The sequence below is a fragment of the Paenibacillus cucumis (ex Kampfer et al. 2016) genome, from assembly GCF_019748695.1.
Lineage (GTDB): Bacteria > Bacillota > Bacilli > Paenibacillales > Paenibacillaceae > Paenibacillus > Paenibacillus polysaccharolyticus.
In genome coordinates this window covers 57,672-115,342 of sequence record NZ_JACLIC010000041.1, presented here as the reverse complement: position 1 = coordinate 115,342, position 57,671 = coordinate 57,672, and the positions used below count along the sequence as shown (strand labels likewise).

The following is a 57,671-nucleotide window of genomic DNA, read 5'->3' as shown; positions in this document are numbered from 1 at the left end:
TTCCCACAGGTGGGATTGTACTATTGGTTGCAGGAGGCCTGATGTATACGCTGGGGACATTGTTCTATGTATGGAGAGGTTTCCCGTTTCACCACGCGATCTGGCATCTGTTTGTACTGGCAGGCAGTATTCTGCATTTCTTCGCAGTCTTAATCTATCTGACACCACTTCGTTAGAAGCATTAAACGAAGCGTCTCTTCTTTAGGGATGTTTCGTTTTTCTTTTTGGTTCTGGTTTGAAAGACTTCTAGTTTACGTTATTGAATGGACAGAAAATAAGGCTTTATAACGTCTAAAGATAGCATTTTTAAACTGTACATGGCAGGCGTAGCGTCTCTTTTTATTGTGACAAGTATTTTTGCTTGACATCCTGATTTGTTTTAGGTATTATTAGGAACGTTGCAAGAGTGTAAAGTGTTTTTCCTTGACGAAGGGAGTGCCCTGATATGAGTCAAGAAAACCGGCTTGAGAAAACAAACCGGATTAACTTACTGTTTGCCTTTTATGAATCACTGTTGACAGAGAAACAGCAAACGTTTCTGAAATATTACTTTCATGATGATTTTTCACTTGGTGAAATTGCAGCCGAGTTTGAGATCAGCCGCCAGGCGGTATACGAACATATCAAGCGTGCTGAACAAGTGCTTGAGAACTATGAAAGCAAGCTTGGCTTGCTTGAAAAGTATGAAAGACGCAGCCGCTGCCTTGAAGATTTACAACAAGCACTGGAACGCGCTGGCGTTACCGTGGATAACAACAAACCAATACACGATCTCGTTGCTTTACTGGGAGAATAACCATTGTTTGCAGTGAAGTGAGACGAATCGGTCTTAAAATGGAATGAAGCATGAAGGAGGTGGGATCATGGCATTTGAAGGATTAACGACCCGATTGCAGAATGTGTTCAGCAAGTTGCGCGGCAAAGGCAAGGTGTCTGACGAAGACGTAGCCGAAGCGATGCGCGAAGTACGTCTGGCATTGCTTGAAGCGGATGTAAACTTCAAAGTGGTCAAGGAATTCATCGCCAAAGTGAAAGAGAAGGCTGTCGGCAAAGAAGTAATGGACAGCTTTACACCCGGAATGGTCATCATTGACATTGTTAACAAAGAATTAACAGAGTTAATGGGTGGAAGTCAAGCTAAGCTGGCGAAGTCGAATAAACCACCTACAGTGATCATGATGGTTGGTTTACAGGGTGCGGGTAAAACGACGACTTCCGGTAAACTGGCAAAAATGTTGCAAAAGCAAAATAGCAGACCTTTGCTGGTTGCAGGCGACATTTACCGTCCGGCTGCGATCAAGCAGTTACAAGTACTGGGAGAGCAGTTGAAGGCGCCAGTGTTCACCCTCGGTGATCAGACAAGCCCGGTGGAGATTGCTCGCCAAGGTTTGCAACACGCAAAAGATAACGGACATGATTATGTGATCGTGGATACAGCCGGACGTTTGCATGTTGATGAAGAACTGATGGAAGAGTTGCGTCAGATTCACAGTGTAGTGAACCCGGATGAAGTATTACTCGTTGTCGACAGTATGACAGGTCAGGATGCCGTTAATGTGGCGGAACACTTTAATCAGCAACTTGCTCTGACCGGGGTTGTACTGACCAAACTGGATGGCGATACACGTGGTGGTGCGGCACTGTCTGTTAAAGCAGTTACAGGTTGCCCGATCAAGTTTGCCTCTCTGGGGGAGAAGCTTGATGCACTGGAGCCATTCCATCCGGAACGTATGGCTTCACGTATTCTTGGTATGGGTGACATGTTGTCCTTGATTGAAAAGGCACAGTCCAATATCGATACCGAGAAAGCGAAGGAAATGGAACGCAAGATGCGGAATGCAGAATTCACGTTCGAGGATTTCCTGGAGCAGATGGATCAGGTGAAAAAGCTTGGACCAATTGACCAGATCATGGATATGATTCCGGGTATGGGCAAGATGAAACAAGCGAAGGACCTGAAGGTCGATGATAAACAGATGGGCCGAATCGAAGCGATTGTCTATTCAATGACAACGGAAGAGAAGCGTAACCCGGATATGATTAACCATAGCCGCCGGAAACGGATTGCTACCGGAAGTGGAACGTCACTCGCAGAGGTGAATCGTCTGATCAAGCAGTTTGATGAGATGCGCCGTATGATGAAGCAATTCTCGGATATGATGGGTCCTAAGGGTGGCAAGAACAAAGCAATGAAACAGTTGAAAGGTCTCGGTAAAGGAATGAAGTTTCCTTTCCGTTGATTGAACAGCCGTTTACATGAGAACCAGATTTCATTGAAGGAGGTGAATTTTCAAATGGCAGTTCGTATTCGTCTGAAACGTATGGGTGCTCACAAAGCTCCTTTCTACCGCGTAGTGGTATCGGATTCCCGTTCCCCACGTGACGGTCGTTTTATCGAGGAGATCGGTTACTACAACCCGGTTGAACAACCGGCTGTTGTTAAGATCGATGAAGATAAAGCATTGCAATGGCTTCAAAACGGTGCGCAAGCATCCGACACTGTCCGCAACTTGCTGAGCAAAGCGGGCGTGATGAAGAAATTCCACGAGTCCAAATTATCTAAATAAGGTGCTGATTCGGAGGGTCATCTATGGAAGAATTAGTAAGCATAATTGCTAAGGCTTTAGTCGATCATCCGGATGATGTGGCGGTTCGGACGATTGAGAAAGACCGGCTTGTCGTTTATGAGTTGACGGTGCATCCCGACGATGTCGGAAAGGTGATCGGAAAACAGGGACGAATCGCAAAATCTCTTCGCACGGTCGTCACATCAGCAGCAGTTAAGATGGATAAACGGGTTACCGTTGATATCATATCTTAAAGATATACGAAAGGGGGTTAGGATGCATGTCCTAGCCCCTTTTCGTGCATGCTGAACTTTATATGTTAGATTAGATATTAAATTGAAATTTTTTTTGGTATGCATGACATCGAAAGCAGTGTAGGGGACGGAATCGATTCTGGAGAAGCGTTAGCGTTCGCCTTTATCACCTCATTTTCACCTTTAAATTATAGATTCAAAAAATGAGGGGGTAACAGCGATCGGAAGAACGAACCGTCGCCGGAACGGCTGTACGAGAGTTGAAATACCTGTTTATTTTGATTGAATTTCGTAGGAGGATTGTATGGCAGAGTTTATGAATGTAGGGAAAGTTGTGAACACGCATGGAATTCGTGGAGAGTTAAAGATCATGCCTTTGACTGATTTTCCAGAAGTACGTTTCGCCCAAAATGCTGAATTGTTTTTGTTTACTCCGGATAATCATCCGGTGCCAGTTACAGTGGAATCTGCGCGTCTGCATAAAAATATGTATATCGTTCGTCTGAAAGAATACGGCAACATTAACGAAGTGGAGAAGTTCAAGGGGGGGATAGCCAAAGTATCCAAAGAAAACCTTGCTGAACTTGAAGAAGGGGAGTATTACTTCCATCAAATCGTAGGATGCGCTGTCATTACGGAAGAGGGAGAGTCAATCGGGACGATTTCGGAGATTCTGACCCCAGGTGCGAATGATGTGTGGGTAGTCAAAACACCGGCGGGAAAAGAAGTGCTAATTCCGGTGATTGACGATGTTGTTCTGGATGTGGATGTAGAGCAGAAGCAGGTCAAGATTCACCTGATGGAAGGACTGCTGTAACATGAAGGTGGATGTATTAACGTTATTCCCGGAAATGTTCGATGGTGTGTTTGGCACAAGCATTCTGGGTAAAGCGCAGGCCAAGGGGCTTGTCTCGCTTGGGGCGACCAATTTCCGAAATTACGCAACCAATAAACATAACACTGTGGATGACGCACCATATGGCGGCGGTGGAGGTATGGTGCTCAAACCTGATCCGATTTTTGCTGCCGTAGAGGATGTTTTGCAACAGCGCGGAGAAGCTGCCGCCACAATGAAAGCGCCCCGGATTATTCTGATGTGTCCGCAAGGTGAGACATTTACACAGAAAAAGGCAGAAGAACTGGTTCAAGAAGATCATCTGATCTTTATCTGCGGTCATTATGAGGGATATGATGAACGAATCCGCGAATTTCTGGTGACGGATGAACTATCTATTGGTGACTATGTTCTGACTGGCGGAGAACTACCTGCTATGGTGGCCATTGATAGCATTGTACGGCTGATTCCGGGGGTGCTCGGTAACGAGACAAGTGCAGTGACGGATTCATTCAGTACGGGGTTGCTGGAGTATCCTCACTATACTCGCCCGCCTGAATTTAGAGGCATGAAAGTGCCGGATATGCTCTTGTCTGGACACCATCTGAATATCGAGGCTTGGCGTAGAGAACAATCGCTGATTCGTACGTTGGAGCGCAGACCTGAACTGTTGGAGTCGGCAGATCTGACGGAGAAAGAACGGAGATGGCTGGAGCAGTACCGGGCTGAACAAGATAAGAAATAGGTAAAGATAAAGCCGAGTGGACAGCTTAGACTGCATCCATCGGCTTTTTTGATTTAATCAAGGCAGAATTGAATTATTTGTTTGAAGGTATTACTAATCTAGAACCGCTCACTGAGTATATTGGAACCCGTTTGTAGCAGGGTAGGGAGATCGGTATCATTTGTAACGGTTAAGCGAGGTAAAACCATGGGTGAATCCCCAGGGTGAACAAATCCGGGTCTAACCGTGAATCCCATGCGATATCCATGCTGATGGAGTTTGTAAATCATTTGTTCACTGAAATATCCATAAGGGTAGGCGATATATGGCGTATTGATACCGATATGTTTGATCTGCTCAATATCGTGATCCAGCAGGCTGGTATCCAGCGTAACGGGCAGATCGTCTCCACATACCATATATCCTTTGTGATGCAGGTTAAAGGTGTGGCTATTATACTCAAATACATCGCTTCCTGCGGCCATCTCTTGCTTGGAGATATCGCTTTTTTTACTAGGGTTAAAAGCGACTGGTGTAGTCTGAATCCGGCTACCTATGACAAAAAGGGAAGCATGGAAATGATATTTTTTGAGTATGGGATAAGCCAGCGTATAATTGTTTTGATATCCGTCATCAAAGGTAATGACAAATGATTTCTCAGGTAGCGAGATTTCACCGTTAACGTATTGTTCAAGCTGAGCCAGAGTAACGGTTCGGTACCCATTTTCGTGTAAATATTTCATATTCTGCTCGAACACATCCAGGTCAATGATGGATTTATTTTTTGGCTCGTGATTGTCTACTTTTGGCGTAACATAATGATACATGAGAACAGGAACTTTTGTAGCCGTGCCTTGTTTGATAACAAAGTTAGAGCGATCCAGCTTGGAATGCAGCGAAAAGTCCGAGTGAGTTAATGTGAAGAATTTACGTTGTACGATATTCCAAGACGAGCAGGCCTTGTGAGATAACGCGTTGGTGGGATGATTAACAGCATAAGCGTATAATGTAACGGTGCATGTGAGCAAAGCAAGTGAGGCTAGCAATAATTTTCTGATGTGTTTCATGTCTCTCCTGGTTCTCCTTTAGAATTCATCTATTTCTTAAAATTCGTTACGCTGCTCGTGTAATGAGCTTTTAAGTATATGATAGACGATCTTCTATGTCGGAAAGTTACATTATTTTATCCACGAGAGTGGTTGACTTTTTAAAAATGGACCAAAACTTTTCACCTATTTACTAATTAAGAGAAGAAATGGATAAGAGAATTGCGAACTATGGGCTGTTAATAAAAAACACAGATGGATGTAAGACGATCTATTATAAATTTGGTTATTTAGCTTGTGTTTTAATGTGCCACGTGATACAATAGTTCTGTTATGTGGAATACGGCGGTCCTCTATGGATAATGAAAGAGACAAGGTGATCTCTGGAAGAAGTATGAACGCCTGTACGGAAGGAGGGAGTCATAGATGAATATCGTTCAAGCGATTACACAAGAACAACTTCGCAAAGATATTCCGAGTTTTCGTCCTGGTGACACTTTGAAAGTGCACGTTAAGGTAATCGAGGGAACTCGTGAGCGTATCCAATTGTTCGAAGGTGTTGTGATTAAACGCCGTGGTGGTGGAATCAGTGAGACTTTTACAGTTCGTAAAATTTCTTACGGTGTAGGTGTGGAAAGAGCTTTCCCGCTTCATTCCCCTAAAATCGATAGAATCGAAGTGGCTCGCCGTGGTAAAGTGCGTCGTGCGAAGCTTTATTATCTTCGTGAACTACGCGGTAAAGCAGCGAGAATTAAAGAAATTCGTTAATATAACGGATACCGGGAGGGGCTTGGAGACAAGCCCTTTTCGTTTTTGTCCGGGAAAAGTTGAACCAGAGGTACACTTCCGAGTAAAATGGTATGGCGGATATGCGGCGTAAAGTCCGGGAGGATTGTGACATCAGTTATCCAAGGAATTTGAATTATTGTTCAATGTACGGTTGTAATGCTTGGCTTCAAGAATTACATAACTGAGTTGAATAATTTGTTTTCTCTAGTTCTATATAGGGAGGAAGCAAAAAGCTGAATGTATACTGCTATAATCATGTACTGTGAAGAGAGGAAGATCTTGAATGGAACAAGAAGTCCAACAGGACCAGAGCTTACCTGCGGAAGAAAAAAATAATCGATCCCAAAAAGCAAAAAATGAAATTGTCGAGTGGCTGAAGGCCATTGTCATTGCACTCGTACTGGTTATTCTGATTCGCTGGTTACTTTTTAAACCATTTGTGGTGGACGGGCCATCCATGCAACCGAATTTCTCGACAGGAGAACGTGTCATTGTCAATGAGATACTATACGATATCCGCGAGCCAAAACGTGGTGAAGTGATCGTCTTCCATGTACCTTCCGAAGGACGAGATTTCATTAAACGTGTTATCGCAGTTGCGGGAGATACGGTTCAGGTTCAGGGAGACACTGTAACGGTAAATGGACAAAAGGTGAATGAGACCTACATCCAGGGTGCTATTGATGCGGCTGAAGCGAGTGGCGGAACGTATAACGTGAAGGATTTCCCGAATGAACAATTCCCAGACGGAAAGGTGCCAGCGGGTCATGTGTTTGTTATGGGGGATAATCGACCTAACAGTACAGATAGCCGAATGATCGGTTATGTATCCCTGAAAGAGATTATTGGCCGTGCTGATGTTATTTTCTGGCCTATTGGAGAAATTAAGTGGATTAACCACTAAAACTTAAAGTATGTATTAAATGAGGTGAAGACAAGGTGACGATACAATGGTTTCCAGGTCATATGACCCGAGCCAGACGCCAGATTCAGGACAAGTTGAAGCTCATTGACGTGGTCATCGAACTATTGGATGCCCGTCTGCCTGTCTCCAGCCGTAATCCGATGATTGACGAGATTTTGATGGATAAACCCCGCATGATTTTGCTCAATAAGTCGGATTTGGCGGATGCCAAAGTGACGCAAGAGTGGATTGAGTATTTTAAAAAAGAAGGCATTACAGCGTTCCCTGTGGATGCTTCAACAGGTACCAATGTCAAAGATATTCCTGCTCAGGCAAGACTTCTTCTAAAGGAGAAGATTGATCGTCAATTGGCAAAAGGCATTAATCCCCGAGCCGTTCGGGGATTGATTGTCGGTATTCCTAACGTAGGTAAATCCACATTGATCAATCGTTTGGCTGGACGGAGCATTGCTGCAACTGGAGATCGCCCAGGTGTAACTAAAGGCCAGCAATGGATCAAAGTAGGCAAGGAAATGGAACTGCTGGACACCCCAGGTATTCTGTGGCCGAAATTTGAAGATCAGAATGTGGGTTACCGACTTGCTGTGACGGGTGCGATCAAAGAAGAAATCCTGAATGCAGAAGATATCGCATTTTTCGGAATCAGTTATCTGATGCGTTATTATTGGGATGCGCTGGAAGAGAGATATGGTCTTCAGGAGTTCTCCAAAGATGCGGACGATTCGGACAGTGTTATTGCCATTATGGAGCAGGTTGGCCGAATTCGCGGTTGTGTTATCAGTGGTGGACGGATTGATCTGGAGAAAGCATCACGAGCGTTTCTGCGCGAATTACGAGCAGGCAAGATGGGACGTTTCTCTATGGAAGCTCCTTACTGATCGAAAATATCCTTACAAGAGCCGAAAGAAGCGGCCGTTACCGGATTACCGGGAACGGCCTTTTTGTGTTTTGAAGGCTAAGGGGATATAAACCTAGCATGAATATGGTAAAAAAATGAAGTTAAGTGTGCTTGGTGGAATTGTTTGTTCTGTATAGGAGGTGTCCTGAAATCATGCTATGATAAATGATGTTGAAAATTTGCAGAACATCAGTTTGTATGTATTCAATTTAACGCTATGATAACCGATAAATGAAGACATCAGGATATTTTTTAAATCATACTTTTAACACGAAACATTGTGCAGGAATACGATTAATCAGAACAAATATGCGATAGCCTACGTCTAATTAATTATATACATTACATGGGATTACACAGCTACACGAAACATGGGTGAGGAGATGAACAGAATGACAGCAAACCATGAAATGCCGGAGCTTGCATTGCCAGAACTGCAACGCAAACCGAAGAAAAAGAAAAAAGAAACTAGCGAACCTCGGGATCTTTTGGTGTATGAGCGGGAGTATTGGGGTAGCGGGTTTGAATATATCGCAGGAATTGATGAAGTGGGACGAGGATGTTTGTTTGGGGATGTGGTTGCGGCGGCCGTGATCTTGCCTCAAGGGCTTATTTTGGAAGGGGTCAATGATTCCAAAAAGTTGTCAGAAAAGAAACGTGATACGTTATATGACATCATTATGGAGAACGCGCTGGCTGTAGGTGTAGGATATGCAGATGCGGAAACGATTGATCGTCTGAATATTAAACAGGCCGCCAGACTGGCCATGAAACGTGCGGTAGAGGCACTTGATGTAACACCTCATTACATGCTGGTGGACGCGGAAAAGGTGGATTTGAATATACCGCAGTTATCTATTATTAAAGGGGATGCAAATAGCCAATCGATCGCAGCGGCTTCTATTGTGGCCAAGGTAACGAGAGATCGGCTGTGCAAGGAAGAATGGGATACGTTATACCCGGAATATGGTCTGCCCGTACATAAAGGCTATGCAACTCAATTTCATCGGGAACAGATTATGGCACTCGGCGCAACACCGATGCATCGGCGGAGCTTTCTCGGTAATTTATTAGGTGAGCAGCATACGTTGTTTTAATTGAAAGGGAACGGAAAGGAGGGAGAACGAGTTGAATGTCAGCTCTATGATTCGTGGTTTAATGGGAGACAGTAAGCCCGGAAACGCCAAGCCGCTCGAATTAAAAGAAGGTCAGGTCGTTCGTGGGTCTGTCGTCAGTGTATCGGATGATGGTGGAGAGGCAGTGCTCCAGATTCAAGGGGTGCAGGTGCGTGCCAAACTGGAGACACCGCTCCGTCCGGGTGAGACGACGCTTCTGCAGGTTCAACCTCCAGGTGAAAACGGCATAACGGTAATGAAACCTGTTGCTGGCTCGCTTGCGGAGCTGCCGCAGGCTTCACTGAATAATTTGTTGCAAGAGGTAGGTTTGGCGGATACCAAAGACAACCGTGAATTGTTACTTGCTATGCAACGCAGTGGGCTTCCGCTGACCAAGGATAACGTAGCCATGGTGCAAAACATGATGGTAGCCAAACCTGCACAGGTGCCTGTGGAGGAATGGGTACAGGCGGCGGGCATTGCTTTTCAGAGGGGCCTGCCTATTACGGCCGAAACGGTGAAAGGTTTACATCAGACCGTATTTGGGCCTCCTTTGCATCAGTTGTTAAGTGGTCTTGCGGATCAACTGGAGTCGTTTTTGTCTCAAACGGTGGCAGGTAAGCCGTTTCCTGGCGGCGAAGCAGCAGCAGGCTTAAAAGCGGGGGCGTCCACAGGACAGGCGGGAGCTTCTGGAACTTTTACTAATGTTGCTGTTCAGCCAGAAGAGGGAGCGCCAGCGGTAAATGTGAGCAGGCCAGGAGTCGGAATACCCGTAGCCTCTCCTGTAGCGTCACAGCCGAATCAGGTTCAGACCACTCCAGCGGCGGGTGCAGGAGTGACTACAGATGCTGCTGAAGGTGCGGCATCAGATCAGGGGCAACAAGCCAAAGGTAACGTGCCGCTGAATGCAGGCCAGGCGAATGGTGGACAGACAGCAGGAGCTGAGACTGCTGCGAAGAGTGTTTCCAGCCAAGCGGAAACGGCTGGCAAAGGCAATGCAGGTATTCCGGCAGGTACCGGAATACCTGGTGAAGGCCCGCCGCGCGTTGCGGATGCGGGCCAAGTTGCGAGCCGCCCGGGAACACCTGGGACGGCGGATGCGGCGGCTGGCCGTGCAAGTGCGGGCCAGCCGGAAGGTGCGGCCGTGCGTGCAGAGGGCCACACAGACACGCCTGCCGCAGCAGGGCAGGCCGCGCCAGCAGCGCCTACGCCAGCACAGCTGGCGCCAAAGCTGCTGGCGCTGCTGGACGCGCTGCGCAGCGCGTCCACTGCCGCACCGGCACAGCCGGGTGCGGCAGCACAAGCCGCCCCTGCTGCGCAGCAGGGCGGTCAAGTGGCTGCGGCTGCCGCAGGCTCGCCGCAGCCCTTGCCAGCCGGCGCTGATGCGCAGCCGGCTGGCGGTGTTGCCGCCGCTCCCACAGGTGCGGCGGCAGTGCACACGCCCGTCACCCACGGAGGAGACCCGTGGGTGGGGCGCGTGCTGAAGCTGCTCGGTGCAGAGCACGAGCAGCAGGCCATTCACGGCGCGGCGATGCAGCCGCGCGTGGGTGAGGCAGCGAGTCCGGCGAACACGGACTCGCTCAAGGGTTTGCTGCTGCAGTTGGCCAGCAGCGACAGTGCCCCGGCGGCGCTGAAAGATGCCGCCAATCAAGCCATACAATACCTGACAGGTCAGCAACTATTGCTCACAACCGATCGCGGTGCAGCGTTTGCGCAAATGCATTGGTTTATCCCCATCACAGGTCCGGACGGTGAACAGACGGCCTCTGTGCAGATTCAATCACGCCGCGGTCAGCGCGGGGAATTGGATGCCTCGAATTGCCGTCTGCTGTTTGACTTGGATATGATAAGTTTGGGACATACCCTTGTTGATGTACATGTGGTCAATAACATTGTCAGTTTGCGTGTATTTAATGATCGGGAAGAAATGGGAGCTTTGTTGGAGAGTGGACGTGAAATCATTCATCAATCGCTCGACAAGCTTGGATATCAGTTATTGACCTTCCGGGCAGAACCTTGGCCAGCAGGGCAGGAGCTCGGGATGGAGCGGAAGATGACTGCTGCAGATTATAGCCCTGAGCGATACAAAGGGGTGGATTTCAAGGTATGAAAGAGGAATCACCACAGCCGGAGCTTTTATCCAAAAAAGCAGTTGCATTAAAATATGTCCCGGGAGAAAGTGAAGCACCTGTTGTCGTAGCCAAAGGCCGCGGCAAAGTGGCTGAAGCCATACTGGACAAAGCTAAGGAAAACGGCGTACCCGTGCAGGAAGACGCAGCTTTAGTTGAAGTGCTCTCCAAGCTGGATCTGGATGAACAGATCCCGACAGAATTGTATCAGTTGGTAGCAGAAGTGCTTACCTATGTTTATCGAGCCGATCGGCTTGCCTCAGGCAGAAGTGATAACGAATCATGGTAGAAGAGGGATCTGGCCAGAAACCTAGTGGCAAGTTGACCCGTCAGCAGAAGGGAAAGATTGGCGAAGAGGAAGCTTGCCGCTGGTTAGTGAAACAGGGTTATTCTATCCTCCAGCGAAACTGGCGTTGTCGTAGCGGAGAAGTCGATATTATCGCAGTACGTGAAGATTTGTTAATATTTGTTGAGGTGCGAAGCCGAAGTTCCAATTCAGGATTCGGAACTCCACAAGAGTCTGTCGATCAGCGCAAAATGCAACAGGTTCGTTCAACGGCTGGAGTCTACATCCAAATGAGCGGAGAACATACTCGTCAAATTCGATTTGATGTTATTGCGGTGATGATGAACCATTTTGGCAAGATCATGTCCATAAATCATCTAGAAAATGCATTTTAGCTTGGAGTTAGTTGATAAAAAGGATGAGCGTTTAGACGAGTATAATGTCTATAGTTCATCTTTTTCTATTTGATCCGGAACTCTCTCTTATCTGCTGTCCTTTGAATCTGGCTAACAGAGAGGTGTATAATGAAATTGCAACCTGGTGTGTACCATTTGGAGAGGGAGGCATGACCCATGAGTAAAACGACGAAGACAATCAACGAAGTCCGCCATGCGATCGAGAATCGCCGCACCGTCAAAAAATTCAAGAAAGATCCTGTTCCAACGGAGCAAATCATCGATTTGCTGGATACAGCCGTTTGGGCACCTAACCATAAATTGCGTGAGCCGTGGAGATTTGTGTTGTTCAATGGCAAAGGACGTAAAAAGCTCGCAGAGGCCATTGAAGCCGAGATGGGTGAGGATAACAAGTTTTCGGGGAGTGTACAACAGGTGCCTGCTATTTTGCTTGTTGTGCTGGAGGAAGACCCGAGACAAGCGATTTGGGATGAGGATTTCGCCGCAGTCAGCGCCATGGTTCAGAACTTTATGCTTGCAGCATGGAGCGAAAATATAGGCACGTTTTGGGTGACCAAACCATTTTTATATGCACCTAAATTTCGGAAGCCACTAGGTATCAAGGCAGGAGAAAAAATTATTGGAATGATCTATATGGGATACCCCGATGTCATTCCATCAGCGAAAGAGCGTACACCTGCCAAGGAGAAGCTAACGTTATTTGAATAAAAGAACTTCATTCGAGACCACATACATGTGGTCTTTTTTTATATGATCATTTTCAAATAGTGTTTTGTCATAAACCAAATTCCTGTCACTGTTTGATGTTCCCACGATATCTCCTCCGATAAGCTTTTTTTGAAAAGAGACATTCATTTATCTTATGATTTACGTGTAACTGCCAATTCAATTTTTGGATGTGCTTATGATGCCAACCAAGCCGTATAGGTACTCTTCATTAACATGTAAGCAGAGTTCAAATACGGCTTTTGTTTAGCAACTGAATATCCGTATTAAAATAAACTCAAGTCTAACTGCCGATATTGTATTGCTTCCGCGACATGGGCAGTCATAATCTCACCTTCATGATCCAAGTCAGCAATAGTTTGTGCCATTTTCATAATTCGGTCATGGGCACGCATACTCAGGTTCAACGTCTGTATCGTTTGATCCAATAAATGCTCTGCTTCACGAGGTAGATGGATTGTCTTCCGTAAAAATGTGCCAGAGAGCTGACTGTTCCAGCGCACTGAGCCGTTCGTGTACCGTTTGGCCTGAATGGAATGGGCAGCCATCACTTTGGACTGCATCTCGACAGATGAAGGAGAAGTGCCAGCCATACGCCAATCTCCTGGTGGGGGAACTTCGACTTGGAGATCAATACGATCCAGCAGTGGGCCCGAAATTTTGGCCCTGTATGCTGCAACGCGAGCCGGGCTGCAGATACAACGCTGCTCCTCCGCCTGTGCCGACAAATATCCGCAGGGACAAGGGTTCATTGAACAAGCCAGCATAAATTGTGCAGGAAATGTGAACGCAGCTCTTGCCCTACTGATTGTAACCGTCTGATCTTCAAGCGGCTGTCTTAGTACTTCAAGAACTTGACGCTGGAACTCCGGTAGTTCATCCAGAAACAAAATTCCGCGATGGGCTAGACTGACCTCGCCTGGCTTTGGAATGCCGCCACCCCCAATCAAGCCGGAGGTGGATATCGTATGATGAGGTGACCGGAAGGGTCTGTCTGCAATCAGTCCTTGAGGAGCTTCTTTTAGATGTCCCGCCGCACTTAACACTTTAGTTACTTCGAGTGCTTCTTCTTCCGATAAAGGGGGTAAAATTGTCGGTAATCGTTTAATCAGCATCGTTTTGCCTGTACCAGGTGGGCCAACCAGCATGATATTATGCATGCCCGCAGCGGCAATCATAAGTGCACGCTTGACATGATGCTGTCCAAGTACATCACTATAGTCTTCATGTGGATAAGAGAGAATTTCTCTACCTTGATTGGACCGTGCACTGGAACGTCCTGAGATATGAAGGTGACTGTAGTCTTTTAAAATGATTGGCCCCGCACTCGTTGTTCCCCCTAAAGTGTTGCCATTTAAACCTTGGGATGTAAGGGTATGACCAGGAGCAAGGTCCTTCAGATGTTGAAGCCCATAGATCCCGATTCCACGAATCAAACGCGCCTCCTCCACGTTCTCATAAGGGAGCAGAACCGAAGTAAAGCCTTGCCTTTTGGCTAGATCAACCATCGACAATATTCCGGGAACGGGCCGGATTGAACCATCCAGTGCCAGTTCCCCGAGAACTAAAGTGCGTTCCTGCGGGGGAAGAACAAGTTGACCGCTGGTTGTAAGTAAAGCAATGGCAATAGCAAGATCAAAGGAGGAACCTTCCTTACGCAGATCAGCTGGGGCCAGATTAATCGTAATTCGTTGCAAAGGATACTGATATCCACAGTTTTTAATCGCCGCCCGAACGCGTTCCACAGCTTCTCTGACCGCCGAATCCGGTAGTCCGATAATTGAAGTCAGAGGCAACCCATTAGATAAATCCGTTTCAACTTCAATTAATACACCGTCAATTCCATAGAGACACGAGCTATACAACTTTCCATACATAACAAAGAAACACCTCTCTCGAATGTTGGGCTACGCGCAGGGCGAGCCAGTCTCGAATTAAGGTGCTTCCTCAGCTTCTACTAGCATTTTATATAAAAGGAATCAGAGCGTCAACCCGGTGTGAATTGAACTGCAATGAGTTTGTCTGAATCCTGAATTGTTCTGGTGATTGTTCTGATGATCCTCCCTGAAGTAGATTATCCGTCCTATTGATCACCTGTAATTATATTTTATACAACTAAATTTAACATGATTAAATAGCAATGTAAAATAATTTGTGCTCAATTATTCTTTTTTTAATCTATTTTGTGATAAGATAGTAATGGGGAACTCAATTTCGCCGCTAACAAAGGTGAAGCAGGATGATTAGCCCATGAGATATGCAATTTAAAGTACATTAGGCAGGTGAGATAGCTAACATGCAGACAGACCGTTTAAAGCTGGATAATCAATTATGCTTCGCCATATACGCTTGTTCACGTGAAATTACAAAATTGTACCAGCCCTATCTGGAAGTGCTTGGTGTAACGTACTCTCAATATCTGGTATTAATGGTATTGTGGGAGCGGCAGGAATGTACCGTTAAGGAAATTGGTGAAGCTCTGTACCTCGATTCAGGTACGCTGACGCCTCTTCTCAAACGGTTGCAGTCAGCCGGGTTCATCCATCGTGAGCGCTCTGCACAAGACGAGCGTAAAGTGTTGATTACACTAACCGATGCGGGACGTGAACTTAAGAATAAGGCATTATCCCTACCTGAAGCCATTCAGGGAGATGCTTGCTTGAACAGCACAGAGTTTGAAGCACTGCTTGGGCAGTTTAAAGGCTTGCTCGAGAAAGTTCATGAATCGAATATAAATGCCGCTAAAAAATAATAATAAAAGTCTCCATGTGATGAAAACCTTAGCCTAATCGGTTGAGGTTTTTTCCATATATATCCAAGCATTCACAAAAAGGGATCATATCCATATCAAAATGCTGTCTATTAACCATTACTTTTTTAAGGAAAGCGTTTTAAAAACATGTTACAATGAATTGGGTTTAAGTGAAAATAGTCAACATATGTCTTTTGTTCGTCTACCAGCCCGCCTTGTTGCAGTCATGTTGATAGGAGGATTCGAGAATGAATATCCATGAATATCAAGGAAAAGAAGTACTGAAACAGTATGGAGTTACCGTTCCAAACGGAAAGGTTGCTTATACAGTCGATGAAGCGGTTGCGGCCGCAGAGGCACTGGGCAGTCCGGTGACTGTAGTTAAAGCGCAAATTCACGCAGGGGGTCGGGGTAAAGCCGGCGGCGTGAAAGTAGCAAAAAGCACAGAGGAAGTTCGTGCCTATGCATCCGAAATTTTGGGCAAAGTATTAGTAACCCATCAGACAGGACCAGAAGGTAAAGAAGTAAAACGTCTTTTGATTGAAGAAGGATGCGATATCCGCAAAGAGTATTATGTGGGTGTTGTTGTCGATCGTGCTACAGGACGTGTAGTCATGATGGCTTCCGAAGAAGGCGGAACAGAGATCGAAGAAGTAGCTGAAGCTACACCTGAAAAAATTTTCAAAGAGGTAGTTGACCCTGCGATCGGGTTGCAAGTGTTCCAGGCACGCAAACTGGCTTACAGCATTAACATTCCGAATGAACTCGTGAATAAAGCTGTGAAGTTCATGCTTGCGTTGTACAAGGCATTTGTCGAAAAAGATTGCTCTATTGCCGAGATCAACCCACTGGTTGTTACCGGAGATGGAAACGTTATCGCGCTGGATGCAAAGCTGAACTTTGACTCCAACGCTCTCTTCCGTCACAAGGATATTCAAGAACTTCGTGACTTGGATGAGGAAGATGAAAAAGAAATCGAAGCTTCCAAATACGACCTCAGCTACATAGCGCTTGACGGCAACATTGGCTGTATGGTTAACGGTGCGGGACTTGCGATGGCTACGATGGACATCATCAAATATTACGGTGGAGACCCGGCCAACTTCCTTGATGTTGGGGGCGGTGCAACAACAGAGAAAGTTACGGAAGCATTCAAGATCATTCTGTCTGATGCCAAAGTAGCCGGTATCTTTGTTAACATCTTTGGTGGTATCATGCGTTGTGATGTCATTGCCAACGGTGTTGTTGAAGCAGCGAAGCAGCTTGGCCTGACCAAACCGCTGGTTGTTCGTCTTGAAGGAACTAACGTGGAACTGGGCAAACGTATTTTGGGTGAATCCGGCCTGAATATCGTTCCTGCTGATTCCATGGCCGATGGAGCACAGAAAATTGTTGCCCTCGTAAAATAGGTTCATTCCTTCGTACCGGAGCTGTCCGGGAATTGAAAAATAACCGTAAGGATGTGAAGCAACGTGAGTATTTTGATCGATAAAAATACAAAAGTCATTACGCAAGGCATTACGGGTTCAACGGGAATGTTCCACACGAAGGGCGCATTGGACTACGGAACCCAAATGGTAGGCGGTGTTACGCCAGGTAAAGGCGGAACCAATGTTGACATCACGCTGGAAGACGGTTCAGTAGTCAGCTTGCCGGTATTCAACACGGTGCAGGAAGCGAAGGAGGCTACTGGCGCAACAGCGAGCGTCATCTATGTTCCTCCAGCATTTGCGGCGGATTCCATTATGGAAGCTGTTGATGCGGAACTGGATTTGGTCATCTGTATTACTGAAGGTATTCCGGTACTGGATATGGTCAAAGTAGACCGTTTCATGGACGGAAAAAATACAGTATTGATTGGGCCTAACTGTCCAGGTGTGATCACACCGGGCGAGTGTAAGATCGGCATTATGCCTGGATACATTCATATGCCAGGACATGTTGGTGTCGTTTCACGTAGTGGAACACTGACGTATGAGGCTGTTCATCAGCTCACAACTCGTGGTATTGGCCAATCTTCTGCGGTAGGTATCGGAGGAGACCCGGTTAAGGGTTCCGAGTTCATCGATATCTTGAAACGTTTTAATGAAGATCCACAGACACATGCTGTCATCATGATTGGTGAGATCGGTGGTACTGCGGAAGAGGATGCAGCAGAATGGGTAGCGGCTAACATGACTAAACCGGTGGTAGGATTCATCGGTGGTGTTACAGCGCCTCCAGGCAAACGTATGGGTCATGCGGGTGCGATTATCTCTGGCGGTAAGGGTACAGCCAAAGAGAAAATTGCGAAGCTGGAATCATGCGGTATTAAAGTTGCTCCGACACCAGCGGAAATGGGCTCCACTTTGGTAAGTGTGCTCGAAGAACGCGGTATTTTGAATTTGTGCACGACACATTAATCCTATTCCGTTATAATAGAAGAAACAGCACGGAAATGATTCATTTTCGGAGCCGTTGATTCATGAGACGGTAAAGGTAAGCAACCTTTTGTCCTTTAAACAGGGCGAAGGGTTGCTTTTTTGCGTTTTTTTAGAAAAATGAGGACGAACTTTAGTGTGCAAAATATGTTAACGTGTGCAATTTATCGTTGTTTATCACACAAATAGAGGGCAATTTGCCCTCTCACAGGAGGCAGAAACATGGAAGAACGTTGGATTTTGCTTGGACTCTATGAAATGGAAGGCATCGGTAAGAAAAGTGTTGCAAAATTGATGACAGGTCAGCACTCGTTGCGGGAGTTGCTTTATTACGAGGAAGGAGACTGGATTGAAGCTGGACTGAGGAAGGATCAGGCGACTCGTTTGGCTAGAGAATTTAATGCCGGCTGGATTGAGAGTAGAAGAGAGCAGGTTTATGATCGCGGGATCGAGGTTATTACTTATCTGGATTCAAATTATCCTATATTAATGAAGGAAACCGCTCAGCCTCCCTGGGTGATGTACACTCGAGGAGACACTCGGTTATTACATCAACCTTCGATTGCGATGGTAGGAACAAGGATGCCTACAGTTTATGGGCGTAAAGTTGGGGAAAAGCTTGCAGAACAATTATCTCTTGCGGGGGTAACTATTGTCAGTGGACTTGCCAGAGGTATTGATCGTGTGTGTCATGAAGCTGTATTACGAGCAAATGGTAAAACAATTGCTGTTTTTGGTACAGGGGTAGATATGGTTTACCCACCTGAAAATACGAGCCTTGCAGAACAAATTGCTGAAACGGGTCTACTCTTGTCAGAGTACCCTCTAGGAACCAGGGCTCGTCAGGGCCTTTTTCCCGAGCGAAACCGGATTATCGCAGGATTAACATTGGGAACGCTCGTTGTAGAAGCGGATGTACGAAGTGGTTCTCTCATCACCGCAGATGCAGCACTCGAGGCAGGCAGAGATGTATTTGCAGTTCCAGGGCCGATTACTTCGCCGAAGAGCCGAGGGGCACATAATTTAATACGACAGGGGGCCAAATTGGTCACTTGTGCTACTGATTTATTAGAAGAGTATCGTTTGGACTTGCCAAATGCAGAACAACTTCCTTACAATAGAGGACGTTCGGCAGAAATGTCAGGACATGCGGAGCAAGGTTTATTTCCAAAGGTGGAACTTTCTACAGATGAACGACGTATCATCATTTTACTTGAGCAGGAAGAGCAGTCTTTAGATCAATTGATAGATCGGTTGGGTTGGGATTTTGGACATTTACATTCAGTTCTGTTATCTTTAATCATAAAAAAGCAGATTAGCCAATTACCAGGAACCAAATATGCTAGGGTATGACGATGCTGCAACCTGTGCAGTATGTGGAGTATATAATACGAAGTATGAAGTGAAGTACAAGAAACAGTTTCATGACTGAGAGGAGGATGGACCTATGGCGGATGCACTCGTAATCGTGGAGTCGCCCTCAAAGGCGAAGACGATCGGCAAATATTTAGGCAGCAAGTTCATCGTGAAAGCTTCGATGGGACATGTACGCGATTTGCCAAAGAGTCAGATCGGCGTTGAGGTAGAGAATGATTTTAATCCGAAATATATTACGATCCGCGGCAAAGGTTCAGTATTAAAGGAACTTAAGGATGCACGAAAGAAAGTGAAAAAAGTGTATCTCGCAGCCGACCCGGATCGTGAGGGTGAAGCCATTGCCTGGCATTTGGCACATGCACTTGAACTGGATGACACGGCTGATTGCCGAGTTGTATTTAATGAAATCACCAAACAAGCGGTTAAGGACGCATTCAAAACGCCGCGTAAAATAAATATGGATTTGGTCAATGCACAGCAAGCTAGACGCATTCTGGATCGGCTCGTGGGTTACAAGATCAGTCCACTATTATGGAAGAAAGTAAAAAAAGGATTATCAGCAGGACGAGTTCAGTCTGTTGCCGTCAAAATTATTTTAGATCGTGAAAATGAAATTGACGAATTTGAACCGGAAGAGTACTGGAGCATTACAGCCAAACTGAGTGCAGATGGCAATCCGTTCGAGGCGAAGTTTCATAAGTTGAACGGAACGAAAACAGAGCTTGGCAGTGAAGCTGAAGTACAAGCGATTTTGAAACAGATCGAAGGTGCTGATTTTACAATCAAGGAAGTGAAGGAGAAAGAGAGAACTCGAAATCCTTCGGCGCCATTTACGACAAGTTCACTGCAACAGGAAGCGGCACGTAAACTTAATTTCAGGGCTTCCAAGACGATGTCGGTTGCGCAACAGCTTTATGAAGGTGTAGACCTTGGAAAAGAAGGCACAGTCGGTCTCATTACGTATATGCGTACAGACTCGACTCGTATCGCTGCTTCCGCACAGGAAGAAGCCAAAGAATATATCGTTGGAAAGTATGGTGAGACATTTGCACCAGAGAGCCCGCGGAACTATTCCAAAAAGGCTTCCAACGCTCAGGACGCGCACGAAGCGATTCGTCCGACTTCCATTTTGCGTGACCCAGATTCGATAAAGTCGTTTATGAGTCGTGATCAGTTCCGTTTATATAAGTTGATATGGGAACGTTTTGTAGCAAGTCAGATGTCTTCGGCTATTCTGGATACACTTTCGGTTGACATCGCTGCAGGAGATACGATCTTCCGTGCTGCGGGTTCCAAGGTGCGCTTTCAGGGATTCATGAAAGTGTATGTAGAAGGCAATGACGATGGTACAACCGAGGAAGATCGTTTGTTGCCTCCGCTCAAGAGTGGAGATGTGCTGAAAAAGCAGGAGATTGAGCCTAAACAGCACTTTACGCAGCCGCCGCCACGTTATACCGAAGCACGGTTGGTTAAAACCTTGGAAGAGCTCGGCATAGGTAGACCAAGTACTTATGCGCCAACACTGGAGACCATTCAGAAACGTGGATATGTTGCGATCGAAGAGAAGAAATTTATGCCGACTGAGCTGGGAGAGCTGGTCATTGAGCAGATGGAAGAGTTTTTCCCGGAAATCCTGAATGTGGAGTTTACCGCGAATATGGAAGGCGATCTCGACCATGTGGAGGAAGGCTCTGAAGATTGGGTTAAAGTGCTGGCTGAATTCTATGAATCTTTCGAGAAACGGCTAGAGTTTGCTGAGGAAGAAATGAAAGAGATCGAGATCGAAGACGAGGTGTCGGATGAGATCTGTGAGAAATGTGGCAAGCCGCTCGTATATAAACTTGGTCGTTTCGGAAAGTTCCTCGCATGCTCAGGATTCCCTGACTGCCGTAATACGAAACCGATTATTAAAGACATCGGTGTAACTTGTCCGAAGTGTAAGGAAGGACATGTGGTGGAACGCCGCAGTAAAAAAGGACGTATTTTCTATGGCTGTGACAAATATCCGGAATGTGATTTTGTATCTTGGGATAAACCTTCCGCTAAACCTTGTCCGAGCTGTGGATCGTTAATGATTGAGAAGCGAAACAAAAAGGGAACAAGATTGCAGTGTACTTCATGTGATCATCAGGAGCCGGTGGAAGAATCGGATGATGATTCAACGGATTAGCATATGATGGGGGTAAATGATTTTGACAAGTGAACAACAAGTAACGGTTATCGGTGCGGGATTGGCTGGATCAGAAGCAGCGTGGCAGATCGCCAGTCGCGGTGTGCGAGTGAAGTTATATGAGATGAGACCGGTTGTCAAAACGCCGGCTCATCATACGGATAAATTTGCAGAACTCGTCTGCAGTAACTCTCTTCGTGCCAATGGACTGGCTAATGCAGTTGGCGTGTTGAAAGAAGAAATGAGAATGTTGAATTCGCTCGTACTCGGAGCAGCTGATCGACATGCTGTTCCGGCAGGAGGAGCCCTGGCTGTGGATCGGGATGGCTTCTCGGGTGAGATTACATCGACTTTGCATCAGCATCCGCTGATTGAAGTGGTGAATGAAGAACTTACTTCACTTCCAGAGGAAGGCATTGTTGTTGTAGCGACCGGACCACTGACTTCGCCGGCATTGTCCGAGCAGATTAAAGCATTGATGGGTGAGGAATACTTCTATTTCTATGATGCTGCAGCGCCGATTATTGAAAAAGATTCCATAGATATGAACAAGGTATACCTTGCCTCTCGTTATGATAAAGGAGAAGCGGCTTATCTCAACTGTCCAATGACAGAAGAAGAGTTTGAACTCTTTTATGAGGCTCTGATTACTGCAGAGGTTGCTCAGTTAAAAGAATTCGAAAAAGAAATTTATTTCGAAGGTTGCATGCCGATTGAAGTCATGATGAAACGGGGCAAACAAACAGCATTGTTTGGACCGATGAAGCCGGTAGGTTTGGTTAATCCGCATACGGGTGAATTGCCTCATGCTGTAGTACAGCTTAGACAGGACAATGCGGCGGGAACGTTGTATAACTTGGTAGGTTTCCAAACGCACTTGAAGTGGGGAGAACAGAAACGTGTCTTCTCTCTGATTCCGGGTCTTGAGAATGCTGAGTTTGTGCGCTACGGTGTCATGCACCGGAATACATTTATTAACTCACCGAAGTTGCTTCGTCCAACATACCAATTCAAAGAGCGCCCTAATTTGTTCTTTGCTGGTCAGATGACAGGGGTAGAAGGATATGTTGAATCTGCCGCATCGGGTCTTATTGCCGGCATGAATGCAGCTAAAGCAGCGTTAGGACAAGAACTTGTTGTACTGCCGGTAGAAACGACACTAGGTAGCATGGCAGAGTATATTACAACAGCGGATTTCAAGCATTTCCAGCCAATGAATGCTAACTTCGGTTTGTTACCGAAATTGGAAACTAGAATCCGTAACAAAAAAGAAAAAAATGGAGCACTTGCAAATCGTGCCCTGGATGGTATCGCCAAGTTTATTGCTTCAGAAGGTCTAACCGTTCCGGAACGCGTATAAATTATTCGTGGGGGAGCTGATATCATGGATATGTCATTTCATGCGACGACGATCTGTGCTGTCCGTCATAATGGCAAGGCAGCGATTGCGGGCGATGGTCAGGTAACTATGGGCCAGAGCGTTGTGATGAAGAATACAGCCAAAAAAGTAAGACGTTTATATCGTGGACAGGTTGTTGCTGGCTTTGCCGGTTCTGTAGCTGATGCAATTACACTGTTTGAAAAATTCGAAGGTAAACTGGAAGAGCACCATGGCAATCTGCAACGGGCGGCGGTTGAACTTGCAAAAGATTGGCGGCAGGATCGCATACTGCGGAAGCTCGAAGCTTTGTTGATTGTGATGGACAAAACAGGAATGTTGCTTATTTCAGGTGGCGGCGAGATAATCGAACCGGATGATGATATCATTGCGATCGGTTCAGGTGGTAATTTTGCTTTATCCGCTGCGCGGGCGCTGAAACGTCACGCTGGACAGATGGAAGCGAAAGATATTGCGCGTGAGTCTCTTCAGGTGGCTTCCGAGCTGTGTGTATACACGAATAGTAATATTATCGTCGAAGAATTGTAGGAACAAAGAAATCTCCCGTACAGGAACTAGATGCTACATCTGCTCCGGTTTACGTTAAGGAGATTCTTTGCTCTTGTGGCTGAATTGACGTCAACATACTTGTAGGAGGGAAGCTTATGAATTCTCAAGCTTTAACGCCAAGACAGATTGTTACGGAACTGGATAAATATATCGTAGGTCAAAAACAGGCGAAGAAATCAGTGGCAGTAGCCCTTCGTAATCGCTATCGACGTAGTCTTTTGCCAGAACACACACAGGATGATATTGTACCTAAAAATATACTGATGATTGGGCCTACAGGCGTCGGTAAAACGGAAATTGCGCGTCGTCTTGCGAAACTGGTAGGGGCACCTTTTGTCAAAGTCGAGGCAACCAAGTTTACCGAAGTGGGATATGTTGGACGTGATGTGGAATCCATGGTTCGTGATTTGATTGAAACATCCCTGCGTATGGTCAAGCTCGAACGAACTGAACAAGTGAAGGACAAAGCGGAAGAAGCGGCTAACGAGCGCATTGTACATATTTTGGCTCCTTCTCAGTCCAAGTCTAAAAATCAGCGTAATCCGTTTGAAATGATCTTTGGGAACAACGGGAATGGAAATGCCCCTCAGGATCAGGACGAACCTGAACCTGACGCAAACGTTGCTGAGCGTCGCCGTAAAATCAAATTCGATCTATTGTCTGGTAAACTGGAAGATGACATCATTGAGATCGATGTAGAAGACAATACGCCGAACATGATGGATATGTTTGCTGGCCAGGGTAATGATCAGATGGGCATGAACATGCAGGAGATGTTTGGCAGTTTGTTGCCGCGCCGTACGAAGAAACGTAAGTTGGCTATTAAGGAAGCACGTAAAGTGCTTATTCAAGAAGAAGCGGGCAAATTAATTGATATGGATGATGTGACTCAAGAGTCCATAAGACGTGCAGAGCAGACAGGCATTATTTTTATCGATGAGATTGATAAAGTAGCCAGTCAAGGTCGTGGAAGTGGTCCAGATGTTTCCCGTGAAGGCGTTCAGCGTGACATTCTACCGATTGTTGAAGGATCAACGGTCATGACCAAGTATGGGCCTGTCAAAACGGATTATATTCTGTTTATGGCGGCTGGTGCATTCCATGTGGCTAAACCTTCAGATCTGATTCCGGAGCTTCAGGGACGCTTCCCTATTCGTGTAGAGTTAAACAGTCTTACCTTGGAGGAGTTTGTTTCTATCCTAACGGAACCTCAGAATGCGCTAACGAAGCAATATGTCGATTTGCTCCGCACAGAGAATATTGAGATTGAGTTCTCGGAGGATGCAATACGCGAGATTGCCAAGCTCGCGGAAGCTGTTAACCAAAACACAGAAAACATTGGGGCTCGCCGTCTGCATACTATACTGGAAAAACTTCTGGAAGACTTGTCCTTCGAGGCTCCTGAGCTTACGTTGGAACGTATGGTGATTACACCAGAGTATGTACGTGAGAAATTACATGATATTGCGACGGATCGAGATTTAAGTCAATACATCCTTTAAGTAAGAGCAAAGGGTAATGAATGTAGCTTCTAGTATCACATGATAAGATGGTTGTATGGAATAAAACATGGGGTATGTACCATAAACAGTGAACATTAATCAAGATGTTCTGTACTTTTATACAGAGCATGCTGTGTTAGATGTCGTGTTTATGGATACATATCCTTATTTATATTATGGTCTAACCTTTTCTGATGATTGGACCGATAATAGAGAGGTGGCGATCATTTATGCTAGAAACTAGGACTTGGGCCGCATGGATAATTGTATAAAGGGTAGCGGATTAGTTGGTATTCCTATTTTTATGCAACCATGTATTTCCATTAAAAGAATTTTAATTATTTAAATGTTATCTGGTGCTAAGCGAATAAACCGGAATATTTTGCGCAAATGTGCAAAACGTCGTTTTGTGGGAAATGGAGAAGGCATCAATTGTTTTCTAAATATAAAATAGTAGTGACCTATACAATTGTTAAGAAAGTGTTGCGTCAGAAATGATAGTTCCAATGAATTTTCATACATAAAATGTGAAATAAAGTAGAGTTGGCTACATAAAAATACAGTGTAATATAAGCTTAAAACCCTAATATGACGGTAAAAAATGCTAAACTTAACAAATTGAAATCCTTTTGCGGAAAGGTACATTTAAAGGTGCTCAGACTGAAATACAGGCTGGAAAAATGAGTTTTATTTTAAGAATGTTTAAGGGCATGCCTCAAGATTGTTAACACATTTTTGATTTGGGACTGAATATTTACGAAAAAAATCATATTTTGCAGAAAATACACAAAAAGCCCTCTCTTTAAGAAAAGATAGGGCTTTTTTCTTATTGTAATATATCCCAAACTCGAAGAAACTTATGTTATACGACAACATCAGAGTTAATTCTACTTAAGTCCTAGAAAACCGTGTAAACACGAATGTTTTTGTCGAAAAAACAACAGCAGTTTCGCGTGAAAAGATTCAATCTTTTTCCATATATACTAATGAGAGGAGGGATGTTGTGAATCTTTTAAACGATATTAGCTTTAAAAGATTACAAGGTGCGCTCGATGCGTCGAACATGCGACAACGAACGATAGCTGATAACGTAGCGAACGCCGATACCCCGTATTTCAAGCGATCAGACGTTTCTTTCGAAGAAATGTTACAGGATCAGATGAGCGGTGATTTACCTGTTCTTAAAGGGAAAGTAACGGATCCAAGGCATTTTGTCATAGGTCCTTCCTCTTTAGTACCAACACCAGTAGTTAATATGGACCAGTCCACTTCCATGAATAACAACCAGAATAATGTGGATATTGATCGAGAGATGAGTCTTCTGGCGGATAATCAATTGCGTTACAACGCTTATATCCAGCAAGTGAACGAACAAATTAAAATGATGCGAGTAGGCGTAGAAGGGAGATAACCGCGTTGAACATTAGCAACAGTTTTGGAATCAGTGCTTCGGCTCTTACAGCTCAACGTTTGCGTATGGACGTCATTTCTTCCAATATAGCAAATGCTGAAACCACGCGCGCGAGCATGTCGAATGGGGTCGCAGTTCCATATAAGCGGAAAATGGTAGTGCTTGAACCGAATAAAACATCCTTCAGCACGATGTTACAAAACCAGATGCGTGGTGGAGGTTCAGGTGATGGTGTAAGGGTAACCGAGATTCGGGAAGATCAGTCGCCATTCAAACCGGTTTATGACCCGACTCATCCAGATGCAAACGCAGAAGGGTATGTGTTCATGCCTAATGTGGATATTGCAAAAGAAATGGTCGATATGATCTCGGCTTCACGTTCTTATGAGGCTAACGTTACTGCACTGAATTCAACCAAAGCGATGATTTCTAAAGCGTTAGAAATTGGAAAAGGTTAACTGTTGCATTCTTCGACAACGAACTGAAAAGAAGAGATAAAAGGGAGGGACATTTATGATTCAGAACAATATGTTTAACGCTCAGGGAGTTCAGCCGTTGCAAATGAAAAGTGTAGGAACTGAAAATAAATCTTCTACACCGGCCGAAAGCATTCAGAGCTTCGGTACATACTTACAAAATGCACTGGGCTCTGTAGCCGCACAGGAAACCCAGGCTCATGAAATGTCAAATCAATTTTTGGTAGGTAAAGCGAATGTAGATCAGGTGTTGATTGCTTCCGAACAAGCCCTGCTTAGTCTGCAACTTACCACTCAAGTACGTAACAAAGTGGTTGAGGCATATCAAGAGGTTATGCGCACACAACTATAAGAGTTCATTTGCGCAAACAGTAGCGCTGATCATTACGACAAGCAGCTGCGATGCTGCTCCTGATCAAAGCTAGGAGAACGCTCAAGCTTTTGTCAGGACAGACTAAGCAAAGTTTCGGATGGGGTGACAGAGTGAATGAGAGAATTGCCCAGTACAGGGACAAGGCATCACAGTACTGGAATAGCTTTAGCAAAAAGCAGAAAACATTATTTATTTCAACCTTCTTATTTCTGATTTTGGCAGCAGTGGTTCTCACGATGCAGTTATCCAAGACAGAATATGAAGTGGCGTTCACAGATTTAAATGCAAGTGATTCAGCTGGTGTCATCAATTATCTGAACTCATCTAATATCCCATATAAACTTAGCGCGGACGGAAAAAGTATTTCTGTACCCAGTACAGATGTAGCGCTGACCAAAGTGAATATCGGATCCCAAGGCATCATACAAAATGGTTCCCTTGGTTATAAAGCGTTTGAAAGCTCATCATCACCAATCGGTATGACAGATAAAGAGTTTGATGTGAAATACAACAATGCATTAAACGGAGAAGTTGAAAAGCTACTCCAGCGTATGCAGGGCATTCAGGATGCCAAAGTCCTTGTTAACATGCCAAAAGATAATATCTTTGCAGGTTTGGAAGAACAGGACAAAGCTTCGGCTTCCGTAGCATTGCAATTTAAACCGGGGTATCACCCGAATCAGGCAGCTGTAGATGGATACTTTAATTTGGTTAAAACAGCTGTTCCGAACCTGCCCATCGAGAACATCACGATCACGAACACGGATGAGGCTGAACTCGTTCCAACCGCTCGCGGTGGCAGTGGTGGCTTGTCATCTGAAGTGCAGGAGAACATGGCATTACAGAAAAAGTTTGAGAGTGACGTGCGAAATAACGTGAAGCAATTCCTCTCTCAAATTGTAGGTGAGGATAAGGTCAACGTTTTGGTGGCCTCCAAACTGAATTTCGATAAAGTGACAAGCAAAGAAAATCTCGTTACACCTGTTGATCAAGAGAACATGAAGGGGATCGAAATCAGTGTACAGCAAATTCAGAAGAGCTACACTGGTGGGGGAACTCCGACAGGTGGTGTAGCAGGTACCGGCCAACAGGACGTTCCAGGGTATCCTTCTTCTGATTCTAATAGCAATGCGAATTCGGAAGAATCATCAAGCACGATAAATTATGAAGTGAATCGAATTGCCAAAGATATCATTTCAAGCCCATATACTGTAAAAGATTTAACCATCAACGTGGCGGTTGAACCACCCGCAGGGCAAAACGAATTACAACAGCCTGTTCGAGATGCGATCGAAAATATTCTAGTTAATATCGTTCGCGCGTCATTGGCGGACTCAGGCACAACAATAACTGACGCAGACCTGACAAAAAAAGTATCAGTCATGTCACAGGGCTTTGCAACAGCTGCAGATGCCAATACGGGCTTCCAGTTGACTCCTGCGATGATGTGGGGTGGCGGAGCACTTATTGCGGTCCTGATCGCTGCGGTAGTGATCTTGTTAGTACGTCGTCGTCGTAAACAAAATGAGATCCAAGAAGAGGAAGAAATCCCGCTTCCAGTAGCAACAGAGTTCCCGTCCATAACATTGGACAGTGTGACGAACGAAAGTCAGGTGCGCAAACAATTGGAGAGTTTGGCCAAGAAAAAGCCGGACGAATTCGTCAATCTGCTGCGTACGTGGCTGGCTGACGAATAGAGGTGAACGCATTGGCAAAGGCAGGCAATGCCGGATTAACTGGCAGACAAAAAGCAGCAATATTATTAATTACATTAGGTCCGGAAGTGTCTGCTCAGATCTTTAAACATCTCCGTGATGAGGAGATTGAGCAGCTTACGTTGGAAATTGCCAACGTGCGTAAGGTTGATGCATCCGAAAAGGACATGATTATGTCCGAGTTTCATCAGATTTGTTTGGCACAGGAGTATATCTCTCAGGGCGGTATTACCTATGCAAAGGAAATTTTGGAGAAAGCACTCGGCTCCTCCAAAGCGCTTGAAGTTATTAATCGTTTGACAGCTACGCTACAAGTCAGACCTTTTGACTTCGCACGTAAAGCTGATCCGAATCAGATTCTGAACTTTATTCAGAATGAAAGTCCGCAAACGATTGCGCTTGTACTTTCTTATCTGCAATTTGAGCAAGCTGCGGCCATTCTGTCCTCTCTCCCTCAGGAGAAGCAAGCAGATGTTGCTCGTAGAGTAGCTGTGATGGACAGCACTTCACCAGAAGTTATTTCACAGGTGGAACGTGTGCTGGAACAAAAGTTGTCTTCTACAGTGACGCAGGATTACACAAATGCAGGCGGTATCGAATCCATCGTTCAGATTTTGAATGGTGTCGATCGGGGGACGGAACGTACAATTTTGGACTCCCTTGAGATTCAGGATCCGGAACTTGCAGAAGAGATCAAAAAACGGATGTTTGTTTTCGAAGACATTGTCAATGTGGACGATCGCTCCATTCAACGTATTATTCGGGATATCGACAATGCCGACCTGCAACTTGCACTCAAAGTCGCAAGCGAAGAAGTACGTGAAGCTGTGTTCCGTAATATGTCGAAACGGATGTCCGAAACTTTCAAGGAAGAGATGGAGTTCATGGGCCCTGTGCGGCTACGTGATGTGGAGGAAGCTCAGACACGTATCGTAGGTACGATCCGCAGACTGGAAGAAGCTGGCGAGATCATTATCGCACGTGGTGGAGGAGATGATATCATTGTCTAATTTGATTAAATCTTTCCAGTATGTACCGGTAGAAGACCATAAAAGGCTCGAAAATCATCACTATTATGGCGGTGAAGATGAGACTGGATTGGAAGAGGACGGTGCATCAGTTTCTGAATCGGAAGTGCTTCAGGCACGAGTCGATGAAGAGACAGAACGTCTTACTGCTGAGATGCTGGAAGATGCCAAGGAGTTTGCGGAAAAGCAGGTGCGTGATGCTTCGGAAGAGGCGGAGCGAATGCTTCAGGAAGCCCAGGAACAGATTGAACGCTGGTGGCAGGAGCAACGAGAGCAGGATGAACATCTGACTGAAGCTCTCCGCGCTCAAGGTTTTCAGCAAGGGTTTGAAGAGGGAAGAGCACAAGCTGAACTGGATCTCCAGGTGAAGATCGAAGAGATGATGAAAGAAGCACAAGGGGTGCTTCAGGAAGCGTATGTTGCCAAAGAACAGATTATTCAGGAAGCCGAGCCGTTTCTTGTTGAACTTGCTTGTGGCATTGCGGAGAAAGTGATAGATAAGCAACTTACGGTAGAGCCTGAACAAACGATTGAGCTGATACGTCAGAGTTTGTCCAGAAAAAGGGAGCAAGGACAGATCGCGCTCTGTGTGGCGCCTGAGCAGTTTTCTTTTGTACAAGCTTCAAGGGAGGAACTTGCTCTTTCCATTGATTCGCAGGCAGAGTTACAGATTTTGCCTGATGCTACGGTTAAAGATAAGGGCTGTGTTATCCGTTCTTCATTTGGAAGTGTTGATGCAAGAATTGATACACAGCTTGCCGAGATCAAAAAGGAACTGATCCGCATAGCACTTGAGGATGAGGAGCGAAGAAATCAACATGAAGGTTCTTAGTTCACAGCGTTATATGGAGCATCTGCGGCAGTTTGATCCTGTGCGTATAAATGGAAAAGTAACTCAGGTCATTGGGCTTATGGTGGAATCAGAAGGACCGGATGCCAGCATTGGCGACGTATGTTACATCTATCCTGGCAAATCAGCTAAGCCGCTACAGGCTGAAGTTGTGGGGTTTCGGGATAACAAGGTGTTGCTTATGCCGCTTGGAGAACTTCAATCCATTGGTCCGGGTTGTGACGTGGTCGGAACCGGAAAACCTTTAGGAGTACAAGTAGGCTCTGAATTGCTTGGTAAAGTGTTGGACGGACTGGGACAGCCGCTTGACGGTTCATTGTTACCATCCCGAATGCCGATGTACTCTACTTCCAATACCCCTGTTAACCCTATGGATAGACCGCGTGTTCTTGAAACGATGAGTGTAGGCGTGAGGGCAATTGATGGCTTGCTCACTGTAGGCAAAGGACAGCGTGTGGGTATATTTGCCGGTTCAGGTGTCGGAAAAAGTACATTGATGGGCATGATCGCTAGGAATACCGCTGCGGATGTGAACGTGATTGCACTGGTAGGTGAGCGTGGACGGGAGGTTCGTGACTTTATCGAACGGGATCTTGGTCCGGAAGGCCTGGAACGGTCTGTCGTCATCGTGGCAACATCAGATCAACCTGCTCTGATCCGAATCAAGGGTGCTGTCATAGCAACGACGATTGCGGAGTATTTCAGAGATCGAGGCATGAACGTGATGTTAATGATGGATTCGGTGACCCGTTACGCCATGGCGCAAAGGGAAGTCGGTTTGGCAGTAGGAGAACCGCCGGCGATGAGAGGTTATACACCTTCCGTTTTTGCAAGTCTACCGAAACTGTTGGAACGTGCAGGAACAGGTCCCACTGGCTCGATAACGGCATTCTATACTGTTCTCGTCGATGGGGATGACATGAATGAACCAATTGCAGACGCAGTCCGAGGGATTTTGGATGGTCACATCGTGCTGAACCGTGCGATAGCGAATAAAGGTCATTTCCCCGCGATTGATGTGCTTGCAAGTATCAGCCGTGTCATGAAGGACATCGCTCCTGAAGAGCAGATTGATGCGGTTAACAATATGAAACGTCTGATGGCAGTGTACAAAGAGTCTGAAGATTTGATTAACATTGGTGCGTATCAACGGGGATCAAATGCAGCTATAGATGAAGCGATGGATCAGATTGATCATATCTGGGATTTTACGAAGCAAAAAGTTGATGAAAAGGTAACGTTAAGTGAAGTACAGGAGCGTTTGATTCTTGAATTCGCAAGGAGATGAAGGGTAAACGATGAAATTTCGATATCATTTCCAGAAGGTTGTTGACCTGAAAAGCAATGAGAAGACACAGGCAGAATGGATGTTATCCACAGCGATCGGTAAACTTCAGACGGAAGAAGAGCATTTGTTGCAATTGATTAATGATCGAAATAATCTGATGAACATTATTCAAGCGGCAACTGAAAATTGTGCTTCCGTATCCAGTTTGCAGGAAATGCAACGATATGCATATCACCTTGACGAATGTATATCGCGTAAGAACAGTGATGTGGAGCATGCTCAGGTCAATGTGCAGCGGAATCAGAGCTTTCTGAATGGTAAAGTAGTTGACGAAAAAGTGTGGCTTGGAGCGAGAGATAAGGCTAAAGGCAGATTTCAGCAGGAGATGCTCCTCCGGGAACAGAACGATCTGGACGAGATGGCTACTGTACGCTTCGCCGCCAAAGCCCGCGCGAACTGATGTGAGCCGGAAGCGAAGTTGTCTCGCGAAGGAGGAATGAACGGTGGCTGTAAAAGACACTGATATCGAAAAAGAGTCCGGGAGTGGATGGGAAAAGTTTCTCATGATTTCGATCCCGATTGTATTCACGGTTGTACTCTTAGGTGTACTGCTTACTCTATTTAATGTAGATATTCGAAATAACGCGCTCGAACTTGCCAAAAAAATTCCTGTAGTCAAGAATTGGGTACCTGATCCGGTGCTTGATCCGGAGAAAGAGAAGTTGGAAAAGAGCGAAAAGCAGGTTGAAAGTGCGGAAGCAACGATTGAAAAGCTAAAATCTCAGGTCACAGCGAAAGAAGCAGAGCTGAAAGCGGCCAAAGATGCGGCTACTGCGGAGACGCAGAAAACAGCTGATTTGCAAAAGAAATTGGATGATGCAAATAAGGCTTCTGAAACAGCTGCAGCTTCTGAACCGGAAACCGAAAGTGATTATCAGAAGCAGATTAAAAGTCTGGCTAAAATGTACGCTGATATGAGCCCAAGTAAAGCCGCTCCGATTTTGCAAAATATGACGAATGAAGAAATGGTGCTTATGTTGAGCGCGATGCAGTCGACTGCCCGGACGAAGGTGCTGGAAAAGATGGATCCGAAGACTGCAGCGGATGTGACCATGCTGATGAAGGATGCGAAGCCTTCAGGCGATCTTGCCTTGGATGCCCTGCAGTCCCGATTGAAAAAGGAAACAGCAGCAACGACCACGACAACAGGAACTAATAGTAAAAATTTGGATAAAAATCAGTTAAGCCAGACCTTTGCTTCGATGTCTGCGTCAAGCGGAGCCAAACTATTGCTCGAAACCTATAAAATTAGTCCGGATAAAACACTGACCATACTCAATTCAGTTAATGATGCAACACGATCCCAGTTGCTTGAGAACATGTCTAAAGAAGATTCGGTTGAGACAGCCAAAGTGTTGAATCGGCTAATGGGCAATAAGTAACAACTCTATTCTTAATGCATGGAGGGGAGGTGAAAAAATGTCACTCGTATATCAAATGAACGCTGGGGCTTCTTCCAAAACTTCTGGTTCAACACAGTCATCAACAGCGCAGTCTAAAGGTTCGGTTACAGGAACTGGAGCTGAGTTCTTGCAGACGCTGGCACAGTCATTGGCTGGGGGAAGCGGAACTGGTGAGGGTACTGATGGAACGAATGGTGCAGTAACAACAAAGACGTCTGCTCCGTTGATGTTTACTTTTGCCTCAGAAAATGAAGAAAATAACACATCTGTAACGGACGCGTTAAGTTCACTATTAGTTGGTACGGATTCGTCAGGTTTGATGGAAATGCTTGAAAAATTATTTGGTGATCTGGATACGTTAGACAAAGCTCTGGAAAATGATCCGGCCTTGCTTGCAGGTCTTCAATCGTTGATCCAGCAATTGTACGCATTATTAAATAAAGATTCAGATGGAAATCAGCAAGCTTCACTAAGTGAGGTTGGTTCTAATTTAGATCAAGCTCCTACATCTGCATCTGCTGTTGAACTGTCTCAGCATCCAGCTGCAGTCCGTTTTGTATTACAGGATGTGCTGACACAATTGGCAACGGAAGTTCTTAAACCAGGTCCTAATGTAGTCAAGAGTGCTCCCGAATTCCAACATTTACTTCAGCAGTTGCAGAGTCAGTTGAAGGAAGCTGGAGTCGAAACGGATGGGAAAAAGGGTTGGTCTGAACTCAAATCGATACTGAATACATTCTCAGCAATAAAGGATGCAGCTGTTCAAACACCTAACGGTGCTCCGACTACAGCGTCCAAAACAGATGGGATAACACCTCAGACGACTGCATCAGCAACAGTTCAAACAGAATCTAAAGCAACAACAGTGACGGTTAAAAATGACTCAACACCCGTTGCCGATGCGCAACCTGCAATCCATCATTCAAACATTGTAACAGCTGGCGAGTTGTCCTTGCGAAGCTCAGGTACAGTCGTGAGCAAACCCGCTGAGCCTGTCATGCAAGCAACGAATTTTGCCAAAGAAATGACGCAATTTGTGGTTAGCAAGCTGGATATCGTGAATCAAAAAGGATTTTCTGAAGCCACAATCTCTCTCCGCCCTGAACATTTGGGAAAATTGGATGTACAGATTACGTTGCAAAACGGACAATTGGTTGCCAGGTTCATGACTGAACATGTCATGGCGAAAGACATGCTTGAACAACAGATGATGCAGTTACGTTCCTCGTTACAATCTCAGGGCATTCAGGTGGAACGGCTCGAGGTCACTCAGAACAGTTCGCTCGGATCTGAAATGTATCAGGATGGCGGACGTCAACAAGGAAATCAATCTCAGCAACAAAAACGTTCCCGTGAGCGTGGGGAGCATACCGATGAAGCTGTGACAGCCGCGGGGCTGCAGGAAGAGTTGCGCAACTGGCGTAGCGAGCAGGTGGAAGGTAGCGAAATTCAGAGAGAGTCATTTACTGCAGAGGCTTAAACAGGGATGAGGTGAATATATGGCGAATGAAATTGTTTCTACTAATAATACTTGGCCTAATTACGCGGCTGCAAATAGAGCCACAACAAGTGCTGCAACGAAAGAACTTGGTAAGGATCAATTTCTGAAAATTTTGATTACACAGTTGCAGAATCAGGATCCGATGCAGCCGATGGAAGATAAAGAGTTTATTGCTCAAATGGCGCAATTTAGCTCAGTGGAGCAACTGGTTAACATCTCTACGCAGCTTAAAACGTTAAATCAGTCACTTGGAGCGGTATCGGGTATGATCGGTATGGAAATCAGTTGGCTTTCTTCTGATAAAACAGACAGTGGTACGCTTCGTCAGGGTACTGTAGATTCAATCATTGTGCGAGACGGCGTTCAGTATGCGAAGGTGGGCAACGACGAAATTAAACTGGATGAAATCATTCAGGTGAATCGTGCCAAGCAAGCTGAGGAAACGAAGTCAGCTGCCCAGAACGTTCAAAGTGATGCTATAAATACTAATGGTAGTAACCCGTCTGATGTGAATGCCGGGACGAGTGAACCTGAAGATCGAGAGCAGAGCATATGAGTGACCGTATAACCGTTGGACAGTTATATACGGGTCCTGTTACTCCAAATATGCTTCGCAAACCCCAAACGGGAGACACATCTGGCACACCGTCTAAACCCTTTGCTCAAGTACTGGAAGATAACCTTTTAAAACTCAGCAATCATGCAGCTAAACGATTAGAACAACGTGGTATCGAGTTGAAAACCGAACAAATGAAACAAATTGGTTCTGCACTGGACAAGGCTGCTGCCAAAGGGGCAAAAGAGTCACTCATTTTGATGCAGGATATGGCTTTTATCGTCAATGTCAAAAATCGTACTGTCGTTACAGCAATGGATAGTGAAAGTATGAAAGACAATGTCTTTACTCAAATCGATAGTGCTGTAATTATTTCATAGCCGGCTGGCCCTTCTCGGGAGCCGGAATGCCGCTGACCGACTGATGCGGCAACCAATTTAAGGCTGGGAGGATTTTGTAAAATGTTGAAATCGATGTACTCAGGCGTTTCCGGGATGAGGGGTTTTCAAACCAAACTCGATGTCATTGGTAACAATATCGCGAACGTAAACACGGTTGGATTTAAAGGAAGCCGAGTGATGTTCAAAGACATTATGAGCCAAACGACTAAAGGGGTAACGGCTCCAACGGATGCACCTTCTGGTGGTGTCAATGCACAGCAAATCGGTCTAGGTGTTTCAGTAGGGTCGATTGACACAATGCATTTGGCTGGTAGCCCGATGACCACCAATAATCCTACTGACCTTCGAATTAATGGAGATGGATTTTTTCTGGTACGCTTGAGTGATGCGCAAACTGTACCTTACTTGACTCGTGCGGGTGATTTCCATGTTGATGCTGCCCGGAACCTGGTAACTTCTGATGGCTTGTTCGTATTGGATAATGGTGGTGCCAACATTACTCTTGAGGATGATGTGGTTTCATTCACAATCGGTCAGGATGGTTTTATCAATCAGACGATGGCTGATGGAACGGTTCAAGCCGGAGCGCAGCTGGGGATTGGTAAAGTTGTTAATCCTGCAGGTCTTGAGAAAATTGGCGGCAACTTGTATCGTATGACGGCGAATGCCAATCCGGATGGGGTACTTGATCCAGTTACAGCAAATAGTGCAGAAGACGGTACAGGGGCTATCATTGCTGGTCAGCTCGAAATGTCCAATGTTGATTTGACGAATGAGTTTACCGAGATGATTGTGTCACAGCGTGGCTTCCAAGCGAACTCCCGGATCATTACAACATCAGACGAAATTCTTCAAGAGGTCGTTAACCTGAAACGATAATAACTGATTAGTGATTTTGAAATGGTGGGGGAGCTTGCTCCTCCACTATGATTGAGGGGGCTTGACATGATTTCAGTTACGCGGTTAAATGGTTCTCCCATGTGGTTAAATGCGCTGATGGTCGAAATCGTGGAAGAGACGCCGGACACGTATATTACTCTGGTAACGGGAAAAAGATTAATCGTGCTTGAAAAGGCCGATGAAGTGATTTCCAAAATCAAAGAATACAACCGTGAAATTGGAGTTCAGGCAGCCACGATTAAAGTGCAGCAAACGGAGGAGTCCTGATGAAAAAGATGATGCCCTGGATTGCAACAACGTTGCTTGCAATCACACTCATTGTGGTCGTAGTTTTTGTATTTATGCAAAGTCAAAACAAGAACGACAATACACATACAGCGGCAGCTGCTGAAGAAAAAAAGCTGACAGCAGATGAAATTGTAGAGGTTTCATCCGAGCTTGGACAGATTAAGACCAATTTGGCTGATGCAGATCGTATTATTATGGTTAGTTTCTCTTTCAAGTTGTCGGATAAGAAAGCTAAAGAAGACTTTGAGAAAATTAAAAGTATTACGGTTAAGCCAATCATTATTGAGGCGCTTGCGGATACCAAAGCTGAGGCACTGAGTTCGGCAAAAGGTATGAAACAATTCAATGAGAAACTAACGGGGCTAATTAATGAGGCATTGCCTGAGCCGAACTTGAAAAGCACAAGTGTTTCAGACATTGTTATAGCACCAATGTAATGAATAGAACAAGCTGTAGACCTGTAAGGGGGTGAGAACATGGTGGATGTATTATCACAAAACGAGATTGACGCCCTATTAGCAGCCCTTTCTTCAGGCGAAATGGACGCCGAGGAATTGAAAAAGGAAGAAACTCAGAAGAAAATCAGGTCTTACGATTTTAAACGGGCAGTGCGTTTCTCCAAGGATCACATTCGAAGTCTGACGCGTATTCACGAAAACTTTGCTCGTTTTCTCACCACTTATTTTTCGGCCCAGCTGCGGACGTTCGTTCAGATCAATGTTGTGCAGGTAGAACAGTTGCCTTATGACGAGTTTATCCGTTCTATTCCCAAGATGACGATTTTGAACATTTTCGAAGCAGAGCCATTACAGGGACGAATGGTCATGGAGGTTCACCCGAACGTGGGTTATGCGATGCTGGATCGTCTGCTAGGAGGTACAGGCAGTGCTCCTACAAAAATTGCAAGCATGACAGAAATTGAAACGACGATTATGGAACGCATATTCAGCCGAGCCTTCGAAAGTTTGCAGGAAGCCTGGAAGACGGTACTGGATATCTCGCCTAGAATGGAAGCACTGGAGACGAATCCTCAGTTTATGCAGATTGTATCTCCCAATGAGACCATTGCCTTGATCTCGCTAAGTACCAAAATCGGCGATACCACAGGCATGATCAATTTGTGTATACCGCATGTCGTTCTTGAGCCTATTATGTCCCGGTTATCAACACATCAGTGGTTTGTTTCAGAGAAGAAAACGAGAGCTCCGGAAGAATACGAAGCGCTGAGATCACGTGTAAACAAAGCCAAATTACCAGTTGTAGCCGAACTTGGTGAATCCAGAATTTCGATAGCCGAGTTTTTAGGATTATCGGTTGGCGATGTCATTACGCTGAATAAACCGGTGGAAGAGGGGCTTTCCATTAAAGTTGGTGACAGACTGAAGTATATTGGCAGTCCGGGAACGATTAAGGACCGTGTGGCTGTGCAAATAGATCAAATTGTCACCGAAGGAGTTGAAGAATTTGACGAGTAAGGATTATTTATCCCAGGAAGAGATCGACGCTTTGCTTCGGCAATCGGAATCCATCTCGAGTTCTGAACCCGCTGAGAAAACGGTTGATGATTTTCTGACGGAGCTGGAACAGGATGCCTTGGGGGAGATTGGTAACATCACTTTTGGCAGTGCTGCGACTGCGTTGTCCACACTATTAGGCCTTAAAGTGGATATTACAACACCTAAAGTATCAATTATTAGCCGAACACAGTTCGAAGAAGCGTTCCCTAAGCCACATGTTGCTGTTCATGTGAACTATGTGGATGGATTCGAAGGCATTAACTCACTGGTTATCAAAAAGAGAGATGCGCAAATTATCGCTGATTTAATGCTGGGCGGTGAGGGAAATCCGGCTGACGAAGAATTGAACGAAATTCACATTAGCGCGGTACAGGAAGCGATGAACCAAATGATGGGGTCTTCTGCCACATCTATGTCGACCATCTTCAACCGGTTTGTTAATATTTCTCCTCCAGGGATTGATATTCTCAACTTGGAAAGCGGCGAAGGTGTGACCAATCTACCACCAGATGAAACACTCATTCAAGTTTCATTCCGTCTGTTAGTAGGGGATCTGATTGATTCGAATTTGATGCAGTTGCTTCCTGTACATTTTGCGAAAAACATGGTGGATATGTTAATTGGAGGTGCTCAAGAGTCGACCTCCAGTGCTCCTGTAGCTTCAACACCCGAGCCTGCTCCGGCGCCAGTGGCACCACCAACGCCGCCACCGGTTATGGAACAGCCACCGGCTCAGCAACAGATGCCTCCACAGGCTCCACAGCAGCCTGTTCAGGACTATAGTGGATATGGTCAAGCTCCGATGGGGATGCCTCAAGGTATGCCTCCACAGCAACCATACGGTATGCCACCGCAGCAACCATATCATATGCCACCACAGCCAGCCTATGGTGAGCCTCAACACTATGGTGCTGCGCCAAATAGGAATGTGAATGTACAGCCTGTTCAATTCGCCAATTTGCAAAATGGGGCTTTTGCTAATGTAGACGAGAACAATTTGAATTTATTGATGGACATTCCCCTTAAAGTCACCGTAGAATTAGGAAGGACCCAAAAGCAAATTAAAGATATATTGGAACTATCACAAGGTTCGATTGTCGAACTGGATAAGTTGGCTGGTGAACCTGTTGATATTTTGGTAAATAACAAACTGATCGCCAAGGGTGAAGTTGTCGTCATTGACGAAAACTTTGGTGTTCGTGTTATAGATATTCTAAGCCAATGGGACCGTATTCAGAAATTACAATAAGCACAATTCAGGGAGGATTTGAACCAACATGGCAAACCGAATTTTAGTCGTAGACGACGCTGCATTTATGAGAATGATGATCCGGGACATTTTGTCCAAAAATGGGTATGAAGTCGTAGGAGAAGCACCAGATGGTGCACAAGCCGTTGAGAAGTTCAAGGAACTTCGTCCGGATCTGATTACAATGGATATTACAATGCCTGAGATGGATGGTATTGCTGCTCTGAAAGAAATTAAAAAAATTGATGCAAATGCAAAAGTAATTATGTGTTCTGCAATGGGCCAACAAGCGATGGTTATTGATGCCATTCAAGCTGGAGCCAAAGATTTTATCGTTAAACCTTTCCAATCTGATCGGGTTATCGAAGCAATCAGCAAAACACTGGGAGCTTAAGAAGCATGTTGATGGCTCAGGGGGGTACTCCAGAACCAGCTGGCGCAGGAATCAATTATTATCTACAGCTAGTATGGGTGATTGTTGTCCTGGCCGTCATCCTGGTTCTTATTGTCTACCTGATCCGATTCTTGAACAAACGAAATCAGCAATGGTTTCGAAGCGGAACCATTCGCATTTTGGGCGGGGTCGGACTAGGACAAAACAAGTCACTGCAAATTTTAGAGATTGGCGGAAACGTTTATTTGATCGGTGTGGGCGAGAATATACAGCTGCTGGATAAGGTTTCGGATTTGGAAGAAGCACAGAGAATTGTGGATTCCTTTGAACGGGATGCTGTTTCACAGCAAGGAAACCTCCCACCCATCATAGCCAAGCTCGCTAAACGTCTTCGTAAAGAAGAACCGCCTCGGGAAATGGAAATTGAGGACACTGCTTCTTTTCATGAGATGTTTGAATCCAAACTTCGGCAGATGCCAAACCGTAAAGAGAAGATGGAGAAGCTCCTGGATCAAGACAATACTACAGATCGGTCGAGGGATTCATGAAGAAAAAGATTTGGTTAGCGTGTTGTTTCGTAGGACTTATCAGCCTGGCATCTGTTACGGTGGCTTTTGCCGAGCCGATTCCTAATATTGATATTCAGATTGGGAACGGTGATGGCAACACGCCAAGTACTAGTTCATTATCTATTATTCTATTAATTACGGTGCTTAGCATAGCCCCGGCATTGCTGGTACTGATGACCAGTTTTACTCGGATTGTGATTGTGCTTGGGTTTGTCCGAACTTCACTCGGAACCCAGCAGATGCCTCCGAATCAGGTATTGGTCGGTCTGGCCCTTTTTCTTACACTTTTCATCATGTCTCCTACGTTATCTTCTATTAATCAGGTTGCATTACAGCCTTATCTCAAAGGAGATTTGACACAAACGGAGGCGCTAGAAAAGGCAGCAGATCCGATTAAGAAATTTATGTTTACTCATACGCGCGAGAAGGATATCTTGCTGTTCATGAAATACAATCAGGCGGAACAGCCGAAATCGTATCAGGATATTCCAATCACGGTAATGGTACCGGCATATGCAATCAGTGAGCTCAAAACAGCTTTCCAGATGGGATTCATGATATTTATTCCTTTCCTGGTGATCGACATCGTTGTGGCGAGTACACTCATGGCCATGGGTATGATGATGCTTCCCCCGGTCATGATCTCATTACCTTTCAAAATACTGCTCTTTGTTCTGGTGGATGGGTGGTATCTGGTAGTCAAGTCACTGTTGCTGAGTTTTAATACTTGAACCGGAGAGTTAAAGGAGGACGGTCATGACTTCGGAGTTTATTATCGGTCTGGCCGGAAAAGCAGTATACACGTCATTGCTGGCCAGTGCACCTATGCTCATACTAGCTCTGGTTGTAGGACTTATGATTAGTATTTTCCAAGCAACGACTCAGATTCAAGAGCAGACGCTCGCTTTTGTACCTAAAATAGTCGCAGTACTGCTGGCGGTACTTTTGTTTGGGCCCTGGATCTTGAATATATTAATCGATTTTACGTTTAACATACTCGATAATTTGTACAGATACATAGGGTAGGCTTTAGCCGATGGAGACATTGCTGCAAAGTTTCCCTGTTGCTCTGCTTATGTTTTGTCGAATAGCCTCATTTTTTGTAACTGCACCTGTCTTTTCAGCTCGAAATGTACCTACGTCGTTTAAAATAGGGATATCTGCTTTTGTTACGTTGACAGTATATATGACCTTTGGCATACATCAGACTGTTCCAACGGACTTGAGTTACATCCTGCTAATAATCAGAGAAATCCTCATCGGTTTACTTTTGGGATTTGTGGCTTATCTCTTGATGACTGCTGTACAGACTGCAGGGGCGTTTATTGATATCCAGATAGGCTTCGGTATAGCTAATGTGTATGACCCGATGACAGGTGCATCTGCACCACTTACAGGTAATTTTAAATATGCTTTTGCTGTACTTTTATTTTTAACTATGAATGGACATCATTATCTGCTGGATGGCATCGTATACAGTTATCGGTGGATTCCGCTATCCAATATATTCTTCTTGAAGATGGCGGATGGCAGCGTTGCGGAATTTCTTGTACGTACGTTAGGAGAAGCTTTCATGCTTGCTTTCCAGATGGCTGCTCCGATTGTAGTCGCTCTGTTTCTGACGGATGTAGGGTTGGGCTTTTTGGCCAAAACGGCTCCACAGTTTAATGTATTTGCTGTAGGTATGCCGCTCAAGGTACTCGTTGGAATTGCTATTTTGCTCCTGCTGGTTCCCAGCTTCGCCTTTGTGTTTGGTCAATTGTTCGAGGTCATGTTCCGAACTATGGAAAAACTGCTTGGAACGATCGGACAAAGGCCGGGATGAGTGAAACGGAGGACAGGATTCAGATGAAACTTCAACTTGATCTCCAATTGTTTTCTGGAGAGAAGACAGAGAAAGCCACCCCTAAAAAGCGACAGGATACACGAAAAAAGGGGCAAGTCGTAAAAAGTATGGAGTTATCCGGTGCCTCGATTCTCCTGTTTACATTTTTGACCATGATGATGTTTAGCTCGTTTTATAAAGAGCGCATGGTAAAGCTGTTTACAGATATTTTTATTAATCGACTCAGCATGAATGTAACCGAAGAAAATGTGATGGCACTGATGATGCGTTACGGGATTGAAGTGATGTTGTTGCTCGCTCCCGTTTTGCTTGGCGCAGCACTAATTGCGTTAATCGTTAACTACATGCAGGTGGGGTTTCTTCTTATAGGCGAGGGTTTAAAACCGAAGCTCGAGAAACTAAATCCAATCAAAGGGTTTAAAAATATTTTTTCACTTCGCTCGCTAGTTGAATTTGCAAAGTCCATTTTGAAAATGTCTATTATCGGCTACCTTGTGTACAGCACAATTATTAGTTACCAGTCTGATATTGCTTCATTATCACATTTTTCAATGGATGCGATTTTACAGTTTGCTGCTTCTATTACTTTAAATCTTGGTGTCAAGATTGCAGTTGCACTCCTGGTACTTGCCGTATTCGACTACATGTACCAGAAGTACGATTATGAAAAGAATATACGCATGTCGAAGCAAGATATCAAAGATGAGTATAAGAAAATGGAAGGCGATCCGCTGATTAAGGGCAAAATTCGGGAGCGCCAGCGTCGTATGGCTATGCAGCGTATGATGCAGGAAGTACCGAACGCAGATGTAATCATCACGAACCCAACACACTTTGCAGTAGCACTGAAGTATGAGGGGTCTGAGATGGAGGCTCCGCAAATTATTGCTAAAGGGCAGGATTATGTCGCTCTGCGCATTAAAGAAATTGCCAAAGAACACGGTGTGATTACGATGGAAAACAAACCACTGGCACGGGCATTGTTCCAGAGAGCTGAGATTGGTGACGCTATACCGGCCGATTTGTTTCAAGCTGTAGCCGAAGTGCTGGCTTATGTATATAAACTTAAGGGCAGAACGAAATAACAGGGATCGGAGGCCGTACATTCATTGAAAACAAAAGATTTAGCTATCCTTGCGGGTATTATCGGCATTGTGTTGATGATGATTCTCCCGATCCCCATCTGGCTGCTCGATATGTTGCTCGTTATCAACATCTCTATTGCTTTGATGATCTTGCTTGTCGCCATGAACAGCAAAGAAGCATTACAGTTTTCCATATTTCCGGCATTGTTGCTCATTACTACGTTGTTCAGACTGGCACTCAATATCTCAACAACGAAGTTGATCCTAGGTAAAGGTGATGCTGGAGCTGTTGTTGCTACCTTTGGTAGCTGGATAGCGGGTGGGCAGATAGCCATTGGATTTATCGTGTTTTTGATCCTGGTGGTCGTACAGTTTATCGTTATTACCAAAGGTTCCGAACGTGTAGCTGAAGTAGCAGCAAGGTTCACGCTTGATGCTATGCCTGGTAAACAAATGAGTATTGATGCCGACTTGAATGCTGGTTTAATTAATGAACAGCAGGCGCGTGAGCGCCGTTCCAAAATTGAACGCGAAGCCGACTTTTATGGAGCGATGGATGGTGCCAGCAAATTCGTAAAAGGGGATGCCATTGCAAGTATTATCATCCTCCTAATCAACCTGATCGGTGGATTTATTATCGGTATGACGGTACATGGTTACGATTTTGCAACTTCACTTTCCACGTACTCGGTGCTGACTATCGGGGACGGATTGGTTAGCCAGATTCCCGCACTGCTTATTTCAACTGCGGCGGGATTGATTGTTACCAGAGCCTCATCGGAAGGAAACTTGGCAGATGATATTACTGGCCAGTTGTTTACATATCCGATACTCATCTATATCGTAGCTTTTGTCATCGCGATGCTGGGATTCTTTACGCCAATTCATGTAATTACAACATTGCCGCTCGCAGGTGTTCTTGCTTTTGCCGCCTGGCGAATGCAGAATAATCTGAATTTGAAACAGGAAGCAGAAGAGCAATTGGAAGAAGAACAACAGATTGAAGAAGTCAGAAGTCCTGAAAGTGTTATTAACTTGCTTCAGGTGGACCCGATCGAATTTGAGTTTGGTTACGGTTTGATTCCTCTGGCTGACAATCAACAAGGCGGAGACTTGCTGGATCGGATCATTATGATTCGAAGACAATGTGCGCTTGAATTGGGTTTGGTGGTACCAGTGATCCGTATTCGTGACAATATTCAACTAAGACCTAATGAGTATGTGATCAAAATTAAGGGTAATGCGGTTGGTGGCGGAGAACTGCTTCTAAACCATTATCTTGCGATGAGTCCTGGATATGATGAAGAATCCGTAACAGGAATCGAAACAACAGAGCCGGCATTTGGTTTGCCTGCGCTATGGATTGATGAAGTGACTAAAGATCGGGCAGAGCTCGCTGGATATACGGTAGTTGACCCGCCTTCTGTCGTTGCGACTCATCTAACAGAACTAATCAAGAAACATGCGCACGAATTGCTTGGAAGACAAGAGACGAAGGCACTTGTAGACAACCTTAGAGAGAATTATGCTGCACTGGTGGATGAGTTAATTCCTTCCGTTCTCTCGATTGGTGATGTACAAAAGGTACTAGCGAAGCTGCTACGTGAAAAAGTATCGATTCGAGATATGGTTACTATTTTTGAAACGCTGGCAGACTATGGAACTTATACGAAGGATCCAGATGTGTTAACGGAGTACGTTAGACAATCGTTATCTCGTCAGATTACACAACAATTCTCGCAAAAAGGTGAAACCCTTCAAGTGATCACGGTTGGACCAGGACTTGAGAAGAAAATTGCTGAAAGTGTGCAACAATCAGAGCAAGGTAGCTATCTTGCACTGGATCCAGTCTCTACTCAAAGTGTGTACCAAAAGCTGAGTGAACAAGTAAATCGATTAATTCAATCGGGTCAACAACCCATCGTGTTAACTTCTCCAACCATTCGAATGTATCTGCGTCAGGTGATTGAAAGAACGATGCAGGATATTCCGGTGCTTTCCTATAGCGAGTTGGAGCCGAATGTTGAAATTCAAAGTATCGGGGTGGTGAACTTATGAGAGTAAAACAATACGTTGTTGAGACCATGCCCGAAGCTATGCTTCAAATTCGCAAAGACCTGGGAAGTGACGCCGTCATTCTGTCCACCAAAGAAATCAAGGTGGGCGGAGTGCTCGGGATGTTCCGCAAAAAACGTATCGAAGTGGTTGCAGCAGTAGATAAAGAGCAGCCTGGTCAGGCGAATGGTTCTTCTGTTAAGAAGGCGCAAAATTCATTTACGCCTGTGCCTCGTTCGTTTGTACCTGAAGCTTATGCTCAAACCGCTCGTTCGTTTGTAGGGGGGGCCGATGCAAGGGAAACTGTAGCGGCGGTGGACCAAAAAGAGCAGGAGAAAACGGCGGCTGTTCCATCTGTATCCAAATCAAGTGGAATAGATGAAAAAATGGATTACGGCTCAGATTTCCTGAGCAGTGAGCATAAACCGCGACCGCAAGGGGCGGATTTTTCGGGTTCAACGCCTAGTATCCAAGATCGTGGTATGGATCAGCAGCAGGACAAGCTGTTGAACGAGTTACAGGACTTGAAGCAGATGATGACCAAGCTTTCCAAGCAAGGAACAGTTGCGACAACAATTCCTGAAGAATTAATGAAGAGCCAGGAGCGGCTTGCGGACCAAGAAATTTGGCCAGAAGTATGGGAATCCTGGTTTGAACCTATTGAGCAGGGGTTAGCTGAGGGTAAATTGCAAGAATCGGATGTTGAAGAGGCACTTCGGTTGGAGATAGCGACTTTTCTGAAAGACCGTATTCAAGAGGGCATCCTGCCTAGCACTCGAATTGTATATGTGGCTGGACCTACAGGAGTAGGAAAAACAACAACGATTGCCAAACTGGCTGCGGAGCAGATGTTTAAAAAACAGCGTAAAGTTGGTTTTATTACGTCAGATACGTACCGTATCTCTGCAGTTGAACAGCTAAGAACGTATGCATCGATTCTGAACGTGCCGCTTGAAGTTGTGCAGTCGCCAGGAGATACGCAACGTGCCATTTCACGGCTAGAAAACTGCGATCTGATCTTTATGGATACAGCAGGCAGAAACTATAGAAATGAATTGCTTGTCTCCGAACTGCAGAGTTTACTTGCTCCTGTTGAGAACAGTGAAACCTTTCTGGTGATGAGTATGACTGCGAAAAGCATGGATATGGTACAAATTACTGAGCATTTCAGTAAATATGGATTGGATAAAGTGATCTTCACCAAAATGGATGAAACAGGAACTTGCGGTCCGCTCTTTAACCTTCTACATCGTTTCCCGCTCAAACTTGCTTATGTGGCAAACGGTCAGAATGTTCCTGATGATCTGCTGAAGCCCAATGTGGAATGGTTGTCCCAGGCGTTATTGGGAGACGGGACACAATGAAGGATCAGGCAGCATCACTCCGAAGCTTGGTCTCCGCGCCACTCGAGAGCGATAAAAGCAAAGTGAGTAACCGTTCCTCCAAAATTATTACGGTAGCTAGTGGTAAAGGTGGGGTAGGCAAGTCCAATTTCACACTAAACTTTGCACTGACTCTTCATTCTATGGGTAAAAAAGTGCTGGTGTTTGATGCAGATATCGGTATGGCAAATATCGATGTTTTAATGGGAACTTCTTCTTCCTATAATCTGTATCATCTTTTATACCGACATAAAACTATAAGGGAAATCATACAACTTGGTGCTGATGGCCTACCATATATTGCGGGGGGGTCGGGGATGAAGGAATTATTCTCCTTGTCTGATCGGGATCTGGAGTTTTTTGCCAGTGAGGTGGAGGACATTGCGCAAGAGATGGATTACGTCATTTTCGATACCGGGGCTGGCCTTTCCAGGGAAAATATGAGATTCATCGGCGCTGCTGATGAATGCCTGATTGTAACTACTCCTGAACCGACTTCAATAACAGATGCTTATGCCTTAGTTAAAGTCATGCACGGCGAGGAGCACGCAACTCCTTTTCGAATGATCGTAAATCGGGTTGAAGATGAAAGGGAGGCGGAGCGTGTAGCAGATAAAATAGCTGGAGTGGCGAGAAGGTTTTTGCAAACAGATATCCCGCTTCTAGGGTATATTTCAGAGGATGCTCAGGTTGTGACAGCAGTAAAGAAACAGATGCCTTATCGATTAGCCTATCCTCATTGCAAGGCTTCTAAAGATATACAAAAACTTGCTCTTCGATATCTGGCTGTACCTGCAGCTCCGGAATCCGGAACCTTGTCAGGAATCAGAGGATTTATGAAAAAGTGGCTTAAACGAACAACATGATTTCTGAAAAAAGGAAACAGAGGTGACACAATATGGCGGTCTATCAAGTATTGGTTGTCGATGATTCCGCTTTTATGCGCAAAATTGTGACGGATTTAATTGAAGCGGACTCAGAGTTCAAGGTTACGGCCACAGCGTCAAACGGCAAAGAAGCTATCCAAAAAGCATTAGAGTTGAAACCTGATATGATCACAATGGATGTTGAAATGCCGGAAATGAATGGGCTGGATGCGCTTAAATCCATAATGGAGGATTCCTTCATTCCTGTGATTATGCTCTCTGGTATTAATGAACAAGGTATGAAAGAGACAATTATGGCTCTCGAAGCTGGTGCATTTGACTTTATTCGTAAGCCGTCTGTTGTGCATGATCAGGATATTGCTCAGGTTGGTAAAGCGTTGGTTGAACGAATGCGTGCTGCCATGCATGAAGTGAAGCGAAAAGCTGAGCGTAAAGAATCGATCAAAAAAATGGAGGCTTCCCGCAATACTGTAATTCCTCCAGCACAACCAGTAAAGAAGGAAGATACATCGAAGGAAGTTGTTGAACCGCTTCAAAAAACAGTTCCGCCGATACTTCCAAAAAGAGAGAATTCATTTGAAGAGCGTACTGGAGTCTTACAGGCTAAAAAGCAACCGAGTGTCCCGCTTTCTCCTCCGAAATCGGAGCGTACGATCACGAAAAAGGATGGCTTAGGTAAGCCTGATCAATCTGCTCGTACGAAAACGGATATACCAAGTAAGCCGCCTGTGAGTTCACTGCAAGCTCGTAAAGAGGTCAGATCGCCAGAGGTGCCTCGACTCCAGACGAAACAGCCAGCAACCAGTTCTGCGTCTGCACCTGTTCCTGCGAAGGAGCCAACTAAACTTAATACGGCTTTTAAAACTTCAGCGGGATCGGAAGGATCGTTCAACAAACTTGTTGCGATCGGTTCTTCAACCGGTGGACCAAGAGCTCTCAAGACTTTACTGGAACAGTTGCCAGCGGATTTGCCGGCGCCAGTCATTATTGTGCAGCATATGCCGCCTAATTTCACCCGTTCACTTGCACAACGGTTGAATACATTTAGTCCGCTCCATGTAGTCGAGGCTGAAGACGGTATGGTGCTTAAAAAAGGAACGGCTTATATCGCACCTGGTGGTTTCCATTTGAGAGTTCACAAGACAGCAGATGGAAGGTTTATCTTGAAGTTGAGTGAGGATCAACAGGTGAATGGTCACAGACCTTCAGTGGATACGATGTTTGAGTCGCTTCTGCCGTTTACATCTTTACAACGACATCTTGTTCTTCTGACAGGTATGGGGAGCGACGGGGCGCGTATGATGAAAAAATTATACGAGACTGGAGTCACATCAACGTTTGCCGAAAATGAAGAAACTTGTGTTGTCTATGGTATGCCGCGTTCAGCTGTGGAGCTGCAATGCGTGCGTCATCTTCTGCCCCTGCAGGAGATTGCGCCAAGACTTGTTCAAGCAGTGAAATAACGGAGTGTAACTTACGGAGGAGGTGCCTCACAATGGACATGAACCAATATTTATCCATGTTTATTGATGAGTCTAACGATCATCTACAATCTCTTAACGAAAACATGCTACAACTAGAAGCGAATCCGGAAGATCTGGGTATAGTGCAGGTCATCTTCCGTTCAGCTCATACTCTCAAAGGTATGGCGGCAACCATGGGATTCGAGGATTTGGCTTCACTGACACACAAAATGGAAAATGTACTGGATATGGTTCGTAATGAAAAGCTGAAAATGCAGGATTACATTTTTGACACCATGTTCAAGAGTTTGGATGCTTTGGAGACTATGGTTCAGGATATTACAGGTGGCGGTGAAGGTAAAGCGGATGTCTCCTCCATTGTTGCTTCGCTTCAGGCTATTGAAAGTGGCGAATGGACAGGAGGCAGTGCTCCTGTTGCAAAGGTAGACAAGCAAACGAACTCCTCGATCTCCAATGCAGTAGAACTGGATGAATTCCAATATTCAGTTCTTGATCAGTCGATCGCAGAAGGTCACCGTGTATTCTACGTTGACGTCCTTGTGAGTGAGCATAGTCAGTTAAAAGGTGTTCGGGCATACATGGTATTTGACATGCTTGAGCGTTCAGGTGAGGTTGTTAAAGCCTATCCTTCTGTTCAGGATATCGAGCAAGAGAAGTTTGAGCGCAGTTTCTCGTTGTATTACATAACGACCAAAGAGGCGCAAGAACTGGAAAAGGGTATTATGAGCATCTCGGAAATTGAGAGTGTCAAATTGATTCAGTTGGATCAAGAAACGTTGCAACAGATGACCAATCAGGCGGCAGCCGCGGTTGCGGTAGAAGCAGCACCAGCACCAGCACCTGAGGTTGGTAAGGATACGCCTGTTTTAGATTCTAAACCTCAAGAAGAAGGCAAAGCAGCTCCCGCGAAGGCAGCAACGCCAAAACAGGCAGCCGCACCTTCACGCACAATTCGTGTTGACATTGAGCGTCTTGATGTGCTGATGAACTTGTTCAGCGAATTATTGATTGACCGTTCACGCCTTGAACAATTAGCAAGTGAGACAGGCAATAACGATCTGTCGGATACTGTAGCTCACTTGAGCCGTGTGAGTACGGACTTGCAGAACATCGTACTGAAATTGCGGATGGTTCCGGTTGATACCGTCTTTAACCGCTTCCCACGGATGATTCGTGACTTGGCTAAAACATTGGATAAAAAGATCGATCTCGTCATTACAGGTGCTGAAACAGAGCTGGACAGAACGGTTATTGATGAAATCGGAGATCCGCTTGTGCATCTGTTGCGTAATGCGGTTGACCATGGTGTTGAATCGATCTCGGAGCGGGTTGCGGCTGGAAAACCGGAAATGGGCACAGTTAACCTGCGAGCTTTCCACAGTGGTAACCACGTGTTTATTGAGATTGAAGATGATGGTAAAGGGATTTATCGTGACAAACTCCTGCAAACAGCGATCAAACGAGGCGTTGTGACGGAGGAACAAGGTGCGAAAATGAGCGATGATGAAGTCAATCAATTGTTGTTCGCCCCTGGATTTAGTACAGCTGATAAAATCTCGGATATTTCAGGCCGCGGAGTAGGTCTGGACGTTGTAAAATCAAAAATTACTTCGCTTGGCGGTAATGTAACGATTACGTCGACTCCAGGCAAAGGTACTAACTTCTCCGTACAGCTTCCATTGACACTGTCTATCATTGCAGCGATGCTGGTACGACTTGGTTCAGAGAAGTATGCAGTTCCATTGTCTTCGATCGTAGAGACCGCGATTGTACAGCGTGAGCAAGTTCGTAATATCCATGGTAATAAAATGATTACGTTCCGCGAGTCTTTGATTCCGTATCTGTCATTAAGCGAAGTTTTCGGAGTGCCGGATTTCAACGATGCGGATGAGAAAGAAACTGAGATTGTTGTGATTCGAAAAGGAGAGCGTCTGGCAGCTGTCGCTGTTGAAGAATTCATTGGTCAGAGCGAAATAGTTCTGAAGTCCATGGGCACGTATCTTCCTGCGATTGAAGGAATCTCCGGTGCGACGATACTTGGAGATGGACAAGTTGCTTTGATTCTTGATCCAAACGCATTTATTAAATAAGCATAGTGATGGAGTTTTAAATCGAATAGGGAGGTTTTTTACATGGAAGAAGAGTTGAAGGTCATCGTCTTTAAATTGGGAACCGAAGAGTACGGAATTGAGGTAGACAAGGTTCAGACTATTGAGCGCATGATGCCCATTACCCGCGTTCCCAAAACACTTTCATTTGTAAAAGGAGTTATCAACCTGCGTGGTGTTGTTATTCCGGTTATTGATCTCCGCGGACGCTTCTCCCTTGCGGAAACGGAATATACAGATCAAACGCGGATCGTCATTGTTGGTGTTGACGATATGCAGGTTGGTTTTATCGTTGACTCTGCCAATGATGTTATCGACATTAAAAGCAGTTCGATCGATACTCCGCCTGAAGTGGTTGGTGGCGTGAAAGCGAGATATCTTCGTGGTGTTGCAAAATTGGATGATGGCCGCTTGTTGATTATGCTTAACCTTAACGAAGTATTAAATAAAAGCGAGATTGTGCAGCTGGAAAGTGTTGAGGGCTAGCACGTGGAGATGTTTAACCGATTTGAGGGTTTCCAAATGGATGTGCTCAAAGAGGTCGGTAATATTGGAGCAGGCAACGCCGCTACGGCGTTGTCTCAACTCCTTAACAGACCGATTGATATGGGCGTACCCACCGTTCAGATGCTTCCATTTGAGGAGATTGCTGAAAAAGTGGGTGGTGATGAGCGCATTGTAGTCACAATATTTCTTCGTGTAGAAGGTGAAGCGCCTGGTAATCTCTTCTTTATGATGACACCAGAGGCTGCTAAATTGTTGTTGAACCGCCTCGCTGGTTTTGAGCTGAAAGAAGGTTTGGCGTTCACTGAAATGGAACATTCAGCTCTATCTGAGATCGGAAACATTCTGGCTGGATCTTACCTGTCTTCTCTGGCGGATTTCACAAAGTTATCGATGTACCCAACGGTGCCGGGGCTTGCAATTGATATGGCGGGAGCAATCCTTAGTTATGGACTGTTGCAATTTGGAGAGATGGGCGATGCGGCATTGTTAATTGATACTTCTTTCTTTGAAGGTAGAGATCAAGTAGAAGGGCAATTTTTCCTGATTCCTGATCCGCCGTCATTTGCAAAGATTTTTGAATCGCTAGGGGTGCCACTGGACCATGATTGAGGACAAAAGCATCGTTAAAGTCGGTATGGCGGATCTGAATATCGCTCAACTTCCTGGCGTAATCCGTACAACTGGCTTAGGGTCGTGTGTGGGGCTAACGATGTATGACCCACAGTTGAAACTCGCTGGAATGGCACATGTCATGCTTCCGAGTTCAGAGATTGCCCGGGAGGGTAATTTGAACACGGCTAAATACGCGGATACAGCATTGCCAGAATTGCTTGAGAAGATGCTGAAAATGGGCGCGTCTCAATCGCGAATTGTATCTAAGATGGCCGGAGGTTCGCAGATGTTTGCTTTCTCGGGTGCAGGAGATACAATGCGAATTGGACCGCGAAATGCAGACTCCTGTCGAGAAATGTTGGAACAGCTCAAAATTCCACTTTTGGGCGAAGATACAGGAGGAAATTACGGTCGAACTATCGAAATGAATTGTGAGACAGGACTTTTAACTATTCGCAGCGTACAAATGGGTGTAAAGGAATTATAATACATGATAGGAAACTACCGCATTAATCTTGGAGCAGGCATAGTCGGATTCGTTCTGACTTTTTTTGTAGCATTCAGCAGCAATGTGTTGATGACCAGTTTAATACGCGGATTAATTGGATTCGCAGCCTGGTATGTTCTTGCATATGGTCTGCGTTGGGGATTGGGCATATTGTTTAGCCCTCATGTAGAAAATGGATCTGGTTATGCTTCAGAGGGTACTCAAGATCTAAGAGGTTCACAGGTGGACATCAAACTCGAAGACGATGGACAAGAGCTGAATGACTTGCTCAAGAACGGACAGAGCGACTCCGCCGGGGCTAATCATCCGCCATCTGAGACGAAAGCTCCAACGGGATTTGCTCCCTTGGATCCGCCTAAACTTGTCCGGACCAAGGACCCGGAGGAGTTGGCGCAGGCCGTTCGTCACCTGACAGACAAATAAGGAGGGTGAAAGCAATTGAACGAGCGTAAAGCTTCACATTTGAACCATTCAGATCTGTGGGAAAAGTGGAAAGAATACGGAGATCTTGAAGCAAAGAAATTGTTGATCGAAAAATATCTTCATATTGTTAACTATGTGTCAGGCCGTCTGGCCGTTGGTTTACCCAAAAACGTTCCGAAAGATGACTTGGAAAGCAACGGGGTAATGGGTCTAATTGATGCACTGGAAAAATTCGATTATGAACGAGGCTTGCAATTCGAGACATATGCTTCATGGAGGGTTCGCGGAGCCATACTCGACGGATTGCGTCAAGGAGACTGGGTTCCCAGATCTGTACGTGAAAAAGCGAAACGGATAGAAGATGCCTACCAGCAATTGGAGCAGACCTATTTGCGTTCTGTGAGTGATGAAGAAATGAGCCAGTATCTGGACGTGTCAACAAAGGATTTTCAACATATGCTTCAGGAGGTAGCAGTTATGTCGCTCTGCTCGCTGGAAGATCCGATCCGGGAAGAAGAGTCAGAGACACGTCTGTCTTTAATGGTAGATGAAAAAGCCAAAAATCCGGATTATAAAGTCAATGAATTTTATTTAAAAGAAGCGCTGGTCCAAGGGCTTGAGAAGCTGACAGTGAAAGAACGAACGGTGGTCTCCCTTTTATATTACGAAGACCTTTCTTTAAGTGAAATTGCAGAGGTCATGTCTCTTTCGCCGTCTCGTATCTCCCAACTACATTCCAAAGCTATATTGCGGCTTCGCGGCACACTGGATAAACAAAAAGATCTACTGATGCGTAAAGACTAGAGAGCAGAAGTTAAGATTCGTATAGGGAGTGGACAGGCTAATAAGGAGGAAGATCTGCGTTGACACAACGGACTGTTATGGAAAAATCACTAAACGTTGTTTTATCCGATGATAAATGCATCGCCTATCTTGAATATTACAACGAAGAAGAAGGCTTTTCCTGTACCACGGAAGAGCTTGAACAATTTGTGGAGAGCAAGGGCGTTAAGCATGGTCTATTGCGAGAAGCATTACTAGTATTTGTGAATAACCCGTCTGCCTACCTGAAAGATAAATGCAAGATAGCCGAAGGCGTTTCTCCTGTACAAGGGATTGATGGATATATTCAAGTTTTGATTGGTAAAGAAGATGACAGAGAGCAACGGCCACTTGAAGCAGAAGATGGAAAAGTGGATTACAAAGAGCTGATACAGTTAGACAATGTGCGCAGTGGTCAGATCATTGCAAAGCGTATCGATCCTGTAGATGGCACACCAGGTAAAGCAGTGACTGGTGAAGAAATCCCTTTTCGTTCCGGAAAAGAAGCCCGATTCAAAGTTGGAAAAAACGTTGTTGTCAGTCCTGACGGTTCTGCGATGTATGCTGCAATTGACGGCTTAGTGAGCAGGACAGATGGAAACAAGCTTAACGTATTTCCAGTGTACGAAGTCAATGGTGATGTCGATTATAAGCATGGAAATATTGACTTTGTAGGTAATGTCGTGATCCGAGGCAATGTACTAACTGGCTTTAAGGTAAAAGCGGCAGGTGACATTCGTGTCGTCGGAGGTGTCGAAGGAGCAGAGCTGGAGGCAGGTGGCTCTATCGAAATTACCGGTGGCATCATCGGTTACAACAAAGGTTTAATTCATGCCGGGCATCATGTGAAATGCACATTCATTCAAGAAGGCAACGTTGATGCAGGTGAAGATGTACTTGTATCCCAGAGTATTATGCACTCCAATGTCCGTGCGGGTCATGCTGTAATCTGTGCAGGAACAAAAGGACTTATCGTTGGCGGCTCAACACAGGCCGGAGAGCACGTATCTGCGCGTGTTATTGGTAACACGATGTCTACAGTCACCTCGATTGAGGTTGGCGTGTTACCAAGACTCCGTAACGAAATGAATGAATTGCGTAAAGAAATGAGAGAACAGATGGACTCCTTGGATAAAACCAAGAAAGCATTGACTCTACTTGATCAGCTGGCTGCAGCAGGACAACTAACGCCAGACAAGATGGCGATGAGAATCAAATTAAACTCAACTCAAAAAGCGGCTCTTCATCAGAGTGAAGAAATGAAAATGCGTATCTTGGAAATTGAAAAGGTACTTGAAGATACAAGCAGAGCTCGTGTTGATATTTTGAAGATGATCTACGGGGGCTCTAAAATAGTTATCGGCAGATATACGAAATTTATTAAAGATCCCGTTAGCCGAATGTCATTTTATTATCAGGACGGAGATATTACCATGGTGCCGTACGTTTAAAACCAGCAACATCCTTTTGAGGAAATCCATTCGAAACCGTGAGGTGAGCGTATGAGTTTCAAAGCAGTGGAGTTGCAGATTGCGGTACCGCGAACGAGTGAAGCAGGACGATATCAAAGTGAAGCCCAGCAGAGACCGGTTACTGACCAGAATCTGCTCGCCGAACAGACGAATAAAGAAGCCAATGAGGCACGGCAGCGCAGTGAAGCCATGGCTGAGACATCGCATACTTCGGTACGAGATGGTCATGCAGACGGGCGAGACCAGCATAGTGGGACTGATGGACGGGAGACGATGGATGAGCAGGAGCACTTGAAACTTGCTGAACATCCCTACAAAGGTAAACATATTGATCTGTCTATGTAAAAGACTACAAACATGCTGGAAGCTTGCGCCCGAGGGTGGTCGTAACAAAAGGAGAGAAGCAATTTGTCACCATGGATCATTATTGTCATATTAGGAGCTTGCGCAATTGCTTATGCTTTCATAATGCCTCGTAAGGACAAAGTACAGCAACCATCGCATCAGTTGGTGCAGGAGATGGAGTCAACGCTTGAACATTATATGACAGAGATTGAACAAGATAACGATGCTCTTATTCAACGTGTGGCTGAACTCAAAGGTGAAGCCACCGCAGCAGATCATCGGATGCAGTCACAGCTTCAGGAATTACAACAACGGCTTGACCAGCTGGAGCAGCAAAAGGTTAAGACAACTGAACTCAGCACTGCAGAGAACATAATGGGCCAGAGATCAGAGGGTTTACAAGCACAAAGCCTCATGGACAGTGTCAGGGTTGAAACGAATCAACAAATTGCATCAGCATCAAAGCTACAAGATAACCCGCAACAAGAAGAAGATCAGAAGGGTGAATCGATTAAAGATCGTTACACAGAGCTTTTTAGGCTACATGATGAAGGAAAGTCTATGGATGCTATTTCTAGACAAACAGGCATACAGCTTGGTGAGGTGCAATTAATACTGCAGCTTGCAGAGCGGGAGGAGAGCTGACCATGGACAAGCGATCTTTGTGGATTGGTATAGGAAGTGGCATGATTACAGGAGCAATCTTGCTTCAACTAGCTACGGTGGGGCAAAAAGCCCTGTCTGACAGTAATTTGGAACCGGTACAACGTGACAATTGGACGAAAGAACAATTGGAAACAGCAGCAAAGAGTCTGGATATGAAACTGGTTGGTACTCAGGACGAGTTATATACTGAAGCCGAATGGGTGTCAAAGAAAAAGCAGGAAAGCAGCCAGATGCAAGGGAAGTCAGCTGAAAAACCGCAGCAAACCACCTCTGCTGCAGAACCGACAGAACCAACGCAGCCACAGACAGATCAACCCAAGACGAATACACCTGTGACGCCAACTAAACCTAATGGACCGGCCGTAACATTTAAGGTTCGTTCTGGAAATAGTTTGGTTATGGTTGCCGAAAATCTGAAAGAAGCCGGTATTGTGGACGATGCACAAGCCTTTATCAAGGCAGGGAAGTCTCAAGGTATTAATAAAAAAATTCAAGTGGGCACGTACTCTCTTGAAAAGGGTGAGAGTTTTAAGTCGATTATCGCCAAAATTACCAAAGAACCGTCAAGCTGAGCGTACATGCTCGGACTGGACGGTTCTTTTTGATGGTAG

Annotated in this window: 62 protein-coding genes (1 of these 62 only partly in view); 60 read left to right on the top strand and 2 right to left on the bottom strand. The window is 45.3% G+C overall.

Annotated features, from left to right (window positions below; all coding sequences use genetic code 11):
• The 7 genes from trhA to trmD all read left to right on the top strand — a co-directional run.
• Positions 1–176, top strand: partial view of a PAQR family membrane homeostasis protein TrhA gene (trhA, locus tag H7T88_RS23435; protein ID WP_221790595.1) — the final stretch only. 472 nt of this gene lie to the left of the window's left edge; the window shows 176 of its 648 coding nt (coding positions 473–648); its start codon lies off the left edge, out of view; the stop codon is at positions 174–176.
• 269 nt (positions 177–445) lie between these two features.
• Positions 446–796 carry a putative DNA-binding protein gene (locus tag H7T88_RS23430; RefSeq protein ID WP_123064424.1) on the top strand — a complete coding sequence of 117 codons (351 nt, stop codon included), beginning with the start codon at positions 446–448 and terminating at the stop codon, positions 794–796.
• Positions 797–863: 67 nt separating this feature from the next.
• Positions 864–2,240 carry a signal recognition particle protein gene (gene ffh / locus H7T88_RS23425; RefSeq protein ID WP_090923896.1) on the top strand — a complete coding sequence of 459 codons (1,377 nt, stop codon included), beginning with the start codon at positions 864–866 and terminating at the stop codon, positions 2,238–2,240.
• Positions 2,241–2,294: 54 nt separating this feature from the next.
• Complete coding sequence (rpsP, locus tag H7T88_RS23420) at positions 2,295–2,567, top strand: 30S ribosomal protein S16 (protein ID WP_056700527.1); 273 nt, start codon at positions 2,295–2,297, stop codon at positions 2,565–2,567.
• A gap of 23 nt (positions 2,568–2,590) precedes the next feature.
• A complete protein-coding gene (locus H7T88_RS23415; RefSeq protein WP_090923895.1) occupies positions 2,591–2,821 on the top strand; it encodes a KH domain-containing protein in 231 nt (76 codons plus the stop codon).
• A 304-nt stretch (positions 2,822–3,125) separates the two neighbouring features.
• The gene (rimM, locus tag H7T88_RS23410; RefSeq protein WP_221790593.1) at positions 3,126–3,638 is read left to right on the top strand and encodes a ribosome maturation factor RimM; all 513 of its coding nucleotides are present in this window, start codon (positions 3,126–3,128) and stop codon (positions 3,636–3,638) included.
• A 1-nt stretch (position 3,639) separates the two neighbouring features.
• Positions 3,640–4,401, top strand: coding sequence for a tRNA (guanosine(37)-N1)-methyltransferase TrmD (gene trmD / locus H7T88_RS23405; protein WP_154886394.1), 762 nt, complete (start codon positions 3,640–3,642; stop codon positions 4,399–4,401).
• Positions 4,402–4,499: 98 nt separating this feature from the next.
• On the opposite strand, the gene H7T88_RS23400 is transcribed toward trmD, so the two are convergent.
• Entirely contained in the window at positions 4,500–5,447 is a 948-nt protein-coding gene (locus H7T88_RS23400; protein ID WP_221790591.1) for a polysaccharide deacetylase family protein, read from the bottom strand.
• Between the two features lie 405 nt (positions 5,448–5,852).
• Between H7T88_RS23400 and rplS the strand changes: the two genes are divergently transcribed.
• From rplS to H7T88_RS23360, 8 genes are all read left to right on the top strand, one after another.
• Positions 5,853–6,194 (top strand): 50S ribosomal protein L19, encoded by a 342-nt coding sequence (rplS, locus tag H7T88_RS23395; protein ID WP_024630190.1) that lies wholly within the window; start codon positions 5,853–5,855, stop codon positions 6,192–6,194.
• Positions 6,195–6,498: 304 nt separating this feature from the next.
• Complete coding sequence (gene lepB / locus H7T88_RS23390) at positions 6,499–7,119, top strand: signal peptidase I (protein WP_221790589.1); 621 nt, start codon at positions 6,499–6,501, stop codon at positions 7,117–7,119.
• Positions 7,120–7,154: 35 nt separating this feature from the next.
• Positions 7,155–8,018: a ribosome biogenesis GTPase YlqF gene (gene ylqF / locus H7T88_RS23385; RefSeq protein ID WP_090923891.1), complete on the top strand. Its 864-nt coding sequence runs from the start codon at positions 7,155–7,157 to the stop codon at positions 8,016–8,018.
• Positions 8,019–8,430: 412 nt separating this feature from the next.
• Positions 8,431–9,135 carry a ribonuclease HII gene (gene rnhB / locus H7T88_RS23380; protein WP_244159417.1) on the top strand — a complete coding sequence of 235 codons (705 nt, stop codon included), beginning with the start codon at positions 8,431–8,433 and terminating at the stop codon, positions 9,133–9,135.
• A 31-nt stretch (positions 9,136–9,166) separates the two neighbouring features.
• Positions 9,167–11,263, top strand: coding sequence for a TP0910 N-terminal domain-containing protein (locus H7T88_RS23375; protein WP_221790587.1), 2,097 nt, complete (start codon positions 9,167–9,169; stop codon positions 11,261–11,263).
• Positions 11,260–11,571 carry an EscU/YscU/HrcU family type III secretion system export apparatus switch protein gene (locus H7T88_RS23370; RefSeq protein ID WP_221790585.1) on the top strand — a complete coding sequence of 104 codons (312 nt, stop codon included), beginning with the start codon at positions 11,260–11,262 and terminating at the stop codon, positions 11,569–11,571. The genes H7T88_RS23375 and H7T88_RS23370 overlap by 4 nt, the downstream gene beginning before the upstream one ends.
• Positions 11,565–11,963 carry a YraN family protein gene (locus H7T88_RS23365; protein ID WP_221790583.1) on the top strand — a complete coding sequence of 133 codons (399 nt, stop codon included), beginning with the start codon at positions 11,565–11,567 and terminating at the stop codon, positions 11,961–11,963. Before H7T88_RS23370 ends, H7T88_RS23365 begins: the two co-directional genes overlap by 7 nt.
• A 177-nt stretch (positions 11,964–12,140) precedes the next feature.
• A complete protein-coding gene (locus tag H7T88_RS23360; RefSeq protein ID WP_154983893.1) occupies positions 12,141–12,692 on the top strand; it encodes a nitroreductase family protein in 552 nt (183 codons plus the stop codon).
• Between the two features lie 284 nt (positions 12,693–12,976).
• Here H7T88_RS23360 and H7T88_RS23355 read toward each other — a convergent pair whose 3' ends face one another.
• Complete coding sequence (locus H7T88_RS23355) at positions 12,977–14,587, bottom strand: YifB family Mg chelatase-like AAA ATPase (RefSeq protein WP_221790581.1); 1,611 nt, start codon at positions 14,585–14,587, stop codon at positions 12,977–12,979.
• Positions 14,588–15,006: 419 nt separating this feature from the next.
• On the opposite strand from H7T88_RS23355, the gene H7T88_RS23350 reads away from it, so the two are divergent.
• The 45 genes from H7T88_RS23350 to H7T88_RS23130 all read left to right on the top strand — a co-directional run bounded on the left by H7T88_RS23350 (position 15,007) and on the right by H7T88_RS23130 (position 57,632).
• Positions 15,007–15,462 (top strand): MarR family winged helix-turn-helix transcriptional regulator, encoded by a 456-nt coding sequence (locus H7T88_RS23350; RefSeq protein WP_221790579.1) that lies wholly within the window; start codon positions 15,007–15,009, stop codon positions 15,460–15,462.
• Between the two features lie 248 nt (positions 15,463–15,710).
• Complete coding sequence (gene sucC / locus H7T88_RS23345; protein ID WP_090923884.1) at positions 15,711–16,871, top strand: ADP-forming succinate--CoA ligase subunit beta; 1,161 nt, start codon at positions 15,711–15,713, stop codon at positions 16,869–16,871.
• 63 nt (positions 16,872–16,934) lie between these two features.
• Positions 16,935–17,864 carry a succinate--CoA ligase subunit alpha gene (sucD, locus tag H7T88_RS23340; protein ID WP_090923883.1) on the top strand — a complete coding sequence of 310 codons (930 nt, stop codon included), beginning with the start codon at positions 16,935–16,937 and terminating at the stop codon, positions 17,862–17,864.
• A gap of 240 nt (positions 17,865–18,104) precedes the next feature.
• Complete coding sequence (gene dprA / locus H7T88_RS23335; RefSeq protein ID WP_221790577.1) at positions 18,105–19,235, top strand: DNA-processing protein DprA; 1,131 nt, start codon at positions 18,105–18,107, stop codon at positions 19,233–19,235.
• A 94-nt stretch (positions 19,236–19,329) separates the two neighbouring features.
• Positions 19,330–21,429, top strand: a complete 2,100-nt coding sequence (topA, locus tag H7T88_RS23330; RefSeq protein ID WP_221790575.1) for a type I DNA topoisomerase — start codon at positions 19,330–19,332, stop codon at positions 21,427–21,429.
• A 16-nt stretch (positions 21,430–21,445) separates the two neighbouring features.
• Positions 21,446–22,789, top strand: coding sequence for an FADH(2)-oxidizing methylenetetrahydrofolate--tRNA-(uracil(54)-C(5))-methyltransferase TrmFO (trmFO, locus tag H7T88_RS23325; RefSeq protein ID WP_423246156.1), 1,344 nt, complete (start codon positions 21,446–21,448; stop codon positions 22,787–22,789).
• Positions 22,790–22,813: 24 nt separating this feature from the next.
• The gene (hslV, locus tag H7T88_RS23320; RefSeq protein WP_090923879.1) at positions 22,814–23,356 is read left to right on the top strand and encodes an ATP-dependent protease subunit HslV; all 543 of its coding nucleotides are present in this window, start codon (positions 22,814–22,816) and stop codon (positions 23,354–23,356) included.
• A gap of 116 nt (positions 23,357–23,472) precedes the next feature.
• Complete coding sequence (gene hslU / locus H7T88_RS23315) at positions 23,473–24,879, top strand: ATP-dependent protease ATPase subunit HslU (protein ID WP_090923878.1); 1,407 nt, start codon at positions 23,473–23,475, stop codon at positions 24,877–24,879.
• Between the two features lie 1,003 nt (positions 24,880–25,882).
• Entirely contained in the window at positions 25,883–26,290 is a 408-nt protein-coding gene (flgB, locus tag H7T88_RS23310; RefSeq protein WP_090923877.1) for a flagellar basal body rod protein FlgB, read from the top strand.
• 5 nt (positions 26,291–26,295) lie between these two features.
• Entirely contained in the window at positions 26,296–26,748 is a 453-nt protein-coding gene (gene flgC / locus H7T88_RS23305; protein ID WP_090923876.1) for a flagellar basal body rod protein FlgC, read from the top strand.
• 55 nt (positions 26,749–26,803) lie between these two features.
• Positions 26,804–27,118 carry a flagellar hook-basal body complex protein FliE gene (gene fliE / locus H7T88_RS23300; RefSeq protein WP_090923875.1) on the top strand — a complete coding sequence of 105 codons (315 nt, stop codon included), beginning with the start codon at positions 26,804–26,806 and terminating at the stop codon, positions 27,116–27,118.
• A gap of 131 nt (positions 27,119–27,249) precedes the next feature.
• Positions 27,250–28,836, top strand: coding sequence for a flagellar basal-body MS-ring/collar protein FliF (gene fliF, locus H7T88_RS23295; protein WP_154886378.1), 1,587 nt, complete (start codon positions 27,250–27,252; stop codon positions 28,834–28,836).
• 11 nt (positions 28,837–28,847) lie between these two features.
• On the top strand, positions 28,848–29,864 hold the full coding sequence (gene fliG, locus H7T88_RS23290; protein ID WP_090923874.1) for a flagellar motor switch protein FliG: 1,017 nt from the start codon (positions 28,848–28,850) through the stop codon (positions 29,862–29,864).
• Positions 29,857–30,714: a FliH/SctL family protein gene (locus tag H7T88_RS23285; protein ID WP_221790571.1), complete on the top strand. Its 858-nt coding sequence runs from the start codon at positions 29,857–29,859 to the stop codon at positions 30,712–30,714. The genes fliG and H7T88_RS23285 overlap by 8 nt, the downstream gene beginning before the upstream one ends.
• Positions 30,701–32,020, top strand: a complete 1,320-nt coding sequence (gene fliI, locus H7T88_RS23280; protein ID WP_145329755.1) for a flagellar protein export ATPase FliI — start codon at positions 30,701–30,703, stop codon at positions 32,018–32,020. Before H7T88_RS23285 ends, fliI begins: the two co-directional genes overlap by 14 nt.
• 10 nt (positions 32,021–32,030) lie before the next feature.
• Positions 32,031–32,480, top strand: a complete 450-nt coding sequence (fliJ, locus tag H7T88_RS23275; protein ID WP_090923871.1) for a flagellar export protein FliJ — start codon at positions 32,031–32,033, stop codon at positions 32,478–32,480.
• Positions 32,481–32,523: 43 nt separating this feature from the next.
• Positions 32,524–33,462, top strand: coding sequence for a MotE family protein (locus H7T88_RS23270; RefSeq protein ID WP_221790569.1), 939 nt, complete (start codon positions 32,524–32,526; stop codon positions 33,460–33,462).
• Positions 33,463–33,499: 37 nt separating this feature from the next.
• A complete protein-coding gene (locus H7T88_RS23265; RefSeq protein WP_221790567.1) occupies positions 33,500–34,963 on the top strand; it encodes a flagellar hook-length control protein FliK in 1,464 nt (487 codons plus the stop codon).
• A gap of 19 nt (positions 34,964–34,982) precedes the next feature.
• Complete coding sequence (locus H7T88_RS23260; RefSeq protein WP_221790565.1) at positions 34,983–35,540, top strand: flagellar hook capping FlgD N-terminal domain-containing protein; 558 nt, start codon at positions 34,983–34,985, stop codon at positions 35,538–35,540.
• 50 nt (positions 35,541–35,590) lie between these two features.
• A complete protein-coding gene (locus tag H7T88_RS23255) occupies positions 35,591–35,920 on the top strand; it encodes a TIGR02530 family flagellar biosynthesis protein (protein WP_418792798.1) in 330 nt (109 codons plus the stop codon).
• An 81-nt stretch (positions 35,921–36,001) separates the two neighbouring features.
• Positions 36,002–36,820, top strand: a complete 819-nt coding sequence (gene flgG, locus H7T88_RS23250; protein ID WP_221790561.1) for a flagellar basal body rod protein FlgG — start codon at positions 36,002–36,004, stop codon at positions 36,818–36,820.
• Positions 36,821–36,886: 66 nt separating this feature from the next.
• On the top strand, positions 36,887–37,108 hold the full coding sequence (locus H7T88_RS23245) for a flagellar FlbD family protein (RefSeq protein WP_056700597.1): 222 nt from the start codon (positions 36,887–36,889) through the stop codon (positions 37,106–37,108).
• Positions 37,108–37,566 (top strand): flagellar basal body-associated FliL family protein, encoded by a 459-nt coding sequence (locus H7T88_RS23240; protein ID WP_154958954.1) that lies wholly within the window; start codon positions 37,108–37,110, stop codon positions 37,564–37,566. Before H7T88_RS23245 ends, H7T88_RS23240 begins: the two co-directional genes overlap by 1 nt.
• 39 nt (positions 37,567–37,605) lie before the next feature.
• Positions 37,606–38,604: a flagellar motor switch protein FliM gene (fliM, locus tag H7T88_RS23235; protein ID WP_090923864.1), complete on the top strand. Its 999-nt coding sequence runs from the start codon at positions 37,606–37,608 to the stop codon at positions 38,602–38,604.
• Positions 38,594–39,895, top strand: a complete 1,302-nt coding sequence (fliY, locus tag H7T88_RS23230; protein ID WP_221790559.1) for a flagellar motor switch phosphatase FliY — start codon at positions 38,594–38,596, stop codon at positions 39,893–39,895. The genes fliM and fliY overlap by 11 nt, the downstream gene beginning before the upstream one ends.
• Before the next feature lie 28 nt (positions 39,896–39,923).
• A complete protein-coding gene (locus H7T88_RS23225; protein ID WP_090923862.1) occupies positions 39,924–40,289 on the top strand; it encodes a response regulator in 366 nt (121 codons plus the stop codon).
• Between the two features lie 11 nt (positions 40,290–40,300).
• A complete protein-coding gene (locus H7T88_RS23220) occupies positions 40,301–40,837 on the top strand; it encodes a flagellar biosynthetic protein FliO (protein ID WP_090923949.1) in 537 nt (178 codons plus the stop codon).
• A complete protein-coding gene (fliP, locus tag H7T88_RS23215) occupies positions 40,834–41,589 on the top strand; it encodes a flagellar type III secretion system pore protein FliP (protein WP_154958951.1) in 756 nt (251 codons plus the stop codon). Before H7T88_RS23220 ends, fliP begins: the two co-directional genes overlap by 4 nt.
• A 25-nt stretch (positions 41,590–41,614) precedes the next feature.
• Positions 41,615–41,884, top strand: a complete 270-nt coding sequence (gene fliQ, locus H7T88_RS23210; protein WP_123064460.1) for a flagellar biosynthesis protein FliQ — start codon at positions 41,615–41,617, stop codon at positions 41,882–41,884.
• Positions 41,885–41,894: 10 nt separating this feature from the next.
• Positions 41,895–42,683 (top strand): flagellar biosynthetic protein FliR, encoded by a 789-nt coding sequence (fliR, locus tag H7T88_RS23205; RefSeq protein WP_154983888.1) that lies wholly within the window; start codon positions 41,895–41,897, stop codon positions 42,681–42,683.
• The gene (gene flhB, locus H7T88_RS23200; protein ID WP_123064462.1) at positions 42,680–43,789 is read left to right on the top strand and encodes a flagellar biosynthesis protein FlhB; all 1,110 of its coding nucleotides are present in this window, start codon (positions 42,680–42,682) and stop codon (positions 43,787–43,789) included. The genes fliR and flhB overlap by 4 nt, the downstream gene beginning before the upstream one ends.
• Positions 43,790–43,813: 24 nt before the next feature.
• Positions 43,814–45,847, top strand: a complete 2,034-nt coding sequence (gene flhA, locus H7T88_RS23195) for a flagellar biosynthesis protein FlhA (protein WP_145329777.1) — start codon at positions 43,814–43,816, stop codon at positions 45,845–45,847.
• On the top strand, positions 45,844–47,208 hold the full coding sequence (gene flhF, locus H7T88_RS23190; RefSeq protein WP_090923856.1) for a flagellar biosynthesis GTPase FlhF: 1,365 nt from the start codon (positions 45,844–45,846) through the stop codon (positions 47,206–47,208). The genes flhA and flhF overlap by 4 nt, the downstream gene beginning before the upstream one ends.
• Positions 47,205–48,092: a MinD/ParA family protein gene (locus tag H7T88_RS23185; protein ID WP_154958948.1), complete on the top strand. Its 888-nt coding sequence runs from the start codon at positions 47,205–47,207 to the stop codon at positions 48,090–48,092. Before flhF ends, H7T88_RS23185 begins: the two co-directional genes overlap by 4 nt.
• 32 nt (positions 48,093–48,124) lie before the next feature.
• On the top strand, positions 48,125–49,576 hold the full coding sequence (locus H7T88_RS23180; protein ID WP_221790557.1) for a protein-glutamate methylesterase/protein-glutamine glutaminase: 1,452 nt from the start codon (positions 48,125–48,127) through the stop codon (positions 49,574–49,576).
• 32 nt (positions 49,577–49,608) lie between these two features.
• On the top strand, positions 49,609–51,687 hold the full coding sequence (locus H7T88_RS23175; protein ID WP_221790555.1) for a chemotaxis protein CheA: 2,079 nt from the start codon (positions 49,609–49,611) through the stop codon (positions 51,685–51,687).
• A gap of 42 nt (positions 51,688–51,729) precedes the next feature.
• On the top strand, positions 51,730–52,191 hold the full coding sequence (locus H7T88_RS23170) for a chemotaxis protein CheW (protein WP_090923852.1): 462 nt from the start codon (positions 51,730–51,732) through the stop codon (positions 52,189–52,191).
• 9 nt (positions 52,192–52,200) lie between these two features.
• Positions 52,201–52,821, top strand: a complete 621-nt coding sequence (locus tag H7T88_RS23165; RefSeq protein WP_221790553.1) for a chemotaxis protein CheC — start codon at positions 52,201–52,203, stop codon at positions 52,819–52,821.
• On the top strand, positions 52,814–53,311 hold the full coding sequence (locus H7T88_RS23160; protein WP_090923851.1) for a chemotaxis protein CheD: 498 nt from the start codon (positions 52,814–52,816) through the stop codon (positions 53,309–53,311). Before H7T88_RS23165 ends, H7T88_RS23160 begins: the two co-directional genes overlap by 8 nt.
• Positions 53,312–53,314: 3 nt before the next feature.
• Complete coding sequence (locus tag H7T88_RS23155; RefSeq protein ID WP_090923850.1) at positions 53,315–53,755, top strand: hypothetical protein; 441 nt, start codon at positions 53,315–53,317, stop codon at positions 53,753–53,755.
• Between the two features lie 15 nt (positions 53,756–53,770).
• A complete protein-coding gene (locus H7T88_RS23150) occupies positions 53,771–54,559 on the top strand; it encodes a FliA/WhiG family RNA polymerase sigma factor (RefSeq protein ID WP_090923849.1) in 789 nt (262 codons plus the stop codon).
• 59 nt (positions 54,560–54,618) lie between these two features.
• The gene (locus H7T88_RS23145) at positions 54,619–56,028 is read left to right on the top strand and encodes a flagellar assembly protein A (RefSeq protein WP_221790551.1); all 1,410 of its coding nucleotides are present in this window, start codon (positions 54,619–54,621) and stop codon (positions 56,026–56,028) included.
• A gap of 51 nt (positions 56,029–56,079) precedes the next feature.
• Positions 56,080–56,394, top strand: coding sequence for a hypothetical protein (locus tag H7T88_RS23140; protein WP_221790549.1), 315 nt, complete (start codon positions 56,080–56,082; stop codon positions 56,392–56,394).
• A gap of 63 nt (positions 56,395–56,457) precedes the next feature.
• Positions 56,458–57,039: a hypothetical protein gene (locus H7T88_RS23135; protein ID WP_221790547.1), complete on the top strand. Its 582-nt coding sequence runs from the start codon at positions 56,458–56,460 to the stop codon at positions 57,037–57,039.
• A gap of 2 nt (positions 57,040–57,041) precedes the next feature.
• A complete protein-coding gene (locus tag H7T88_RS23130) occupies positions 57,042–57,632 on the top strand; it encodes an endolytic transglycosylase MltG (RefSeq protein WP_154886353.1) in 591 nt (196 codons plus the stop codon).
• Positions 57,633–57,671 lie beyond the last annotated feature (39 nt).

Coding starts and splice junctions, on each gene's coding strand:
- H7T88_RS23430 (WP_123064424.1), top strand. CDS start 446: ATGAGTCAAGAAAACCGGCTTGAGAAAACAAACCGGATTAACTTACTG.
- ffh (WP_090923896.1), top strand. CDS start 864: ATGGCATTTGAAGGATTAACGACCCGATTGCAGAATGTGTTCAGCAAG.
- rpsP (WP_056700527.1), top strand. CDS start 2,295: ATGGCAGTTCGTATTCGTCTGAAACGTATGGGTGCTCACAAAGCTCCT.
- H7T88_RS23415 (WP_090923895.1), top strand. CDS start 2,591: ATGGAAGAATTAGTAAGCATAATTGCTAAGGCTTTAGTCGATCATCCG.
- rimM (WP_221790593.1), top strand. CDS start 3,126: ATGGCAGAGTTTATGAATGTAGGGAAAGTTGTGAACACGCATGGAATT.
- trmD (WP_154886394.1), top strand. CDS start 3,640: ATGAAGGTGGATGTATTAACGTTATTCCCGGAAATGTTCGATGGTGTG.
- H7T88_RS23400 (WP_221790591.1), bottom strand. CDS start 5,447: ATGAAACACATCAGAAAATTATTGCTAGCCTCACTTGCTTTGCTCACA.
- rplS (WP_024630190.1), top strand. CDS start 5,853: ATGAATATCGTTCAAGCGATTACACAAGAACAACTTCGCAAAGATATT.
- lepB (WP_221790589.1), top strand. CDS start 6,499: ATGGAACAAGAAGTCCAACAGGACCAGAGCTTACCTGCGGAAGAAAAA.
- rnhB (WP_244159417.1), top strand. CDS start 8,431: ATGACAGCAAACCATGAAATGCCGGAGCTTGCATTGCCAGAACTGCAA.
- H7T88_RS23370 (WP_221790585.1), top strand. CDS start 11,260: ATGAAAGAGGAATCACCACAGCCGGAGCTTTTATCCAAAAAAGCAGTT.
- H7T88_RS23365 (WP_221790583.1), top strand. CDS start 11,565: ATGGTAGAAGAGGGATCTGGCCAGAAACCTAGTGGCAAGTTGACCCGT.
- H7T88_RS23360 (WP_154983893.1), top strand. CDS start 12,141: ATGAGTAAAACGACGAAGACAATCAACGAAGTCCGCCATGCGATCGAG.
- H7T88_RS23355 (WP_221790581.1), bottom strand. CDS start 14,587: ATGTATGGAAAGTTGTATAGCTCGTGTCTCTATGGAATTGACGGTGTA.
- H7T88_RS23350 (WP_221790579.1), top strand. CDS start 15,007: ATGCAGACAGACCGTTTAAAGCTGGATAATCAATTATGCTTCGCCATA.
- sucC (WP_090923884.1), top strand. CDS start 15,711: ATGAATATCCATGAATATCAAGGAAAAGAAGTACTGAAACAGTATGGA.
- dprA (WP_221790577.1), top strand. CDS start 18,105: ATGGAAGAACGTTGGATTTTGCTTGGACTCTATGAAATGGAAGGCATC.
- topA (WP_221790575.1), top strand. CDS start 19,330: ATGGCGGATGCACTCGTAATCGTGGAGTCGCCCTCAAAGGCGAAGACG.
- trmFO (WP_423246156.1), top strand. CDS start 21,446: ATGATTTTGACAAGTGAACAACAAGTAACGGTTATCGGTGCGGGATTG.
- hslV (WP_090923879.1), top strand. CDS start 22,814: ATGGATATGTCATTTCATGCGACGACGATCTGTGCTGTCCGTCATAAT.
- hslU (WP_090923878.1), top strand. CDS start 23,473: ATGAATTCTCAAGCTTTAACGCCAAGACAGATTGTTACGGAACTGGAT.
- fliE (WP_090923875.1), top strand. CDS start 26,804: ATGATTCAGAACAATATGTTTAACGCTCAGGGAGTTCAGCCGTTGCAA.
- fliI (WP_145329755.1), top strand. CDS start 30,701: ATGAAGGTTCTTAGTTCACAGCGTTATATGGAGCATCTGCGGCAGTTT.
- fliJ (WP_090923871.1), top strand. CDS start 32,031: ATGAAATTTCGATATCATTTCCAGAAGGTTGTTGACCTGAAAAGCAAT.
- H7T88_RS23265 (WP_221790567.1), top strand. CDS start 33,500: ATGTCACTCGTATATCAAATGAACGCTGGGGCTTCTTCCAAAACTTCT.
- H7T88_RS23260 (WP_221790565.1), top strand. CDS start 34,983: ATGGCGAATGAAATTGTTTCTACTAATAATACTTGGCCTAATTACGCG.
- H7T88_RS23255 (WP_418792798.1), top strand. CDS start 35,591: ATGCTTCGCAAACCCCAAACGGGAGACACATCTGGCACACCGTCTAAA.
- flgG (WP_221790561.1), top strand. CDS start 36,002: ATGTTGAAATCGATGTACTCAGGCGTTTCCGGGATGAGGGGTTTTCAA.
- H7T88_RS23245 (WP_056700597.1), top strand. CDS start 36,887: ATGATTTCAGTTACGCGGTTAAATGGTTCTCCCATGTGGTTAAATGCG.
- H7T88_RS23240 (WP_154958954.1), top strand. CDS start 37,108: ATGAAAAAGATGATGCCCTGGATTGCAACAACGTTGCTTGCAATCACA.
- fliM (WP_090923864.1), top strand. CDS start 37,606: ATGGTGGATGTATTATCACAAAACGAGATTGACGCCCTATTAGCAGCC.
- H7T88_RS23225 (WP_090923862.1), top strand. CDS start 39,924: ATGGCAAACCGAATTTTAGTCGTAGACGACGCTGCATTTATGAGAATG.
- H7T88_RS23220 (WP_090923949.1), top strand. CDS start 40,301: ATGGCTCAGGGGGGTACTCCAGAACCAGCTGGCGCAGGAATCAATTAT.
- fliP (WP_154958951.1), top strand. CDS start 40,834: ATGAAGAAAAAGATTTGGTTAGCGTGTTGTTTCGTAGGACTTATCAGC.
- fliQ (WP_123064460.1), top strand. CDS start 41,615: ATGACTTCGGAGTTTATTATCGGTCTGGCCGGAAAAGCAGTATACACG.
- fliR (WP_154983888.1), top strand. CDS start 41,895: ATGGAGACATTGCTGCAAAGTTTCCCTGTTGCTCTGCTTATGTTTTGT.
- flhB (WP_123064462.1), top strand. CDS start 42,680: ATGAGTGAAACGGAGGACAGGATTCAGATGAAACTTCAACTTGATCTC.
- flhF (WP_090923856.1), top strand. CDS start 45,844: ATGAGAGTAAAACAATACGTTGTTGAGACCATGCCCGAAGCTATGCTT.
- H7T88_RS23185 (WP_154958948.1), top strand. CDS start 47,205: ATGAAGGATCAGGCAGCATCACTCCGAAGCTTGGTCTCCGCGCCACTC.
- H7T88_RS23180 (WP_221790557.1), top strand. CDS start 48,125: ATGGCGGTCTATCAAGTATTGGTTGTCGATGATTCCGCTTTTATGCGC.
- H7T88_RS23175 (WP_221790555.1), top strand. CDS start 49,609: ATGGACATGAACCAATATTTATCCATGTTTATTGATGAGTCTAACGAT.
- H7T88_RS23170 (WP_090923852.1), top strand. CDS start 51,730: ATGGAAGAAGAGTTGAAGGTCATCGTCTTTAAATTGGGAACCGAAGAG.
- H7T88_RS23165 (WP_221790553.1), top strand. CDS start 52,201: ATGTTTAACCGATTTGAGGGTTTCCAAATGGATGTGCTCAAAGAGGTC.
- H7T88_RS23160 (WP_090923851.1), top strand. CDS start 52,814: ATGATTGAGGACAAAAGCATCGTTAAAGTCGGTATGGCGGATCTGAAT.
- H7T88_RS23155 (WP_090923850.1), top strand. CDS start 53,315: ATGATAGGAAACTACCGCATTAATCTTGGAGCAGGCATAGTCGGATTC.
- H7T88_RS23140 (WP_221790549.1), top strand. CDS start 56,080: ATGAGTTTCAAAGCAGTGGAGTTGCAGATTGCGGTACCGCGAACGAGT.
- H7T88_RS23130 (WP_154886353.1), top strand. CDS start 57,042: ATGGACAAGCGATCTTTGTGGATTGGTATAGGAAGTGGCATGATTACA.